Raw genomic sequence first — 57,671 nt, forward strand, 5'->3', positions numbered from 1 at the left:
GTGATTGTTTATGCAGGCGCAATCTTAGTGTTGTTTGTTTTTGCTGTACTGATGTTTGGCTTAGGTAAAGATGAAACAACAAACGCACCTAAGCATACAGGTTTAGCTAATATGCTAGGCGCGATCTTGTTGGCGTTTGCGCTGTTAGTAGAAATTATCGTTATTATTAATAATGCCGATATGCAACAAAACTTACAAGCCACGGTTATTAGTTCAAAAGCGGTGGGTATTATGTTGTATGGCCCTTATTTACTTGCCGTTGAAATTGCTTCTTTTCTACTCTTATCCGGTTTACTCGCCGGTTATCACTATGCAAAACCCGATGTTACTGGCGGGCCATTATGACCACTATTCCCTTGTTTCATGTGCTTATTTTATCAAGTCTATTGTTTGCCATTGGTTTTGTTGGTGTGGTGGCAAGAAAAAACACGTTATTTATCTTGATGAGTTTAGAAATTATGCTAAATGCTGTTGGCGTTGCCTTTATTGGTGCGGGCAGCGTTTGGCAACAAGCGGATGGACAGGTGATGTTCATTTTAATTTTAACGCTTGCCGCTGCTGAGGTCGCCGTAGGCTTGGCGTTATTAATCCGTATGCAGAAGAAATATCACTCTTTAGATATTGATTTGTTAAATCAGATGAAGGGGTAATAACAGTGTTATTAGCGAGTTTACCTTTTTATCCCTTAGTGAGCTTCTTAGTGTTAATTGCCTTTGGCAAAAGGCTGTCATGGCGGCTTGCGGCTATCATGAGTGTCAGTAGCATGGCACTAACGGTATTAGTTAGCGCGATATTATTGTTTGAATTATCCACTAGCCAAAACCAAGTGCTAAGCGTCAATCTCTGGCATTGGTTTGATTTATCTAATCAACTGGGAACGGGTGAAGTTAACGTGCGCTTTTACCTTGATGGCTTATCTGCTGTTATGATCAGTGTAGTTAGCGGCGTGGGTTTTCTTATTCATTTATTTGCTGCAATTTACATGAAAGCGGATGCGAATTTCTCGCGTTTTATGGCGTATATGAACCTATTTATTGTCGCTATGTTGATATTGGTCTTAGCGGATAATTTAGTATTGCTCTATTTGGGCTGGGAAGGTGTGGGTTTATGTAGCTTTTTATTAATTGGCTTTTGGTATCAAGAAAAGAGCAATGTTTTAGCCGCGCGTAAAGCTTTTATTGTTACCCGTATCGGTGATACCTCGATGGCGATAGGCTTGCTGTTAATGTTTAATACCTTTGGCGAATTAAATATAGCCGCGGTAACAACACTAGCTCAACAAGCCAATATGGTTACTGGCCCTAACTCTGTTTCTAGTGCAGAGCAAGCCAACAACATTTATTGGATTGCCTTATTATTGCTTGGCGGCGCTGTGGGTAAATCAGCACAATTGCCACTGCAAACTTGGTTACCTGATGCTATGGCGGGGCCAACGCCGGTGAGCGCCCTAATACATGCCGCGACTATGGTCACGGCAGGGGTGTATTTAATTGCCCGTATGCACGGCATTTTTTTATTAGCACCTGAAGTCATGAATTATGTCGCTTGGTTGGGGGCACTGACCTTATTACTCGCCGGCGTTGCTGCACTCGCGCAGACTGATATTAAACGAGTGTTGGCCTATTCAACTATGAGCCAAATTGGTTATATGATGCTGGCGCTTGGAGCGGGTGCGTGGTCTGCTGGCGTTTTTCATTTAATGACCCATGCTTTTTTTAAAGCGCTGTTGTTCTTAACGGCAGGTGCGGTTATTTATGCGTTACATCATCAACAAAATCTTTTCAAAATGGGCGGTTTATGGAAGCAGCTACCCTTTGAAACGAGTTTATTTGTGGTGGGTTTAATTTGTTTAATGGCGCTACCTGGCACTTCGGGTTTTTTCTCTAAAGAAGCGATTATTTCTCAGCTTTGGTCGTCCAATACGGCAGGGCCGACGTTATGGTGGTGCGCTATTCTAGGGGCGTTATTAACCAGTATTTATAGTTGTCGGTTATTTTTTCTCGCTTTTCTTGGTACGCCACGCTGCACTGAAAAACCGCAGGCTGAAAAGAATGTATTGCTGTGTAGTACATTGATTATTTTGGCCTTGTTATCTTTATTTGGTGGGCTTATTCCGCTTGATCTTACTTTGGTGTTTTCAGCGGCTATTCAAAGACCTTTAGTACAGTTGATTGAGCCTACTTGGTTACATAGCCTTGCCATAATAACGCCATTTATCGGTATGTTGTTTTCTTGGTTTTATTTCAAAAATTATCGTCGTTCGCCGCTTAAAGGTACTGAGCAACATATTGAGGCGAGTGAAGGTAAATTTGTGCTGTTCTGTCGTCAAGGGTTAGGTTTTGATGCGTTTTATAATGCGCTGTTAGTTAAGCCTTATCAGTGGCTTGCCCAAGTAAATAAACGCGATGTTTTTGACCAAATTATTATGCTCAATGCTTGGTATGTTGGTTTATGGCACGATAGCTTGATTGTGGTGCAAAATGGTAGTTTACGCTGGTATTTAGCGGCTTTTGGACTAGCGATAATCTTGCTGTTAGGAGTGAGTTTTTTATGACAGTAACTTTACTTATGCTGGCATTAGTTATTGCAGGTGCATTGGCTTGGCGAGCTGAAACATACTGGCAAGGTAGTGCTAAATGGCTAGCGCTAATTAGCTTAGCGTTATTAGCCACAGTTTTTGCGGTCTTTGTTATCGACTACGCTATTAATCACAATAATGACTTTGCGCAGTTACAGGTATTGAGCCGAGTAAATTGGATTCAAACCTTTAATATTCAATATAGTATAGCCCTTGATCAGTTGAGTATTGTATTAATCGCGCTAACCTGGCTGTTAGCGATTATTTGTGTATTAGTGTCTTGGCATGAAATTAAGCACCATGTTGGTTTTTACTATTTTAATTTACTCTTAACTATTGCTGGCATTATTGGGGTTTTTGTTGCGGTTGATATGTTTCTTTTCTTCTTCTTTTGGGAAGTTATGTTACTGCCGATGACCGCTATTATTGCTATTTGGGGCCATGAAAAAAGACACTTTGCTGCGTTGAAATTTTTCATTTTTACTCAAGTCAGTAGTTTGCTGATGCTAGTGGCTATTATTGCCACCGGCTATTTTCATTTATTACAAACGGGGCAGTTAAGTTTTTATTACCTAGATTGGTTGATGTTGGATATACCGCTGTCCATGAGTCAATATTTAATGTTAGGTTTTTTTATTGCTTTTGCGGTTAAGTTACCTTCTGTGCCGTTGCACAGTTGGCTACCTGACGCGCATACCCAAGCGCCAACCGCGGGCAGCGTATTACTTGCCGGCGTATTATTAAAAACGGGTGCTTATGGCTTAATACGTTTTGTTATTTTTTTGTTCCCACAAGCCAGTACGCAATTTGCCCCTATTGCCGCGACATTGGCGGTGGTAAGTATTGTTTATGGTGCAAAAATGGCCTTTGCCCAACAAGACTTTAAACGTTTAGTGGCTTATAGCAGTATTAGCCATATGGGCTTTGTCATGTTGGCACTTTTTACTTTTAATAGTGTGGCTTATCAAGGGGCTATTGTGACTATGGTGGCGCATGGTCTGAGTAGCGCGGCTTTATTCGCGCTCGCAGGCATGATTTATCAACGTATTCATAGTCGAGAATTGGCCGATATGGGCGGCTTTTGGCAAAGTGCACCTCGTATGGGGGGATTTGCTTTGGCTTTTGCTGGTGCTGCTTTTGGTTTACCGGGTTTAGCTAATTTTATCGGTGAATTTTTCAGTCTAGTGGGTGTTTTTCAAGTCTTGCCTGAATTTGCCGTTATTGCTGCCTTGGGGCTTATTGGTTCAGCTATTTATGGCATGGTGCTGTTTCAATCAAGTTTTCAAGGTACGCCAACACAAGACATTATTGATCTACAGCCTAGGGAGCTGATTATTTGTGGCTCATTATTATTGATGCTCTTAGCCATTGGTTTATACCCGACGCTATTGCTTAAATTCTCATTTGGAGTCTAGTGATGATATCTATAGCAAATAACACTCAATCATTGCTAACCACGGCTATGGCAGGTGCAATTTTACCGCAACTCATTATTGCCTTTGGCGTAACATTAGCCTTGTTATTGGTTGCTTGGAAAAGATCGCAACGCACCATTGTACTATTTACCTTTTTTATACTTTTCGTTGCATTGATAGCCAATGTGAGTTTGCTATCAACTCAAGCAAGCCAAGCAAGCCAAGCAACCCAAGTTACACAGCTGTTAAAAGTTGACGGTTACAGTATTTTTGCTTTTAGTTTGATACTGATTTCAGCCATGGTAGCTTTACGCATGAGCCATAGTTTCCTAAAAGCCCATATAGAAGTGCACGACGAGTATTACTTATTATTATTGCTTATGGTACTAGGGGCGGGGATTTTGGTTACTAGCGACCATTTTGCTAGCTTATTTTTGGGCTTTGAGCTGTTAAGCATTAGTTTAGTTGGCTTGGTAGGATATCATCGTGAAAGTCAGTATAGCGTGGAGAGTGGTTTTAAATACTTAGTATTAAGTGCCATAGCCTCGAGTTTTATGTTGTTAGGCATCGCTTTTATTTATAGCGTTACCGGTAATTTGAGTTTTAATGGCGCGATACCAAGCGAAATATATCATCAGCAAGGCTTAGGATTGTTTTTTCAGTTAGGGCTATTGTTATTTGTTTCTGGTATTGCCTTTAAATTATCAATCGCGCCTTTTCACTTCTGGACACCTGATGTTTATCAAGGTGCACCAACACCAGTTACGCTATTGATGGCAACTATTTCGAAAGTCGCTATATTCGTGGTTTTGCTTAAATGCATTATCGCTCAGCGATATTTATTATTAGAAAATTTTCAAATGTTTTTGATGTCATTCGCCGTAATTTCAATGTTACTGGGCAATGTAATGGCGCTTAAGCAGCAAAACTTGAAGCGCTTGCTAGCTTATTCATCGATCGCCCATATGGGTTATCTACTGATTGTAGTCATTGTTACTTCTGAGCACAGCTTGGCGTTTACTTGGCAAAGTAGCTTATTTTATTTAGCGGCTTATACCGCCGCCAACCTGTCCATTTTTATCGTTATTGCCTTAATTCAACAGCAAAACACCCGTCTTTCTTATCAAGAAGATATTTCACTGAACGATTTACAAGGCTTATTTTGGCGAGCACCGAGTTATGCGGTGCTGATGATACTAGGCTTGTTGAGCTTAGCGGGTATTCCTCTAACCATGGGCTTTATTGGTAAGTTTTATATTTTAAGCCAAGCCACCATTGCCCATGCATGGTGGTTAATTGCGATGCTTATTATTGGTAGTGGTATTGGTTTAGCTTACTATCTGCCCATGATCTTTAAAATTTTTGCCGATGCGCCTGCAGTTAACGGCAAAACTAATGAAGTCAGAAATCATGTTATAGAAATGGTATTAGTCTATAGCTTCATTACATCAGGCTTGATCTTTGGCATTTTTCCTGAGGTGATTAATCAACTTATCAGTTCTTAGTAATTAATTACTAATTCGCTAATTAATTGTTATTTTAACCAAAATATATCAACTCTGAGTATCTGTATGTGAATAATTATTCTTAAGTAACTAATAATATTGTCTTTTATTGTTTGGCGCGATTTTTGATTGTATGGTATATACAATTAAAATAATCGATAGTTTACAAGGAAATAGACCAATGAAATTAGCTCAAGTATTACTTTTTATATCAGGTGCAACCTTTTTAAGTGGTTGCATTGTTCTAGCAAGCCCTTCTCATGCTAATTACCATAGCCAACAAGAACTAATTATTGATGCCCAAATGCTCACCACATTAAATGTCGAAGCAGGTGCGGGTTCTTTGGTTATTTCGGGATCTGAACATGTGACAGAAATTACTGTGGTTGCAGATATATATGCAGAAAATCGTGATACAGATGACTATGAATTAACCTTAACTCAGTCAGGCAAAAGTGCGACTTTAGTGGCTAAAATTAGCACTAGTGGTTTTTGGCAGGGTGATTCTCCACATATTGATATTAAAGTAACGATACCAAGCTACCTAATGTTGAAAGTTGATGATGGCTCTGGCGCTATAAACATCAGCAATATTAATGGCGCAGTTGCAGTGAAGGACGGTTCAGGTGAACTGATTATAAAAGGCGTTCACAATGATCTTAATGTTAACGATGGTTCAGGTGACCTTTATATTAGTCAGGTAATTGGCAATGTAACTATTGTTGATGGCTCTGGAGAAATAGAGATTAATGACCTTGATGGCAATCTTGATATTGACGATGGCTCGGGTAGCATTTATATAAAAGGTGTCTCAGGTAATGCTGTTTTTGAAGATGGCTCAGGTGACTTAACCCTGAGAAAAATAGATGGCGTAATAACTATTGATGATGGCTCCGGCGATATTGATGTAGAGCAAGCTGGCGGTTTAAAAATACTTGAAAGTGGTTCAGGTGGCTTACGTGTGAAAAAGGTAAAAGGTGGCTTTGAAATCGAGAGTTAACTGAGAAAACTTAAGTGATCAACTTTCGTACAGAACAGTTTAAAATGTCTATTATAGATGTTTTAAGCTGTTTTTAATGTTTAATAGCGTTTAACACACATTATAGCTTGTATAAATTAACAAAATCCGTATAATGCGCGCCTCTGTAATCGTGAATCAAAAAAGTTTCCAAGTGAAACTTAGCGAATTACAGAAGCTTAAAATGAGTGGGGTATATCCGCCCATAGACTTGCCCAGTTAACCTTTCAACGTTAACGTAAGAATGTGCCTTAAGTCTTCCTGGTGGTTTCCTCGTATATGTACGTAGGAATTTTGGCGCATAGCCAGTTTCTACCATGAGAAGACAAAAATTATATGACTGATCTTAACAACGCCTCTGTAGGCTTTGACGCCCTTGGTTTGCCTGAAAATTTAGTATCTGCTGTAAAAGCACTAGGTTTTGAATCATCTACTGCAATTCAAGCGCAAACAATTCCCCCTTTACTTGCTGGTAAAGACGTCCTTGGTGAAGCGCAAACAGGTACCGGTAAAACGGCTGCATTTGGTTTGCCTGCACTAGCAAAAATTGATGTCACTATTCGTAAACCACAATTAATGGTTTTAGCGCCAACGCGTGAGTTAGCGATTCAAGTAGCAGAAGCAATTGAAACATTTGCACAACACATGAAAGGTTTACGTGTTGCTACTTTATATGGTGGTCAATCGTACCAGCCACAATTTCAACAACTAGAACGTGGTGCACAAGTTGTTGTTGGTACCCCTGGTCGTTTGATGGATCACTTACGTCGTAAGAGCCTTAAACTAGATAACTTATCATTTTGTGTGCTTGATGAAGCTGATGAAATGTTAAACATGGGCTTTTTAGAAGACATTGAGTGGATCCTTGAGCACTTACCAAAAGAAACACAAATGGCATTGTTTTCTGCCACTATGCCAGCGCAAATTCGCAAAGTAGCGAATCGCTTTTTGAAAAATCCTGAGCATATTAAAATTGCGGCAGTGAAAAAAGAAAAAGCCAATATTACTCAATATGCATGGAAAGTTAGCGGCATTAACAAAATGACAGCTTTGGAGCGTATTGCTGAAACTGTTGAATACGATGCGATGCTAATTTTCGTACGTACTCGTAATGATACTATTGACGTTGCTGAAAAATTAGAACGTGCAGGTTATGCTTCTGTTGCCTTAAACGGTGACATGAACCAAGCACAGCGTGAACGTACTGTTGACCAACTTAAATCAGGTGCGTCATCAATTCTTGTAGCAACCGATGTTGTGGCTCGTGGTCTTGATATTCCTCGTCTTTCATTAGTTATTAACTATGATTTACCAGGTGACAACGAAGCTTATGTTCACCGTATTGGCCGTACCGGCCGTGCAGGACGTAGTGGTACAGCAATTTCATTTGTTCGTCCACGCGAAATGTATTCTTTACGTCATTATGAACGTTTAACTTCTGGTACGATTGCTATGTACGACTTACCTAATATTCAAGAAATAGGTAAAGCACGTATTGAGCGCACTTGTACTGAGTTAGCGAGTATTGTTGCTGATAAAGAATTAACGGCAATGCGCGAAATTATTGAAACTATGGCAAGTGAGTCAGAACTTTCAATGACAGATTTAGCGGCAGCGTTACTTTATCACAAACAGTTAAAGCAGCCTCTACAGCCGAAAGAAGATCCAAAGCCTCGTCGTGATGCACGTGAAAGAAATGATCGTGACAGCAAAGGTGGTGAAAGTCGTGGTGCTCGTAATGACAGCCGTGGTGGTCGTAATGAAGCCCGTGGCGGTCGCAGTGAAGCCCGTGGTGATAGTCGCAATGAGAACCGTCCAGAGCGCGCTCCTCGTAAAGCGAAAGTTGCACGTTCAGATGTCGATTGGCAGACTTACCGCCTAGAAGTAGGTAAAGAGCATGGTGCACGTCCTGGTGATATCGTTGGTGCTATTGCTAATGAAATTTCATTAGACAGCAGCTACATTGGCGCGATTAACTTACACGACAAACATAGTTTTGTGCAATTACCTAAAGGTATGCCTGACAAGTCATTTACGCAATTAAAGCGTGTTCGTGTTCGTCGTCAAGCATTAGAGATTACGGTTTCTGATACTCAGACACCAGCAGCATCGTCTGAGCGTCCACGTAAAGAGCAACACACTAGCTAGTTCATTAGTATAAATAGCATGCTTAAAGCGCTAATTCTTCACTAGAATTGGCGTTTTTTTTCGCCTGTAGAATTCAGCTCAAGCACGGGTTCTTTTAATAGCAGTTTCATTAATTATTGGGTCTACTTTATAGGCAGGTAAAACAACCCACTACTTATTAAATAAATAAGATAGTAGTGCGTTGTTTTAATCAGGTGCAATGATAAGAAAATTAGTGAGATGGGTATAACAAGTATCTTAATTTCTTTAAAATTTTTTGACGGTTAACTGAACGAATTGTCGAGCCTTAAACTGGCTGTAAATATATAGTTACATCTGTGGGTGTTGCTAGCTATAGCTTAGATCCTCATCACTCACAATTCATCTGTTTTGCACGTAAAAATAGATTTACGCCTCAAAAAATGTCAGTTTTTTCATTCACTTCCTCTGCGGTGAATTCACGGTGATAATCGCTTCATTGCTACAATGAGAGAAACAACTATGACAGAATTAACAAAGACAGAATTAACAAACCCACTTAATTTACGTGGTATCGAATTTATTGAATATGCATCGCCAGATTCTGACTTTATGGAAAATGCGTTTTATGGTTTTGGCTTTTCAAAAACAAAAAAATTCACAGGCCGCGATATCGATTATTTTAATCAGAACGATATTCATTTTTTATTAAATCATGAGCAAGCGGGGTTTTCTAAAGAGTTTGCTAAAAGCCACGGTCCAGCAATTTGTTCCATGGGTTGGCGAGTAGAAGATGCCGAGTTTGCCTTTGAGCAAGCCGTTGTTCGTGGTGCAAAGTCAGCGCAAGACGTTGATAATAAATTACCTTACCCCGCTATTTTTGGTATTGGTGATAGCTTAATTTACTTTATTGAGAAATTTGGCGCTAAAGGCTCAATATATGAAGATGATTTTGAAGATATTGCTGAACCTGTATTAGTAAAAGATAAAGGCTTTAAGGCCGTTGATCATTTAACTAATAACGTTTACCAAGGCACAATGGAGCATTGGGCTAATTTTTATAAAAACATCTTTGGTTTTACTGATATTCGCTACTTTGATATTAAAGGGGCAAAATCGGCGTTGGTTTCATACGCTTTACAATCGCCTTGTGGCACTTTCTGTATTCCTATTAATGAAGGGAAAGGTACCAGCAATAACCAAATAGATGAATATTTAAATGAGTATAATGGTCCAGGTGTACAACACTTAGCTTTTATTTCAGATGATTTATTGGGCTCTTTAGATCAATTAGATAAAAACATCATTGATACCTTAAATATCGTACCTGAATATTATGATGATGTGTTTGATCGTATTCCTTGGGTAAAAGAAGATCACCAGCGCATTCGTGATCATCAGGTATTAGTCGATAGCCAAAACGAAAACTCCTACTTGTTACAGATATTCACTAAGAATATCTTTGGACCTATCTTTATTGAAATGATCCAACGTGTTGATGACCAAGGTTTTGGCGAAGGTAACTTCACCGCTTTATTCAAGTCAATCGAACTTAACCAGATAGAACGTGGCGTGCTTTAAGCTAAGTTATAGCGCTATAAATTATCTAAAAGCCAGCATTTGCTGGCTTTTTTATGTTCTGACATAAGCTAAGTACCAACATATGTGTTGGCAATATCATAGCTACATAGCTGTTCTTAGCCATTGATGTTATACGATACTATCGTCTCTCGACAAGGGCTCCCACATTACGCTAATGAGCTTCATTTATCCATGGAGGTAGGTGTTGATATGAAGGAGTCATTATTTTCAGGACAGCACTAATGACCTAGCTATGGTGTCAATGTCAGTAAGATCATATAACTGAAATTGTATAGCTAAGTGTATGCAGAGGTAGGTTATGTTATTTCAGGTAAAAAAAAGCGCCAGAAGGCGCTTTTTATCGTCATGCCTAATGCAAATATTTACTTACTTAGCGCATCACCTAAATGAGGTCGAATATCTTTTAAGATTTCTTTTGCCAAGCGTGGGCTACTTGCGACAATATTACCTGAGTTACTGTGATTGTGGCCACCAACAAAGTCAGTGACTAAACCACCCGCTTCAATGACCATTAATTCACCGGCGGCGCTATTCCAAGGTTTTAAACCAATTTCAAAGTAACCATCAACACGGCCAGCAGCCACGTAAGCTAAATCTAGAGCGACACAGCCAGCATGACGCATATCAGATGTTTTACCAAAGAGTGTTTTAAACATTTGTAAATAAGCATCTGTGTGTTGCTTATGTTTAAAAGGAAAGCCGGTCGCTAAAATAGAACCTTTAAGTTCTTTAGATTGCTTTACGCGAATACGGAAACCGTTTAGTTGAGCACCTTTACCACGACTTGCGGTAAATAACTCACCACGAATTGGATCGTAAATAACTGATTGGTCTAATTTGCCTTTAACTTTTAATGCAATTGACACCGCAAAGTGTGGAATACCTTTAACAAAGTTAGGCGTGCCGTCAAGTGGGTCAATAATCCACTGATAGTCGTTGTCTTTACCTTCAATTAATCCACACTCTTCACCAATAATAGTGTGATTAGGGTAAGATTTTTGAATTGTTTCAACAATAGCTAGTTCAGCACTTATATCAACATTAGTAACGATATCGTTCGTACCCTTAGATTCAATTTCAATCTTATCTACTTGTTCAAAAGCGCGCAAAACTACTTTGCCCGCAGCACGCGCAGAGCGCACGGCAATATTTAGCATCGGATGCATTATCGACTACCCTATATGTTGTAAAATGTCATAAACAGCTATGTAAAAGAACGAGGTTAATGTTAAGCGTCATACGATGATGAACCCCTAAAATTAAGCGCGCGAATTATAGCAAAATAATTATTACTTTGCGACACTCTTATTTATCATTAATGAACTGATATCCGTTAGGTTAGATAAAGTTATAATGAATAAGATAAAACTTACCTTATTTTCTTCACATTATTAGCAAAAGAGCTAGGCCATATTGATAAACACTATAAAACTAATATAAAAGCCGTGATTTTTTCTCAGTACAAGGATAATGTTCTGTGTTAACATTATCCGAAATTTTAGCCGTCTAGATAGGTAATGTTGTTAGCTAATTACAGTCATGTTAACTAATTATTACCCTCGAATTAAGTAAGTGTAGATAATGTCAGATTCTTTATTAAGTAAGGTTCGTATCGTTCTTGTTAATACCTCAGATTGTCGTAATATCGGCTCAGCCGCTCGCGCCATGAAAACAATGGGTTTAACTGATCTCATTTTAGTTGATCCTATTGAAATGCCCAATGGTCAAGCACAGGCTTTAGCTGCTGGTGCAACCGATGTCTTAAAAAATGCCAGAGTAGTGGCAACACTCGAAGAAGCCATTAAAGATTGTGGTTTAGTGGTTGGCACAAGTGCTCGGTCGCGCACGTTACCTTGGCCCATGCTAGAGCCTAGAGGTTGTGGCGAAAAACTGATCACAGAAGCACAAGAATATCCAGTGGCATTAGTATTTGGCCGCGAGAGTAGTGGCTTAACGAATGAAGAACTTCAGTTATGTAACTTTCATGTGCAAATTCCAGCAAATCCAGAATATAGCTCATTGAATTTGGCTATGGCAGTACAAACCTTAAGTTATGAAGTGCGTACAAGCTTCCTAATCCATCAACAACAAGCCTTTACCTTGAGTGAAAGTGAAGAATATCCGCTTGCTGAGGAAACAGAACGCTTTTATCAACATTTTGAAAATGCACTAAAAGCAACGGGCTTTATTATGCCAAGTCACCCAGGTTTAGTGATGACTAAGCTGCGCCGTTTGTTTAACCGTGCACGGCCCGATGTAAAAGAATTGAAAATGATGCGTGGTATTTTAGCCTCAGTTGAACGTGCTGCAAAAGCCTCTAATACTGAAAAAAATAAAGATTAATTATAGCGTTAGTTAGTCACTTAACTCAGTGACTAACTCTGATTACAGCATAGAGAATTAAGGAACGTGGTATGTTTAACCGCATGAAAGAAGATATCAATAGTGTATTTGACCGAGATCCTGCCGCACGTAATGTTTTTGAAGTTTTAACAAATTATCCTGGCCTGCATGCCGTGTGGTTTCATCGTTTAAGTCATCGTTTGTGGAAATGTAATTGGAAATGGTTAGCGCGAACACTCTCAACATTTTCTCGTTGGTTAACGGGGATTGAGATCCACCCAGGTGCGACTATTGGTCGGCGATTTTTTATTGACCATGGTATGGGAGTTGTCATCGGTGGTACCGCTGAGATAGGTGATGATGTCACTTTATACCAAGGGGTTACGTTAGGCGGTACAAGTTGGAAAGAAGGTAAGCGCCATCCAACCTTAATGAATAATGTTGTTATTGGTGCCGGTGCTAAAATTTTAGGTCCAATTACCATAGGTAAGAATGGCAAGGTAGGTTCTAACTCCGTTGTAGTAAAAGACGTACCTGAAAACGGCACAGCTGTTGGTATTCCCGCTCGCATTGTTAACGCTAAAAAGGACGATAGTGCCGCTGAAAAACGTGAGAAAGTGGCAAAGAAATATGGCTTTGATGCTTATGCGGTGGCTACTGATAATCCAGATCCAGTCGCTAAAGCGATAGGTCGTTTACTTGACCATATGCATTTAATGGAAAATAAAGTTTCTGATTTATGTCGAGAGGTTAATCAGCTTGGTGGTCATGTTTGTCCAGAAGCGCTACCTGAATTAAGGGTGGGTGAGTTTGACGAAGATGAGAAAGCGGCAGCAAAACGTCGAGAAAGCGCAAAAGAATCTTTTGATCCAGCAATTTAGTTCCCGTTTATTTACCGCTAGAGGTTATTTTGCTGTAAACAAGCATTTAGCCTAGCTATCGATACTAAATTTCCAGTCCAGCCTTACTTTCACGCAGAGGTTATTAAACATTAGAGCGATGTAAACTTTAATGTTTCTTCCTCCGTATTGATTAATAATTAAAGGCGCGTAAAATACTTGAGTAAATCAGTCGGGTATTTAGTTGACTAATTTGTAGGGAGATGTAAAATTGCCAACCAATTGATAGGGGTAATATATGAAATTGACGTCTAAAGGCCGATACGCTGTAACAGCAATGCTTGATGTAGCTATTCATGCGACAACAGGACCTGTTCCACTGGCTGATATTTCTGAGCGCCAAGGTATCTCATTATCATATCTAGAGCAACTTTTTTCACGGCTTAGAAAATACGGACTCGTCAATAGTGTTCGTGGGCCAGGTGGCGGTTACCGGTTAGGACAATGTTCAGCGCAAATTACCATTGCTGATGTTATCAATGCTGTTGACGAAAGTATCAATGCCACTAAATGTGGTGGCACAGGTAATTGTCAAGATGGTCAGCAATGCTTAACGCATTATTTATGGACTGATTTAAGCGACAGAATTGAAGACTTTTTAAAAGGCATTTCACTTGCCGAGCTCGTCGAGCAACGAAATGTAAAAATAGTGTCACAACGACAAGATGAAGCTACAGCGAAAGCTCGCAAATCCCCTTCGTTAGAGACCTTAATTACTACTCGCAATATTATGAATGACTGGCATTAATAGCTGGTTCAACTGGAGATTATTAATTAATGAAGCTTCCCATTTATTTTGATTATTCATCGACAACACCGGTAGACAAACGTGTTGCTGAAAAAATGATGCAATATATGACTACTGATGGTTTTTTTGGAAACCCGGCATCACGCTCACACAAATTTGGTTGGCAAGCGGAAGAAGCGGTTGATATCGCTCGTAATCAAATTGCTGATTTGATTAACGCCGACCCACGCGAAATTGTTATTACCTCAGGTGCAACAGAGTCTAATAACTTAGGTATTAAAGGTGCCGCTAAGTTTTACAGTAAAAAAGGTAAGCATATTATTACCTGTAAAACAGAGCATAAAGCCGTGCTAGATACTTGTCGCGAGTTAGAGCGTCAAGGCTTCGAAGTAACTTACCTTGATCCTGAAAGCAATGGTTTAATTGATTTAGACAAATTAAAAGACGCCATGCGTGAAGACACTGTTCTCGTTAGTATCATGCACCTTAATAACGAAATTGGTGTGATTCAAGATATTGCTGCCATTGGCGAAATGTGTCGCGAACGTAAAATTATTTTTCATGTTGATGCTGCGCAAAGTGCCGGTAAAATTGAAATTGATTTACAAGTTTTAAAAGTGGATTTAATGTCATTTTCTGCCCATAAAATTTATGGTCCAAAAGGCATAGGTGCACTCTATGTTAGTCGTAAACCTCGTGTTCGTCTTGAATCACAAATGCACGGTGGCGGCCATGAACGTGGTATGCGTTCAGGTACACTAGCAACTCACCAAATTGTGGGTATGGGTGAAGCATTTAGAATTGGAAAAGAAGAACTAGTACAAGACGCAATACACGTGACTAAAATGCGTGATCGTTTATGGGCTGGTTTAAACGACATGGAACAAGTTTTTGTTAACGGCGATTTTGACCAACGTTATCCAGGTAACTTAAATGTCAGTTTCAATTTTGTTGAAGGTGAATCGCTTATCATGGCGTTAAAAGACTTAGCCGTATCTTCAGGTTCAGCCTGTACTTCTGCAAGTTTAGAGCCATCGTACGTACTTCGAGCTTTAGGGCTAAATGATGAAATGGCGCACAGCTCAATTCGTTTTAGCTTCGGTCGTTTTACTACAGAAGAAGAAATAGATTATGCCATTGACCTGATTAAAAAGGCAATTGGCCATTTACGTGACATGTCACCGCTTTGGGAAATGTTCAAAGACGGTATCGATTTAGACTCAATAGAATGGGCTGCTCACTAGAGCGCTAGGAGAAATATTATGGCTTATAGCGAAAAAGTAATTGATCATTATGAAAATCCACGCAACGTTGGTTCTTTTGATAAGAATGACACAAAAGTTGCTACGGGTATGGTTGGCGCACCTGCATGTGGTGACGTAATGAAGTTACAACTTAAAATTTCAGCGGACGGCATTATTGAAGATGCGAAATTTAAAACTTACGGCTGTGGCTCTGCGATTGCCTCAAGCTCATTGGTAACAGAGTGGGTTAAAGGTAAGTCAATTGATGAAGCTGGCCAAATCAAAAATACGGCGATTGCTGAAGAACTTGCATTACCGCCAGTGAAAATTCACTGTTCAATCTTAGCGGAAGACGCAATTAAAGCGGCAATCGAAGATTACCGTAGTAAGCATAAAGGTTAAGCTGGAGACACAATATGAGTGTAACGATGACACCTGCTGCATCTGACAGGATAAAATCGTTTATCGAAAACCGAGGCAAGGGCCTCGGTCTACGATTAGGTATTAAAACAACGGGTTGCTCTGGTTTAGCTTATGTACTTGAATTTGTAGATGATCTAAATGACGATGACTCAATGTTTTCCATTAATGATGTCAATATCATTATTGACGGTAAAAGCCTGGTTTATCTTGATGGTATCGAACTTGATTTTATTAAAGAAGGTTTGAACGAAGGCTTTAAATTCACCAATCCAAATGCTAAAGGCGAATGTGGTTGTGGTGAAAGTTTTAATGTTTAGTGATCGATTAATTTCACTGGAGTTGTTGTGAATTATTTTCAGTTATTTGGTTTAGAAATTCAGTTTACTATTGACCTGGCCAAGCTTTCAACAATTTATCAAACATTACAAAAAAAAGTACATCCTGATCGCTTTGCTCATGGTTCAAGCCAAGAGCAAATGCTAGCCGTTAAAAAATCAACCTTGATTAATGATGCCTATCAAACGCTAAAAAAACCCCTAAAACGCGCGCAATATCTCTTAGAATTGCGCGGTATTAGCATGCCTAACGAGCAGGCTTCTTTTGGTGACGTGGGTTTTTTAATGCATCAAATGGAACTGCGAGAAATGCTAGACGAAGTTAAGCATGCTGATGATGTTGATGCCGCTGTGTTTGACGCTGCACAAGTGTTTGAAGCAGAATTCCAGCAACTCTTTAATCAGCTGCAAAGTCAATTAGCAGAAAACACGCAAGAATCCAATAGCTTAGCTTGCGATAATTTAAGAAAACTTAAGTTTTATCAAAAGCTTAATATTGAGCTAGATAAGCTCGAAGAGTTATTGCTAGACGACTAAATTATAAAATTATAAAATTATAAAATTAATAGGTTAATAACTGCAGTTACTTTTTCTATAAAAAAAGGTAGTTGTTAATAAAAAATCCGTAAAACCATCACCTAACGAGCTTTTACAATGGCATTATTACAAATCGCTGAACCAGGGCAAAGTACAGTTCCTCACGCCCATCGCCTTGCGGCGGGTATTGATCTTGGTACGACAAACTCTTTAATTGCTAGCGTAAAAAGTGGCCTAGCTGAAACTATTGTTGATGATAACGGGGCTGACATTTTACCGTCAGTGGTCAGTTATCAAAGCAATAGTATTCTTGTCGGTCATGACGCAAAAGCGTTAGCTGTGAGTGACCCTGAAAATACTATCGTGTCAGCAAAGCGCCTAATGGGTCGCTCTAAAGCTGATATAACGGCAAAATATGCATCATTACCCTATGCTTTTTGTGGTGATGAAAACCACCCCTTAATAGCAACTCGCACAGGCGAAGTGAATCCGGTACAAGTGTCAGCCGAAATACTTAAAACTTTAGTGAAACGAGCTGAATTATCGCTAGGCGGTGAACTAACGGGTGTAGTTATTACCGTGCCGGCTTATTTTGATGATGCACAACGCCATAGTACGAAAGACGCGGCAAAATTAGCCGGTGTCAATGTCTTACGTTTACTTAACGAACCTACAGCCGCCGCAGTTGCTTATGGTTTAGACACTGAACATCAAGGAAAACAAGAAGGCGTTGTTGCGGTTTATGATTTAGGCGGCGGCACCTTTGATATTTCAATATTACGCCTTAATAAAGGTGTATTTGAAGTGTTAGCTACCGGCGGTGATTCTGCGCTTGGTGGTGATGACTTTGATGGCATGCTGGTTGAACATTTGATTAATAAAGCGGGCTTAGTTCGCCCTTTGTCTACTTCAATGGAACGACAATTAACCCAGCAAGCTTGTTTTGCTAAAGAGCAATTGTCAGACAGTGACAGTGTTGAAATATCACTAACGCTTACCAATGATAACACTTGGACCAACATTTTTACTCGAGTTGAGTTTGAGCAGTTGATCGCGCCATTAGTAAAGAAAACACTGCGAGCATGTCGTCGAGCTGTTAAAGACGCAGAGCTAGACATTAGTGATATTATTGAAGTGGTCATGGTCGGTGGTTCTACCCGTGTACCCTTAGTGTGTCAAGAGGTTGAAGGTTTTTTCAAACGACAACCTTTAACCTCAATTGACCCTGATAAAGTCGTTGCTTTAGGTGCAGCCATTCAAGCTGATATTTTGGCGGGTAATAAGCCAGAGAGCGATATCTTGTTACTTGATGTTATTCCTTTATCATTAGGTTTAGAAACCATGGGTGGGCTAGTTGAGAAGGTTATTTCGCGCAACACCACCATTCCAGTAGCTAAAGCGCAAGAATTTACCACCTTTAAAGATGGTCAAACGGCGATGGCTTTACATGTATTACAAGGCGAGCGTGAGTTAGTTGATGATTGTCGTTCATTAGCACGATTTGAACTTCGTGGCATTCCGGCAATGACCGCTGGTGCTGCACATATCCGTGTCACCTTTAAAGTAGATGCAGACGGTTTGTTAGAAGTATCAGCGATGGAAAAATCCACCGGTGTTGAGTCGAGTATCACGGTCAAACCAAGTTTTGGTTTAGAAGCAGATGAAATCACTAACATGCTAAAAGACTCCATGGAAAATGCTGAGCAAGACATGCAAGTGCGTATGTTGAAAGAGCAGCAAGTTGAAGCGTCACAAGTGATTGAGTCGATTCAAGCGGCACTTCTTGCCGATAGCGCTTTATTAAATACAGCGGAAATCAGCAAAATAGACAGCGCTATTTCTGCGCTGAAACAAATAAGCCAAACAGGTAATGCCGATGAAGTTGAAGCGGCAATAGCGATATTAAATAATAGCACCGCCACATTTGCTGAACGTAGGATGGATTCATCTATAAGAACAGCATTATCTGGCCATTCAGTAGACGAGGTTTAGTCAAATGCCACAAATTATATTTTTACCCAACGCAGATCTTTGCCCAGAAGGCGCAGTAGTAGAAGCCAAAAAAGGCGAGAGCGTATTAGACGTAGCACTGAGAAACGATATTGGTGTTGAGCATGCCTGTGAGAAAGTGTGCGCTTGTACCACGTGTCATATGATCATTCGTGAAGGTTTTGACTCTATCAAAGAGGGCGATGAACTCGAAGAAGATATGTTAGATAAAGCTTGGGGTTTAGAGCCTGAATCGCGCCTAGGTTGCCAAGCATTAGTGGGCGATGAAGACTTAGTAGTAGAAATTCCTAAGTATACCGTCAACATGGTATCTGAAACGCACTAAATAATTCGCTTTATAATATTTAAGGGTAATAACCATGCGGTTATTACCCTTTTTTGATCGCATTAATCGCCCATTGGAAAAATATTGCACAACTCATGTTATTTAATAAACTGAGACCTTGGTTTGATTTTTTACTTTGATAGCTAATCGGCTGGTCAACTTTTTATTACTTAGATAAATAGACACCTGATTAAAAATTTGCTCTAATTAATGGAGGTTTTTCCTGTTGAAATAACTTAATAAACAGGTATATATTTGTTAAATAACTTCTAGGCATCATAAATTTGTCAGTACTATCTAAATCACAAACGATAAAAAGTTTAATCATCACTAATCAGTTTGCTACTGATATTTTGTTATTAAACACCCCAAATGAAGTTTGGCAGTATTTAGCACAAAATATTGTTGAAAAGCTAGGTTTTGATGATGCCGTTATTTACACTTTAGATGCTGGGGGGGAAACCTTAAGTCGCATGTCGGGCTTTGAAAAGAAAACCTTAATCAATAGTGAAAAAATCAGTGATACTCAACTAAGAGATACTTCGTCCAACTCTATGGTTATTCCTTTTAATGAAGGGGTTATTGGTAAGGTTGCGGCAACTCAGCAGCCAATATTAGTCAAAGATACTCGAGAATTTGACGGTTATATTGTTGATGACGAAACCACGCTATCAGAGTTAGCGGTTCCTATTTTATTTAAAGAGCAATTATTAGGTGTTATTGACAGCGAACATGCGCGGGTTAACTTTTACACTGAATATCACCTGAGAACACTGACGGCATTAGCTTCTCTTGCCGCCATGAAAATATCTCAAATCATCAGAGTTGATGACTTGGAAGAGGTGATTGAAAATTTAGAATATGCTAATAAAATTCAAGATGCCTTATTCGAGATTGCTGAACTTACTTTTAAAACTAAAACTATGGGTGATTTTTATCGGAGTTTACATCAATGTATTGGACGTCTTACTTTTGCAAAAAACTTTTTTGTTGCCTTACTTAAAGATGACGGAAAAATAATTGAATTTCCTTATGCGGTAGACGAACTTGACCAAGATTTTGTTGACGAGTTAGAGCAAGGAAATATTTTCGATAGAGTCGCCATTGATCCACAACATTTAAGTATTACAGGCTATACCCTGTTAAAAGATAAACCTTTTCTATTATATGAAAAAGATATTCAAAAAATGCTTGATAACAAAGAGATCTATATTTTAGGCAGCATACCAAAAGTATGGTTAGGCGTGCCTTTTGGTCACGGTGATAATAAAGGTATTGTCGTTGTACAAAGTTATAATACTGATTTTTTATTCCAAGAAAAAGACAAACAACTCTTATCTTTTGTCGCGAAACATATCCATAATGCCATTGAAAGAATGGCAGCTCAGCAGAAACTTCAGTTTTTAGCATTACATGATGCTTTGACCGACTTACCTAATAGATCGCTTTTTAAAGATAGAATTCAACATGCGTTTTTACATTGTCAGAATAATCGCCAAGACAATTTAGCCATACTGTTTATCGATGTAGATAGATTTAAGCAAGTTAACGACACTTATGGCCACCATGTTGGTGATAAGTTATTGATTTCTATTGTAAAGTCAATAGCGCCAACCTTAAGGAGCACAGATACATTGGCGCGTTTAGGTGGAGATGAATTTGCCATACTGCTTGATGGTAAGATTGATCATAAGACCATTTGTCGGATAACTGAAGGTATTATCGAGGCGACATCAGGGGCTTTCACTATCGATAGTTTGAATATTTCTAGTAGTGTCAGTATTGGCATCGCCACTTACAGTGATGCGAGTGAGAGTGCTGATCAATTATTGATTGATGCTGATCATGCTATGTATCAAGCCAAACTCAAAGGCCGCAATCAGTACGTCTTTTTTGAAGCGCTTAAAGAACAAAATAAATCAACCAATGTTAAAGTTGAGTACGATTTCGATCAGGCAGTTAAAAATCTTGAGTTTATCGGCAATTATCAACCGCTAATTGATTTTGATACCGGAGAGGTTATTGGTGCTGAAGTGTTGGTACGTTGGCAGCATCCTAACTTAGGACTGTTGTTTCCAGATTTTTTTATTCCTATTTTAGAAAACTCAGGGCAAATAGTGCAGCTTGATCTTTATATGCTGAAGTTGGCGGTGAACAACCTCAAGCTTTGGGCCGATTGGCTGCCAGAAAAATTTAAGCTTAGTGTTAATGTGTCAACATCTGGCTTTGCGTCACAAGACTTTATTAACTATATGCAAACACAACATCTAGAATGCGCAGAGATCACCGAGCGCTTATGTGTAGAAATTACCGAAGAAAGTTTAATTCTGAACGTTGATGCCGTGAAAAAACATTTAGATATTTTGAAACGTCTTAATATTCCAGTCGCCTTAGATGATTTTGGTACAGGCTTTTCGTCGCTGAGTTATTTACATCAATTTTCTTTAGATTATTTGAAAATAGATAAAAGTTTTGTTGATGACATCAATGAAGTGAGCAGTAAGGTCTTGATATTAGACGCTGTGGTGAATTTAGCTAAAGCATTGAAAATAAAAACGACTGCAGAAGGCATTGAAACTAAAGCGCAATATCAAAAGCTTAAAGACATCGGCTGTGATTTAGGACAAGGCTATTATATTGCAAAACCGCTACTTGATACTGACTTTAAACGTTTCCTTTTAAACCGGGGGTATTAATACCAATCTCACTAATTACCTGATCATTTTTACTGGTTAAAATAACCCACTACTGCGTTATTTATTTAATAATTAGAACAACTAGTTATTAAAATAAATATCTTATATTTGGCCATTTTTCCTGCGTATAAAGTAGACCACCTAATTAATGAAATTGGTATAACTTTAAATGGCTTAATGCCGATACGGATAACTTAAGTTAACGCTAGGTAAGTATTGAGTTAGGCTATCAATATTTTTAAGCAACACCTTATAGTCGTATCTTGAAGCAATATCTTGAAGAAATATCGTTAAGCCGTATTGAGTTTCACTACTTGTTTGCCGGTAAAACCGCCGGCTAACTGTTTGTTTAGCGCGGCGGAAATATGCTCGGCATTAAATTCGATTAGACTAACTTCTGGTACCACTAAATCACCTTTCGCTAAGCTCTCAAGCAGTAAATTGCTCATAAAGCTCATGCGTTGCTGTGCACACAAACTATTAGCTAGCCAAGCACCAGCAAGCGATACAATGCTAATGTTAGGTGCCTTTCTAAACAGCAGTTCTTGCTCAAAGGTCGGTAATGGTTTTAAACAGGCAATACGACCACAAAAGCGCATTAATTCAATATTGCGTACCGTGACATCACCGCCAATGGAGTCAAGTACAGCATCAAAACCTTGCGGACCTAATTCACGGCGAATTTTCTGACAAAGTTTTTTATCCCGATAATCAAATACCGCCTCAGCCCCTAACGATTTGACTAATTTATGATTACGTTTTGCCGCTGTGGTAAATACATCTACGCCGCGTTGTTTAGCTAATTGAATAGCCATTTGACCAACGGCACCTGCGCCCGCTTCAATTAATAAAGTATCACCCTCAACAAGTTGTAATCGGTCGAGTGAAATTAACGCTGTCATACCCGCACAAGGCAGTGCGGCCGCTTGCTCAGGGCTGACGTTTTCAGGCACAACAGAAACCGCATAGTTGGCTACTTTGGCGTACTCGCTGAGTACGCCTTGTGATCCCATGCTGGCATGCCACATAACACGTGCGCCTATATCGGGATAAACTCCTTTTGGCGCTTTAACGACTATGCCTACCGCATCTAAACCCAGTATATGCGGGTACTGCCAATGACAAAATCCTGTTTTGGCATATTCTGCATCTAAGGAATTCAGGCCAACATATTCTACTTTTATTAAGAGTTCGTTATCGTTGCATTTAGGCACACTAAGCTCAATATTCTCCAAGCGAATTTCTTCGTTAGCTTCGAGTAAAACAATGGCTTGCATTGTTTTTGAACTATCTTTTTGTGATGAAAATTCAGTATCAAACATAGGTAAACTCAATCATTAACAGCGGGTAAAGCATAACTCTGGCAAGCATTAAAGCCATGATAGACATTAAATTTTGCCAGCAATGACGCAATAGCTGCGTCTTCAGCATTCTCTTAGACTATTAAAACATTCTGTCGTGCATCTAACAACGCCAAGTAAAGCCTTTGGCCTATTTGCTCTATAGCACTTGCTGGCAAAAAGCATTGATAACCTATAAATAACCCGCTTTAGCGCAATGTTCTTAGCTACCTTGCTTTGTGCGTAATCGCCAGGATGTTCCAACGGCTACCTTAAGGTTCTAGCCAGCATGATACTGCGCTGATATTATTTCAATACCGGCACTTTTTTCTCGTTTTTTTTCTCGTTACTGCCTTTAGTCACCAACATATAAAATACCGGTGTAAATAATAAGCCAAACACCGTGACACCAATCATGCCCGAAAATACTGCGTTACCCATGGCGTGACGCATTTCTGCACCAGCACCCGTGGCTAACACTAATGGCACAACACCAGCAGTAAAGGCAATTGAGGTCATTAAAATTGGACGTAAACGCATACGACAAGCTTCAAGTATTGCTTCTAAATGTGATAAGCCTGACTCGTGTCTATCTTTAGCAAATTCCACCATCAATATCGCATTTTTCGAGGCCAAGGCCACCAGCACAATTAATGCTATTTGGGTGAATATATTGTTATCGGCACCGACAAACCAGACCCCAAGTAAGGCAGAAAATATGGTCATAGGTACAATTAATATAATCGCCAATGGTAAACGCAAGCTCTCGTATTGAGCGGCAAGCACCATAAATACTAATAAAACAACTAATGGGAAGATATAAACCATCGTATTACCGGCAAGTACTTGCTGATAGGTCACATCGGTCCATTCATATTCAATACCGGCTGGCAAATTGTCAGCAAGCACTTTTTCAATGGCCGCTTGTGCTTGGTCTGAGCTATAACCTGGCGCGGGGCTACCATTAAGCTCGGCACTTGGATAGCCGTTGTAATGCATGACACGGTCTGGACCAATAGTCGGTGTTACGGTTAATACTGAGCCTAATGGCACCATGTTACCGGCACGATTACGTACTTTTAGGTTCAATATTTGCTCTGGGTCTAAACGAAAATCTGCATCGGCTTGAGCATTGACTTGATAAGTACGACCAAACAAGTTGAAGTCGTTTACATACACTGAGCCTAAGTAAATTTGCAGGGCGTCAAAGACTTCATTCAATGGAATACCTTGAATAAGCGCTTGTTCACGGTCAATATCAATATCCATTTGTGGTACTTGAATACGAAAACTTGAGTAAAGGCCCATTAATGCAGGGTCTTGTTGCGCTTTACGAATAACCGTTTGTAGACTGTTAAATAATGCTTCAAAGCCTTTATTCGCTCGGTCTTCAATTTGCAGTTTAAAACCACCTGTTGTGCCTAAACCTTGAATTGGCGGTGGCGGGAATACCGCCACAAATGCCTCATCAATGGCAGCAAAACGTTGATTCAATTGCGCCGCTATTGCCATAGCCGATTGGCTTGGGTCGGTACGTTTATCGAAGCTATCAAGCGGCGTAAATACAATGCCGCTGTTCGGACTGTTGGTAAAACCGTTTACTGATAAGCCCGGAAAGGCTACGGTATGTGCAACGCCTGGTACGTCTAAGGCAATGCTTTGCATTTGCGTCAGCACATCTTCAGTACGATCAAGACTGGCAGCATCAGGTAGTTGTGCAATGGCGACTAAATACTGTTTATCTTGTTGTGGAATAAAGCCACCTGGTACGGTATCAAATAACTTAATGGTTCCGCCCACTAAGGCGAAGTAAGCCACCATAACAACAACCGTCATTCGGATAAGCTTCTGTACTAATTTTTCGTAACCTTTAGCACCACGGTTAAACACCCGGTTGAAAGGTTTAAATAACCAACGACCGAATAAGGCATTTAATAAGCGAGTGAATGCATCTGGTTTTGCATCATGTGGCTTTAATAATAGTGCCGCTAATGCTGGCGATAATGTCAGTGAGTTAAAAGCTGAAATTATGGTGGAAATAGTAATCGTCAGGGCAAATTGCTTATAAAATTGACCAGATAAACCGGTAATAAAAGCGGTTGGAATAAATACTGCACTTAATACCAAGGCAATCGCAATAATAGGACCCGTTACTTCACTCATGGCAACACGGGTTGCTTCAAGCGGTGATAAACCTTTTTCGATGTTACGCTCAACGTTTTCAACGACCACAATGGCGTCATCTACCACAATCCCGATAGCGAGTACTAAACCAAATAAAGACAAGGTGTTAATTGATACGCCTAACCATTGCATTACCGCAAAGGTACCAATTAATGAAATAGGTACGGCAATTAATGGAATAATAGAGGCACGCCATGTTTGTAAAAATACAATCACCACGATAACAACTAAGGCAATCGCTTCTAATAAGGTGGTAATAACTGCGTCAATAGAGCCGCGAACAAATACCGTTGGGTCATAAACAATGTCGTATTCAACACCAGTAGGGAAGTCTTTTGATAAGCGCGCCATGGTTTCACGTACTTGATCAGAAAGCTCAATGGCATTTGAACCAGGGCGTTGGAAAATAGGCATTGCTAGTGCAGGTTGGTTATCAAGCTCAGCTCGAAGCGAGTATGAGTCTTGACCTAATTCAACGCGAGCAATATCAGACAAACGTGTTAACTGGCCTTGATCACCCACTTTAACAATGACTTGTTCAAATTCTTCAATACTATTTAAGCGACCCTTAACGTTCAACAGTATTTGAAATTGACTGTCATTAGAAATGGGTTGGGCGCCTAAGCTACCAGCAGCGACTTGTTGGTTTTGAACACGTAATGCTGTTACCACATCAGTGGCTGTTAATTCACGAGCGGCAAGCGCATCTGGGTTAAGCCATACGCGCATTGCGTATTTACCGCCACCAAATAAGCGAATGTCACCAACGCCAGATAAACGGGCAATTTCATCTTTAATGTGTAAATCAGCATAGTTAGATAAATAGGCAGTATCGTGGCTTTTTTCAGGTGAATATAAATGCACCACCATGGTTAAATTAGGTGATGATTTTTCTGCAACCACACCAAGGCGTTGTACTTCCTCTGGTAAACGCGGCAAGGCGCTGTTTACTCGGTTTTGTACTTGGACTTGTGCACGGTCTAAATCAGTACCTAATGCAAAAGTCACCGTTAGTGTCATGCGGCCATCGCTAGTACCTTGTGAAAACATATAAAGCATGTTTTCAGTACCATTAATTTCTTGTTCAAGCGGTGTTGCTACTGTTTGGGCGATTACCGTTGGGTTTGCACCTGGGTAACTAGCCGTTACAACGACCGTTGGTGGAACAACTTCTGGGTATTCACTGATCGGCAGTTGGAATAATGAAATACCACCAGCGAGTAAAATAATGAGTGACAATACGCCCGCGAAAATGGGTCGTTGAATAAAAAAGTGAGAAAAATTCATGATAAGCTCTTAGTATTTAGCGACAAGGCTAACATCGTCAGTTGCAGACAAGGTAAATGCGATATCTGTAGTATCAATAGTTACCGTTGTCGGGTTAACTGGCATACCAGGACCTACACGAGCAGGGCCGTTAACAGCAATAACATCGCCTTTATTTAAACCAGATGTAATAGCACGGAGTTTTCCGTAACGTTCACCCACTTCAACTAGCTTGTATACCAGCACGTTGTTCTCATCAACAGTCAGTACAAAGCGATTTTTCAGATCTGTACCTATAGCGCGTTCAGGAATAATAATCTGTTTGGTAATGGCATTAGCCGCTAACTTGATACGGGCAAAAGAGCCAGAACGTAACTGTTCGCTATCTTCAAAAATAGCACGTACACGTAAAGTACCTGTTGAAGCGTTAATACGGTTATCAATAAAGTTAATGTAGCCGTTATGTGCGAAGTCTTGTTGTCCTAATTTTTGCATAACTACTTGTTGTTTACTTGCAGCCGTCACATCAGAAAATGAGTTATTCCACGTGCGTTCATCAATATCGAAATAAGCATACATTTCATGATTTGAAACAATTGATGTTAAAACACTTTGACCAGCTAAAACATTGTTACCACGGGTAATATTAGCGCGTGAAATTACACCATTAATAGGTGAGCGAATGGCGGTAAATGCTAAATCAAGTTCTGCGGAAGTGAGTTGTGCCTGTAATGCCGCTAATTGCGCTTGGCGTTGGTGTAAAATCGAGGTACGAGATTCAGCTTGCTCTTCAGAGATAGCTTTTTGCGCTGTTAAGCGTATTGCACGTTTGGCTTCACTTTTCGCTTGACCTAATGCAGCCTTTGCACTGAGAACTTGTGCCTCCAAACTAGCAACAACGGCAGCAAAAGGGCGATCGTCAAGTTGAAATAATAAGTCGCCTTCTTTGACATCATCGCCTTCTTTAAAAGCGATGTGGTTAATAACACCTGAAACGCGTGGCATTAAAGCGACTTCTTGGGGCGATTCTAAACGGCTAGTATAAATATGCCAATTTTGTACAGGTTTAACTAATACCTCTGCAACATCAATAGCTTGCAAAGGTTGTGCTACTATTTTTTGCTCTGGCTCTTCTGCACAGCCGGTTATTGCTAAGCTGAGGGTGAGGATAGCGGCAATAAAAATATTTTTACTCATCATGATTCTCGTTTTACTCAAAATAATACTTTAGGATAATAGCGTGCATGATACGTAACTAATGTGTGGACAAAAAGTATAGATTTTTAAATACATTAGTGCCAAAATTGCACCAATGGGTGTGGTACGGAATAAATAATGGATACAACAAGCCGGTTATTAATGTTGTTAGATGTGGTCGAACTTGGCTCATTTACCAGCGCAGCGCAAAACAGGAACATTGACCGCTCGGTTATTTCAAAACAAATTAGCCGACTTGAAGATGATTTGGGTGTCAGGCTATTAAATAGAACAACCCGGTCTTTTTCACTGACTGCTGCGGGTGCTGAAATGATAAAAAAATCTCGGGAGCTGCGTGAGTTACTTGGACAAACGGTTAGGTTGGCGGAAAATTATCATCAAGAACCACGAGGAGTATTAAAAATTACCTCGCCAACCATCATAGCTAAGCGATACTTACAACCTGTGATCAATGATTTTCAAAAACGTTTTCCGCAAGTTGAAGTTGAACTACGTTTAGATGATCGTGTGATGGATATTGTTGCAGAAGGTTTTGACTTGGCTTTTCGTATTGGCGAACCTAAAGACTCGACCTTGATTGCCCGAAAAATGGCCCGTAATCGCATGATTATTTTGGCGTCACCCGAATTTATCGAGACCTATGGCATGCCCAAAACTATCGATGAACTCGCACTATTGCCGGCGGCAAGCTATACCAGTAATTCGCTAAGAGTAACGAGTATTAGCACCATTGATCAACATGGCGAGCGGCATGAAAAAACTATAAAAAGTATCTTTCGAGCGAATGATGCCGAGGTATTGTTATTAAAAGCGCTTTCTGGCTCTGCATTTGTGGTAGTGCCGGCGTTGACCCTTGGCAATGAAGTTGCTGATGGACAGTTAGTCCCGCTGCTGACAGATATAAAATTGTCAGATTATAGCGCCATGTATGCGATATATCCTCATCGAGATCTGCCAGTAAGAACGCGACTATTCTTTGATGCGGTTCGAGAATATATTGGTAAAACCACACCTATTTGGGAAAGTAACATTCCAAATTTTGAGCATTTATATCAAGGGTAATTGAAAATAATTTATATAAATAAAAAAGTTAATTGTGTAGCTCAATCATTACTGGGCGTGTGGCATATCAACTAACCCTATAGTGATAAAGGCGGGTCGACGCTAATCACCTGCACGGGAATCGTCATAACTTGATAGGCATGAAGAATTAACTCGTGTGTTTCTGGTCGGATGATGACCACTCTATAAGCATGGATCGCTTTAGGCGGCAATGCATAGTTTTTCTTGGCGAAAGTTGAGGTATCATCAACCTCATGTTGTTTTCGCCTGTGGTTGATAATTGAGACTTTTCAACCTGACGAAGTGCTTCAAGTGCTCCTGAAAACCTTCTAGCATTTGGAGTATAGATAGCAAAAAAAACTCCTGTTTCCTTAAAAAGTATTGAAATTAATCTTGTTCATAACCAGGTGTTGTGAACAAGATCTGCTGTTGGATTAAAGCAATATCAATAGTGCTAGCAAGGAAAATCAGCAATCAGAGTTTCAAATATCACCTGTTTGAGTTGTTTATGAGCTAATTGATTAATATCCATAGATTTAGCAATCGATGAAGCAATCTCTCTTCTGTCATACTCACGTGGAATACAAAATTGGTACGCCTCTTCATTACTCAACATGGAAGATGTTGTTAACACGCGTGTTCGATAAGCGCGCTTTAAAAAATTACTTTGTTCAGGAGCTGTACGCTCAATCATTGCCTTGGGCTTTACCACACCATCATCGTTGAGTAATGACGAGTCAATAAAGCCATCTATATATAGCTTACAGGCATTTATTTCACTTTTGTCCTCACCTTGTTGGTAAGCCTTACAAGAGCTGATAATGTCAGACTTAAAGTCAGCCTTTACTGCTGTAGACATAGCTAATAGCCCAATTGCAGCCATATTAAGTATTAAAAGTTTTAAATTTTTCATTTTTTTGTCCTTTAGTTACGGTTAATTTGTTTGAAGATCTACTTATTAACCAAGCACCAGCAACGGCTGATATTAATGAACCAACTAACACGCCAACTTTTACTTGGGTTTGATAAGCCAAACCCTGCTCTTCAAAGGCGAGTGAGCCAATAAATAAACTCATAGTAAAGCCTACGCCACAAAGTAAACATACGCCGTATAATTGTGTCCAAGTGGCGTCTTTGGGCAAGCGACATAGTTTTAGTTTCACGGCAATAACACAAGCCGCGAATATACCTAATTGTTTACCAATGAATAATCCACCAATAATACCTATGGATATTGGTGTGAAAAGTTCATTAACTGAAACCCCTGTTAAGCCCACACCCGCATTGGCAAAGGCAAAAAGTGGTAACACAAAAAACGCTATCCATGGATGTAAGCCATGTTCAATTTGATATGACATAGACTTTGACTTTTCACGGGCGATAGGAATAAACCAAGCTACGGCAAAACCGGCTAAAGTCGCATGTACACCTGATTTTAATACCGCAGCCCAAACGATAATTGACAGTAATATATAAGGCGCTTTGTTCTCTAATTTAAGTCGATTAAAAATAAAGAGTGTCACTAAACCTACACCCGCGATAATAAGCGAGTTGGTGGCTAGCTCTTGTGAGTAAAATATGGCGATAATAATAATTGCACCAATATCGTCAATAATAGCAACAGATAATAGAAACAGCTTTAAACTAGGGGGTAAGTATTTGCCAAATAAAATAAAAATGCCTAAGGCAAAAGCGATATCTGTTGCTGAAGGAATCGCCCAACCATTCATAGCAACCGCATCTTGATAATTAAAAGCCACATAAATTAATGCTGGGCAAATAATACCGGCAATAGCGGCCAAAAAGGGTAATACCACCTGATCAGGACGTGACAACTGACCGTAAAATAATTCACGCTTAATCTCTAAACCAACAACAAAGAAAAATAACGCCATTAAACCATCGTTGACCCACAAGACTAAAGGTTTACTGATAGCAAAAGCCCCTAAAGTAATGCTAACGGGAAACTCAAGGAAGTCATTGTAACTCTGACTAAAAAAACTGTTGGCCATTATCAATGCCAGTACTGCGGCTAAGACTAAAATAATGCCAGAACTCGCATCAGTTTGGATAAACTGTTTCCAACGTTGAACAATAATGTTTTCTGCCATAAAATCTCCTTTGATCTAGCTCATACCCATGTCACTAATTTTCTGCTCATTTCACTTGGTTAAAACAAGCCATTTCTGCGTTATTTATTTAATAATTTTCACTGCATGTATTCAGCTTATTAGACCATGCAGGATCTTACTGTCCTGAATAACGCGTTACTAAAATATATGCCTTGTATTTGGTCATTTTTCCTAGGTATATTTTCCCTAGGTATAAAGTAGACCCGCAAAATAATGAAACCTGTATGACCTATTTATAGCTAATAATTCAAAGTAATAAAAGTCGACTATAGCTGTGTTTTTATCAACAAAAAGTTGCTAAGGTTTAGTGCTAGAAGGCTAAACAGTGACAGGGAAATTAAAGAGGTTATATGGCAAAGCTTAATTATCATCACTTACAGTATTTTCATGCAATAGCAACACATGGCAGTATTGCTCAGGCGGCAAAGGTTATGCATATCACACCACAAACGCTGAGCGCTCAACTCAATTTATTAGAAGAACAATTAGGCTATAGCTTATTTGAACGTAAAGGTAAGCGTTTGGTCCTTAATGACATGGGGCGTATTTCTTTTCGTTATACCCAGGAGATATTTAGTTTAGGCGATGAACTGCTGCATTCATTAAAAAATCATTCAACTGACTTTTCTTTTCGTTTTTCCATTGGCGTCACCGATGTTATCGCGAAAGTTTTTTCATTTAATTTATTGAAATCTATCTATGCCATAGACAATTCTATCAAGCTGGTGTGTAAAGAAACTAGCTTAGATGTTTTACTTGGAGAGCTTGCGATGAATAAATTGGACGCGGTATTAAGTGATACTCCACTGCCTACAGGCTCACCATTAAAAGCCTATAGTCACTTAATAGGTAAATGTGGCTTAAGTTTTTTTGCTGACAAAAAATTAGCGCAATCATTAAAAGGCGACTTTCCCATGTCACTTGATGGTATGCCTTTTTTTACCGCTGGCGAAGGCTCAAACCAGCATTTAAACGTCTTGTCTTGGTTTAATGAATTAGATATTTCTCCCAAGGTCATTGGCGAGTTTGATGATTCAGTATTAGCTAAATATTTTGGCCAGGCGGGATACGGTATTTTTTGTGCGCCCACTATGATTGAAAATCATGTTGTTGAGCAGTTTGATGTTAAAATTATTGGTAGAACTAATGATATTATCGAGCATTACTACTTAATATCCCCTGAACGGAAAGTAAAACATCCAGGGGTGCAACATTTATTAACCGAAGGTAAAAAATTATTCAAAAAGCCTATGTCGTAAAAGCTTATGTTGTAAATATTTAGTTAATAAAAGTTAAGTTATAAAGGTTAAACGATATGGTTAAGCGATGACGAGCGATAATAGATTATTAAAGGTAATCGCCAAAAAATCATCACCATTAGAAGCATAATTTAATGAATGCCATGTGCTTTTACTTCTTATTGACTGAAATTAATAAAAAGGACTTTTTTTAGTATTTCACTATAGCGATTCCGCTAATAAGGGTTTGAGCTTGGTTGTTTATTGTGCAAATATGACAGGGTAAGAATAGTTTACGTATGATAAAAATAATAGAACTAAAAAGGAGTTTGTTTTGAATTATTCAATTAAAAATATAATAAAGCCTATTTCAATCATAGGATTATTTTCAATATTATCAGCATGTGGGGGTGGTGACTACACCTATATTGGTACGCCAGAACCTGAAACACCAGAGCCGATTACGCCGCCAGTTGTCGTTGCACCTGTACCTTCATTTGATGGCGATGGCGTATTATCAGCAAATATTCGTTGGACAGATTATGGTGTACCGCACATTACCGCCGACAACTTAGAAAGTATGTCGTATGGCGTGGGTTATGCATTCGCTAAAGATAATATCTGTATGCTTGCCGATCAAATCCTAAAATATAACTCACAACGCGCAAAGTATTACGGCCCTGATATCGTGCCTAGTTCAGGTGACTCAGCGCATTTAATTAATGACTTTGGTTTTTTAACCTTAGGAATTAGAGCGCATGCAGCACAAAATATAAAGTCACTTTCAAGCAATAGCCAAGCTTTATTGTCAGGCTATGCACAAGGTTATAATAAATACTTAGCCGATACGGGTGTTGCTAATATTGATGGCTCATGTGCCAACATGCCTTGGGTAAAGCCGATTAGTGATATTGATATGCTGACTTACACACTCGGTATTGCTTTGTTACCAGGAGCCGCAAACTTTCTTGGCCCGATGTTTTTAGCCGCTCCTCCAGGAGAAAGTTTCGCACCTTACCCACAAAGTGCTGATGTTAATCAGTATAAAGTTAATTCAAATCCGGTTGTTACACTTCCTAAAAAGAACCCAAGTGATTTGGGGTCAAACGGTTGGGGCTTAGGTAAAGATAAAACTGAAAACGGTAAAGGCATGGTGTTAGCGAATCCACACTTTCCACATACGGGAAATTTACGCTTTTGGCAATTCCATATTACTATTCCTGAGCATTTGAATGTTATGGGGAGTTCGCTTACCGGCATGCCAGGGGTAGTAAACATTGGTTTTAATGAAAATGTGGCTTGGACCCATACTTTTTCATCAGCTGAGCACTTTGTGGTTTATCAGTTGACATTGAATCCAAACGATCCGGCACAAATGTCGCAAGTGATTGACGGAGCAAACCGTTTAATCACAGGTAAAGAAATCGCCATTGATGTGGCTGTGGGGCCAGGCCAAACGATTAAACTCGCAAAAATGACTTACTCAACCCATCATGGCCCTATGGTTGTTGTACCAGGAAATTTTGCATGGGGTCCTGGTGGCAGTGCCTTTGCAATAAAAGATGCTAACTTGGGTAATGTCGATATTATCGACCACTGGTTAGCGATGAATTTAGCGGGTAATATCGCTGAATTTAAACAAGCCTTTGTTGATTATGATGGGGTGATTTTTAACAATACTATGTCAGCAGATAGTGACGGCCATGTTTTCTATATTGATGACTCAACGGTGCCCAATTTAACCGCTACCGCAATTAATGAAATGACCACAAATCCATTGCTTGTTGGTGCTAAGCAAGCTGCGGGCTTTACTATTTTACCGGGATTTTTATCCGCATTTGATTTTGACCGCGCTGTACCCTATGAAAATGCACCCCAGTACTCTGGCACCGACTCTGTACAAAATTCAAATGATAGCTATTGGCTTACCAATATTAATGCGCCTATAACAGGTGTTTCACCTTTATATGGTGCGGTAGATAATCAGCAGTCTCTACGTTCTCGCTTGGCACAGAAGTTATTGGTAGATAGTGCCGGTAGTGATGGTTTATTTAATCCGGCAGAGGTCGAGCAAGCCTTATTAAGTAATCGCAGCTATTTGGCTGAAAATATTCTGACTGAGCTATTAAGCATTTGCCAAGCACAAGGCAGTACCGTGGTTAGCCTTGAAACACAGGACGTTGATATCAGTGACGGTTGTGCGGCCTTAGCGCTTTGGGATGGTACTTTTAATAAAAATAGTAGTGCGGCACATTTATTTCGAGAGTTTGCCTTTTTATTTGATAAAAAACCGCAGTGGCAAGAAAGTTTTTCTGCAGATAATGTGCTGACCACCCCTAGTGGCTTAATGAATAATGCCACAACACTGGAACAGTTTGCCCAAGCTCAGCTTAATGTTGAATCAGCGGGGCTAGCACTAGATGCCACATTAGGTTCAGTGCAGTTTGTTGAGCGCAGTTTAGCTGACGGCAGTGCCTCAGGTATCAAAATTCCTTGGGCAGGCTCTCACAATATAGAAGGAGGCTTTAATGTCTTTGATACACGCACAGGTAATGACGGTTCATTGTTACCTCGCCATGTTTACCCGGCACAAAATAGCGATTCTATGCTAAGTGCTGAAGGTGGTGGTTATCATATTAATTATGGTAGCAGCTGGATGACAGTAGTGAACTTTACTGATGATGGCCCAGTTGCTAGAGGTTTGTTGAGTTATTCTCAATCTCATGAATATGGCAGCGACCACAGCATAGACCAAACCTTGCTCTATTCACAACAACCGCAACTTAGACCTTTGCGCTTTACCCAAGCGGATATTGAAGCTAATACAGTCTCTGAAATGACGATTAGTTCTGCTCCAGAGTAAACAATTAGCACGTTGTAAAAAAAAAGCCAGCAGTAACCTTAAAGGTTATGCTGGCTGTTTATTAGCGCTAATAGCATCAGTGAGCAAAGTTAGCTGGTGATTGAAGCAAGCTCTAAGGTCACTTGATCTAAGCCTAAATCTGATATCCTACGATTAATTTCAGATTGTTTGCTACTAATTAACGATATACCTTCAACAATCATATCGTAGGCTTTCCACTCTTGCGACTTGGTGTCTTTGCGCATTTGAAAGGTAATATTTATATCTGGCTTGCCGGTGTCGATAATTTTGACATCAACAGAAGCTGATTTCACATTCGCCCTGAGTTGACTTTCTGGTTCAAATAACACTTTCTGATTACTATATTGCGTTAAAGCGTTGGCATAAGTGCGCACCAAATAAGCGCGCATGGCAGTAATAAATTTTACTCTTTGCTCTGACGTTGTTTGTCGTAAATGTTTACCTAAAATTTTAAACGCAGCATATTGATAATCAATAGATGGCATTAATTCTTCTTCAACAATATCTCGCATCAGATCTGGAAATTTTTTCAAAGCATCTTGATTGTTGGCAATTTTAGTAAATAGGTTATTACCTGTTACAGCGATGACTTGATAAGGAGAAACTGATGGCGTAGCTTCAGCTGCCATACTGTTTTGGACAAAACTAGTGAATAACACCAACAGCATTAAGAGCTTTTTCATGATGAGCCTTGTAAGGTATAGTTAATTTTAATTGCAGCTATTATACATACCGACCGTGCGGTATGTAAATGCTTTTTAGGCTTAAGATAGAAGATAAAGTGTTAAGAAATGTTAACTCAGTGAGGCGTTAATTTAGCCTTAACGTTTTAATTGGCCCATGTATCGGCAAAGCTCTTTGATGACTTTGTCAAACAGCTCTTTGTTTAATGAGCTTTTACTTAAACTTGAAGAGCCGTGAAAGGTTGAGACAATAAAGTAAGCGACCTGGCTAAAATCAAGGCCTGGTTGTAACTGGCTGCTAACCCGCGATAGGTTAGTGGCAATTAATAAGTTTAACTGTTGTTGCATCGCCAGTATGCGAATACGAAAGCCTTCATCCACGCCTGACATTTCCTGACAGAGGTTGTTTAAAGGGCATCCACAGACTAGTTCATCACAACTCATCTCTTTAGACATTGAACTAAAAAAATCAGATAAGCCTTGAATGGGATCTTCAGCCTCTACGGGCGGTTGCCAAAGCGCAATAAAAGCGGGGGCATAAACTTCCTCAAATACCGCATAGCCAAGTTCCATTTTATTGGCAAAATGATGATATAACGCCCCTTTAGATATTTCACAGCGTGCTAAAATACAGGACAAGCTAGTAGCGTTGAAACCCTTTCGATGAATTTCATCAGCGCTAACTTCTAATATTTTTTGCCGAGTTTGCTCTGGGTCTCTCATGGGCTTACCTTAAAATATCTTACAACATAATAGCCTTAGTTTAACCGACCGACAGGTCGGTTGCAAAGATAAAGTATGAAAACCATGTATTGTAATGTGTGATCATTCTAATATAGAACTAGAACGTTTTTAATGAAGCTGGATCGGTTTTTGAGATAAGTATAGAGTTAAAACTCATACCTGATGCTTAATGTACGGACATTGGCTTTATTATTATCAAAATCAGATGTCAAAGTATAAATTCCCTCAAAACTTTATGAGCTGCACAAAAATATTGTGGGATGATGGAGATCACTTATCAATTTTTGGTGAAGCAGTGATTGGTAAACGCTTCCCCGATAGATTTTTACGTTATTAAAAGGAAAGGTGTCGGAGTATAGGTAACTTTCCACGTCTTTTGGATGTAGACTATACTTGATGGGTGTGCAAGTAAGTGATATCTGACAAGTGTGCAACTAATTGCTGGGTTTGCTCAGTATTTAAATGTCTGGCAGAGCCACCACCCGCAGGCTTGAGCTTTAGGTTTTAGGCGTAATGACAGGTATGCCGTGTAATACTGGCTTCACTTTTACGTAGTGCTTGTGCAATTTTCCCCTTCACTACGTAACAACACCGCTTTAATACGGTTACCTGACGTTTATCACGTGCTTTCGTATGCGGTGCTTCTAGCGCCGATTTTTACTCGGGTGTGAGGGAAATATCAATCATGTATACGTCTAATCCTCAAATCAGACTAAATCAAGCACCTTCATTGCTCACGGGTATAGTACCCATCAATGAGCCATTAAATATCAGTCTGAACAAGTTATTAAAGTATTTAGTCGTGATAGCAAGCTAAACCTCTTTAGAGGCCCATAACTAGGCCGTTAAGTAGAGGTGTAAATACGTTTAAAATCTGTACCTAAGCCCTTTTATCCGACTATCGATACCAATCAACTTAAACTAAGCAAAGCCTCAAATGCATCAATCGGCATTGGCCTACCGAACAAATAGCCTTGAAATTGCAAACAATCATTGTTCATAAGTAGTTGTCTTTGCTCCTCGGTCTCAACCCCTTCAGCAATCACCCCCAAATTCAAACTATGCGCCATGGCGATAATCGTACTTACTATGGTGAGGTCGTTTTCGTCGACAACAATTTCGCGCACAAATGACTGATCTATTTTCAATTGAGATAAAGGCAGTTTTTTCAGATATAGCAGTGATGAGTAGCCGGTACCAAAGTCATCCAATGAGAACCGAACACCTATCTTGCTGAGTACATTCATCTTATTAATAATGCTATCAATATCTTTAACCAACATACTCTCCGTCAGTTCTAGCTTGAGTTTTGTTGAGTCAATTCCGTGATGCTGTATCGTTTCCTGTACTTGTGTCACAAAGTTTGCTTGATGCAGCTGTTTGGCGCTAACGTTGATCGAGAGTACCAAGTGTTTGCTATGAGCATTTTTCTGCCAGACGGCGAGTTGAGCGCAAGCCGTCTCTAACACCCATTGTCCAATCGGTAAAATCAGTCCTGTTTCTTCTGCTAACGGAATGAATTGTAGAGGTGAAATCATATTGCGTTCAGGATGCTTCCACCGGATTAAGGCTTCTGCTCCCAATGGATGACCCGAGCTATCTACCTGTATTTGGTAATACAGCTGAAACTGCTGTTGCTCTATAGCTTGGCGTAAATCACGTTCCATATCAACGCGGTCGGAAATGGCCTCTTGCATTTTTGGGTCGTAGAAACGCATGGTATTACCTCCATCCGTTTTTGCTTGATACATAGCAATATCGGCTTGCTTGATGATGGTATCTAACCCTGTTTCATGATCACTAAATAGTGTGGCCCCTATACTCGCGGTGCTGCGATGCTCATACGTACCCAGTTGATAAGGTAGGTTCAGTGCGTTCAGTAATTTTTTAGCAATCATTTCGGTTTGCGCTGCCGCCTCAATGGGCTGTTCACTTACGTCTTCTATTAAAACGACAAATTCATCGCCACCTAAACGTGCTACGGTATCGCCATCTCGTAAGCAGTTGCTGAGGCGACTTGCCACCTGTTGTAGCAGAACATCACCCATGTCATGTCCCAATGTGTCATTGAGAGATTTAAATTGGTCAAGATCCAAAAACAGTACAGCGCCGCTTCTGCTTCTAGCAGCCAAGGTTTGTTTCAGTCTATCCATTAACATGCGACGATTAGGTAGGTGTGTCAATGTGTCATAGAACGCCAGATTCTTGATTTCATCGGAGGCGGCTCTGCTCTTGGTAATATCGGTCAACGTGGCCACATAATTAGTGACAATACCCTTAATATCCTTCACTGCCGTAATGCTTAGATGCTGTGGATAGACTTCATCATTCTTACGCTTACCCATAGTTTCACCTGTCCACATGCCGGTGTTATTGATAATATCCCACTTATTGGTGTAGAAAGCTTCATCATGAAAATCTGACCTAAGCATCTCAAATTTTTGGCCTATAGCATCTTCAGCTGTGTAACTCGTAATATCGGTAAAGGCTTTATTAACGCGTCGGATCACGGCATTGGCATCAGTGATAAACATGCCTTCTTGAGACTCGAAAATGGTGGCAGTTAAGGCCAGTTCTGCATCGCGTGCCGCGGCAAAAACGCCTGCAACCTCACCCTTTGCATTGTAGTACACACTGGCGTTATAGATTACGTCGGTGACCTTGCCTGATACATGACGTATTGCTAGCGGATAGTCTGTGACATAGCCTTGCGAGAATACTTGCTCGTAACCGTTACGGGCTTCTTCAGGATCGGTGAAGTAATCAGCAAAGTCACTGCCAATGAGGCTGGCACGCTCTGCACCTGTCACCTTCTCAGTCGCGGTGTTCACGTCAGTAATCTTACCTTCGGCACTGATGGTTACCAATGGATCTAAGCTGGCTTCAATCAGACTACGAGAATATTGCGAGGCGGTTTGGGTCGCTTCTTCTGCTTGTTTACGCTCAGTCACATCGCGTGCCGAGGCAAAAACCCCCCGCACATTGCCTTCGAGATCTTTGTATACACTGGCGTTATAGAGTACGTCGGTGAGCTTGCCTGATACATGACGTATCGCTAGCGGATAGTCGGTGACATAGCCTTTTGAGAATACTTGCTCGTAACCTTTACGGGCTTCTTTAGGATCGGTGAAGTAATCAGCAAAGTCACTGCCAATGAGGCTGTCACGCTCTGCACCCGTCACCTTCTCAGTCGCGGTGTTCACGTCAGTAATCTTACCTTCGGCACTGATGGTGACTAATGGGTCTAAGCTGGCTTCAATCAGGCTACGAGAATATTGCAAGGCGGCTTGGGTCGCTTCTTCTGCTTGTTTACGCTCAGTGAAGTCAGTCAGCGTAATGAGTAAGCTCGTCTTGTCATCAATCTCATTGCTTTTAGATTCTAAGAGAACATGGGAAATAGAATTGTCTGCACGCTGCATTTTAAGTTCACAATGCAACGATTCACCTGTTTTAAACGCAACCATAATACGTAGATGCAAACGGTCGCGGTCTTCGCGGCTAATATAGTGGGATAAGGGACGACCAAGCAATTTCTGCCTAGGTTCACACAGCAACTCTGCACTAGAAATATTCGCTGCGGTGATTACCCTTTCGTGGTTTACTGTGAGATAACTAACGGGGGAAAATTCATACAAATCTGCATAACGTTGTTTGGCATTTTCTAATTCAGCATGTGTACGTTGTAGCTCTTCGTTCTGCATCTGCAATGTAATTTGGTGTACTTGGAGTTCGTGCAGAAGTTTATCTTTGGCGGGTAATACTACTAACTTGCTCGGCAATTGGTTTGTGTTGGCCTTAGCATCTTTGAGCAGCAGCTTTAGCTTTTTGATATGCTTTATAATGGGCATTTTTAGATACAAATCCTTTCCACATTTAGGACAATTCCCTGTGGGTTCTTATATTACACTGTGACTATAATGTGTACTGCACTCTTGTATATTATTTATAATACATTGATTTTTCACCTTGCATACAGAAATTCACAGAAATTCACAGAAATTCAAAGAAATTAACAGAAATTTCACACAAAAACACCAATACACCAATAAAATGATTAATCCGCCTTATTGGTCAGAGCCAAAATCACTTTGGTTAAATATGGCAGCACCTGAGTTCATGTGATAAGGCCTACATTCGACTGGATTACACCAAATCAATAGCGGGACGGGAGGAGGTCTTTGACGGATAAAAAATCACCCTAAGTCACTATAGCGTAGGGACTTGGGGTGAAAAGCTCACTAGCTATCTCTAACTGAACGACTCTTATGGGTTAGAGCGGACATTAGTATATTAAAAGCTAAAGAGTTTGCAGCTGAATTAACTTTCCAATTGGATCGTCCAAGGATGCTGGCGGCATAGTAAACCATTGTGGGCCATTTTGGGTCAGGTAAATACAGTCTTCAAGTCGCACACCAAATTCACCTTGAATATAAATACCTGGCTCATTAGAAAAGCACATGCCTGGTTTTAAACGTTCAGTTTCGCCATGGACAAAATTGACACTTTCATGTCCTTCCATGCCGATACCGTGCCCAGTTCTGTGCGACAATCCGGGCAATTTGTAGCCAGGACCAAAACCTTTGCTTTGATAAAATTTACGCACAGCATCGTCAACTAAGCCCGCTTGTGTACCAATTTTTGCTTGTTCAAAAGCAATTTCTTGACCTTGTCTAACCGTTTGCCAAACTTCACGCTGGCGCTTACTTGCTTCACCGAAAACAAAAGTACGACTGATATCAGATTGATAACCATAAACATTGCAGCCGCAATCCATTAATACCACAGAACCTTCAGTTAGTATTTGCTTTTGTTTAGTGCCATGCGGGTAAGCACTGGCTTGATTAAATAGCGCCATATTCCATGCGCCTTTGCCGCCTAATTGCCCTTGGGCTGTGTGCATTAATGATTTTACATCGCTTTGGCTCATGCCTAATTTTAGTTGAGCGAAAACATGAGCGTAGGCAAGTAAAGTCACTTCATTAGCTTTGTGCATTAACTCAAGCTCATGTTGGCTTTTATACATACGACAACCCAGCGTTACTGGCTCGGCACTAACATGCTGCATAGTAGAAAGTTGGGCCATAACGCCACTCATCACAAAATAACGCACTGAATTTTCAAAGGCGACTTTGCCTTTATTTAATCCTGAGTCTTTTAATATTTGTTTAATTAAAACGAATGGACTTTCATGCTCTTGCCAAACACGAATGTCATCACCCACCGCTAAACTCTCGCGCACACTTGGCGCTTCAAAAAAAGGGCAAACAACAGAAATTTCACCTTCACGTGGGATAATAACCGCCGTTAAGCGTTCACTGCGCCGCCATTGTATACCTGAGAAATAATCCATCGCGGCGCCAGGTTCAAGGATCAAGGCTGATATTTCAAGTTGTCGCATTAATTTTTGTGCTTGGGCTATACGCTCAAATCGCTCGACTGGATTAATGCCTGTTACCGTACCTGTAATCGATTTAAGTGCTGCTCTTTGGTCTTGCTTTTGGCCTTTGTTATCAGGCTGATTTAGGCTAGCGGCAAGGGCCGATGACGTCAGGGTTTGTCCAGCAATAGACAGGGTGGCAATACTTGCACCACTGGCTTTTAAAAAAGTTCTTTTACTGATGTTCATGTCTTGTTCCTGTCTATAACCCAGTATAAAAATGCTATCTAGGGTTGAAGGTTATATTAAAGAGTAAAATAATATTTATACTTTACGCTAGCGTTTATTTTCTGAATGAGCAAGCGGTTACTGATAAAAGCCATTGAGTAGTGTTGGTTTAATGTTTGAAGTTATTAAGCCTTGAGGGTAGGGGTAAATAATGATGATTTATTTTGGGGTTAATCTACAAACCGCCAGTGATGGCAAGCGAAGGCTGTACTCTGGTTCAATTGAGTTAGCTTAAGTTAACGCGGATTAACCTCAATTAAAGGTCATTGATCTGACATCTGCTATCTATTGGCAGGTCGATTGATATAAAAGGCTAGTAGGTCATTATGTCGAGCGGGTATAAAACAGGCTCATTTCTGTTATGGTGCACTAACTAGCTTATTAAGTTGAGATAAGAAGCTTTTAATTGTTTAAAATATAAAATATAAAAATCAGCATCAGATATTCATCTGATCTACAGACTAAAAATGACTAAGTACGTTGACATAATTTATGGCAAAACCGAATAAAAAAGGCCCAACAAAAACCATCGATATTTTTTGTGTGGGCTGCAATACCTTGTTATTTAAATACCGAAAGGGCGGCAAAGGAGCTTTAGTCAAAAGTTTTAAAGAAAGGATCAGCCAAGATTATACGGTTGAACCTTGCCTTTGCCCAAAATGCTATAAACCTTTTGCCCGAGATACTTTGATCCGCGGTTTACCTGCTTATAAATTTATTGGTGGCAAAGTTTGGTTTAAATAACTCAGACATCAGGGTAACCACTAACGCGTATTGTGCTGGTTATTATTGCGCGAAAGTGGGAAAGGCAGCGAGTGTTTAGATAAGACTTTGGCGTATTTTAAATACTTGTTAGCACATGATTGATCTCAGGTATTCGAGATTTAGCTCAAGCATTGATGTGTTTAACTATTGTTCAGATGAACTTCGGTTCTATTTCTTCCCCGCGATTTCGCTTTATATACCGCATTATCCGCTTGAGTAAATAAATCGATAAATGATATTGGCTCATCACAAATACTCACGCCAATACTTACGGTCAGCGAACTGTCGCCTACTTTAATTTCAGCGATTAACTTATGTAGTCTACGGCAGAGTAATAAGGTATCACTTTGGGTGGTATCGGGTAACATAATCAAAAATTCTTCTCCGCCAAAACGAGAGATAAGATCTGTTTTTCGGCCAAACTCCTTTAATAACTGCCCGAGTTTTTTCAGTACTCGGTCACCTTCTAAATGGCCCATAGTGTCATTTATTTTTTTAAAATTATCGACATCTAGCATTAATAAACTTACTGAGTAATGAGATCTTGCTGCTTGTTCTAGCATTAAGCTACTTCGATATTTCATTTCTCTTCTATTTAATAACTCGGTTAACTCATCAGTTGAGGCCAGTAATTTCAATTTCTCAGCTTGTATCTCAAGTGTTTCTCTGGTTTTTATCAGCTCCTCATAGAGTTTATCTCGTTTAGAAGCATTGAATAAACTCCAATAAATACCACCATCAGCACTCAAACTAGCATTCACTGTGATAGGAATACGTCGTCCATCGGCATGAAATATAATGAGCTGCATTTCCTCACACACTTTTTCGTGTAAAAGTGTAGGAATTAAATAACTTTGAAAAAATATTTTTGAGGATTGAGTAAACAGAACATCGACACTTTTACCAATAAGATCATTCGGCTGCCACAATAGTTGCTTGGTAAAGTATGAATTAATATAGGTAATAACTCTTGAGGAATTAGTGACTAAAGCACCACATGGAAAGCTATCAAGAGAGTAATTTACTACCTTGTTATGCTCAATGTGATTTTCCTCCACCTTAATCATTTGGCATATTCTATTATCGAATTCATAATAGCTTCAGGGTGAGTCATATGTAGGCAATGGCCATCAGCGGCTATCACTTTAAGGTTACTATCAGGCATTTCACGAGCCATGAACTCACCAATAGAAATTGCAGCCAGTGCGTCATTTTCACTTTGTAAAATTAAGGATGGCTGTTTAATCGCTTTTAAAAGATAACGATAATCAGAGTAAAATGTTACTTCAGCAAAATTTCTGGCAATAACCGGGTCGGTAGAACAAAAGCTGCCCGATAGCTCGCCTATAAGATCATCTGAATTAGTTGTGCCCATCACTAATGGTGCTAAATAATTAGCCCAGCCAATATAGTTTTTATCCATAAGGTTTAATAATTCTTTTAGATCTTCTTTGTCAAAACCACCAAAATATTCAGGAGGAACATTTAAAAAACAGGGCGTAGGGCAAATCATTATTAGCTTAGAGAATAACTCAGGTTTTTGGATGGCAACAATGGCACCAATCATACAACTGACTGAGTGTCCGATGAAAGTAGCGTCAGATAGCTCTAAAATGTCACAAATTTCAATGATATCGTCAGCATATCCTTCAAGTTTACTGTAACGTTTTTTACTGTATTGAGATATGTCAGAAGCACCTGAGCCAACATAATCAAATAATACAATAGTGAAGTGTTTGGACAGTTCTGGCGTTAAAAAGCGCCACATATTTTGATCGCAGCCAAATCCATGGGCAAGAAACAGGGTTTTACTGCCTTGGCCAATTAATTTAACATTATTTCTAATAAGTACATTATTTTTATCTAGCAAGCTAATTTAATCCCTATTCATGAGGTTAACAACAATTAGTGCTGAACGATTGCATCTTAGTAAATCTAATTGAATCACTCGAGTTTAGCAAAGCATTTATAATTAATTCGATATGATACTGACTTTGATGAGTCAGATATTAACAAAGGCTATCCTAGTGTATGGCAAGTTGATTGAGAGTACAGCAAGCCTGCTGTATTTTATCCCAAACAAGCGAACAATAACTTAATAAAATGCTATAAGTTGTGCTAAATGAGCGAATTTTTACCAAGTTGAATAACAAACGGGACTGTTCAAATGAGCGCTGAAGTGAATCATTAAGTTATTAGTTAAGTAATCAGTTAGGTAATGTTATCAGTAAATAAGCACACTCAAATTAACCAACCCACTATATTAAATGGCCTAAGTAATTTGAGTGACTTAACATTAAAGACTATAAATTGTGAATTGTGAATTTCAGTTCTCTTCAGGTAGAACTTTAATCGGCATATAATAGCTAGCTTCTAGCTCATCATTGATACAGTTTAATAAGTAACTGTTCATTTCTGATGTAGTAATTTCATCTTCTACAGCATCATCTTTACATTGTGCTAAAAGGCTGACGACATATTCTGAAGGTGCTGCCATTAATTCGGTTTCATCTTCTTGGCCAAATGCTAAATTTGAGGTTAATGTCAGTACAGCTAATGCTAAAATTAATTTTTTCATATTGAATCTCGTTGATGTTTCATTACATGTCCCAATAGTCACTTAAAGAATTAAGCTCTCTATCAAGAAATCTTTTTTCATTTAATGAATCTAACCTTTGTCTGATTTGATAATTTTGTTTCGCTGTTTTTCTAATTGCTTTTTTATTGGTTGAGCCAGAGTCAATTTCAAAACTAGCAATACCAGTATCAAAATTTGAATCATCATCAATATCTATATCAGTATCTGCATATGTATCAATGTTCATTTTTTTACCTTATAAAAAATCATATTTGTGTTTTCAAGGTGATAATGGGCCGATAATTTAAAATTGGAAAGTGAATTATTTTGCGGTTATTAATCAAATTTTTTTATCAAATTAATTTAACGGTTAAAATCTTGATTAGCATGATTGAGATAAAAATTCTACGCTATAGCTTGCAGAATACATAAGTCTATAAGTAACTATAAATCAATAGTTTAGGTTTTTTGGGTTTTTTATTTTTTAGAGGAAGGTGTGTTTAATCATGCTTTTTTTAGTGGCAGTAGGCAGGGGACTGACTGTGCAATGCTAAGTTTTTTAAGTCTACACTGTTCATTATTAAGTCATTATCAAGTTTAACGGGCTATTAGCCCTAAAAATAAAGTGGAGGCTAGATAAGCGTAAGATTTTGGCAAATTAATTTATCAGCCACGGGTTAACCATATATTCACGCTCATAGCTTTAGCTTAACCTTTGTCTGGTCAACTTCTTTATGGTGATCATTAAGCTGTGGATACGCGAAAATTTCAACGGTAATGAGACTTTTTTAAAGGCTTTAGCCTTAAACTCAGCGTAAATTATTAAAGCTTTTTGGCTAATAACTCGAGTTTTTCTTCTAATTGGATTAGCTTTTCAGTGATTGCGGTATTTTGAGTAATAATTTGAGCATTTTGCATTCTCAGCTCTCTATTTTTAATGTTGGTATCGGCAAAACCAAATATTTTGTTAATAAACATCGCACCCATAGCACCCAGTATACCTACGCCGAGTATAAACATAATAAAAACAGACGCTCGACCAATAAAAGTGATGGGGTAAACGTCACCAAAACCAATCGTGGTTGAAGACATCACCATTAGCCAAATAGCATCGCTATAGTTTTTTATGTTTGAGCCTTCAAGCCCATACTCAGCCTGATAGGTAATATAGCCCAAGGATAAGTTTAAGGTTAAAAATAAGAGGAAAGAGGCAATGCCAATAAAGCCGTAGTTGTAATTTTTTATGCCGAAGTCATCGACACGGTATAAATTAGTTTTCTCCATTGCTTTTTGAACGACTATCATTTTAATCTCTTACATTATCTATGGGCTTTTATGAAACGAGTTAATCGGGGTAAACTTAGCTCGGCTTTAATCAATAAGGCTATTATTGACATAATTAATTAAATCATCCATTAATTTTTTCTTAATTTCAAGTTGCTGTTCTGATGATAAAGCATATTTTTCAGCCAGTAAGGCATAATCGTCAGCTGACAAGCTTACGGTTAATCTTGGACGTTTAGGGCGCTTATTTATCGGTAAGCCCAGAATATCTCGAATTTGCTCTGACGGGCTGATACCAGCCTCTAACGCTTGCTTTCTAATCGCGAGTTGAATTTTCTCATCCATATCAAAAGCAACTTGCACTGCTTTGACCGCTTTTACGGATGATTGCCATTTGTCGGGAATTTTTCGTGACACAATTAACTCCCTGGATACATATCAACAATATCTGTGGTGGGTTTAAATAAGGTTAAAAATACTTCGGTATCACCGTCTTGCCATACTTCAATATCGACGCCTTTATCTTGATCTTCATCAAATAGCGAGTAAAGCTCAAATTGCTCACCACTGTCTTTGCCTTGGTAAGCTGAGAGTTCATCTTTTCGATAATCTTTGCGATGAAAGTAACCTACTTGGGCATAACTGCTTTGTCGATATATTTCGCTGCTCCAACCTGATGTGGTGCTACTGTCTGCTATGCGCTCTAATTGCGCTTGACCCGGCTCATCGAAAACTTCAGCAAATTGCTCAAGATTAAACAGTGTTTCAACATCTTGATGCAATATTTTCAGGGAAAATTTTAGATAGGTTTTATCATCAACGTCCAAAGTTAAATACAACTCTGTATTGTCACCGCCCTGCAAAACCCATTCTGCTTGAGTTTTATTTTCAAATTCATAGCTGTTAACGGCCGTTACTTGAAATTCTTGCGCTCTTAGTGCTGCGGGCAAACCAAAACTGTCTGATAGCACAATGATGTCACCTAGGGTGAGTTCTTTAACATTATTGAGTTTACGTTCTGGCGTTGGTTTCTTAAATATATTTTTAAAAAAGCTCACTATTTGCTCCGAATATCAATGGCTAAAATCGCATTTAATTAAACTAAAAAACCGCTTTGCATCATGGATACAAAGCGGTGGTAGTAATTTTTGAGTTACTTCTTTTTAGCTTTTAAACGCTCTAATACTGAATTTGCGTTGTTGTCACTAGCGCCAATTCCGGCTTCTTTTAGCTTAGCTTCAAGTGAATTATCTGAGTTTTCTGACTCAAGTACTTCAGCGGCTTTCATGCGATCATCAAATTTCTGTTGCTTAGCTTTAATGCGCTCTAATGAGTCTTTGGCACTTAATAGCTTAGAGTTACTTGATGAGAAGTTATCGGTAATTGCCGAGGTTGCTTTTTGCACGCTTTCTGTGGTTTTCACCATAGACAATTGACGTTTGTATTCAGCTACGTGACGTTCACTCTTTTTCACTAACTCTTTCAAGCGTTCAGCACTTGCTTGAAAGCTATCAAGAGATTGTTGCTGCGAGGCGAGTTCATTTTCAAGTGCTGATATCTTTTCAGCAACCGCTAAAGCAAGTTCGTCGTCACCTTTTTCTATGGCTTGAACGGCATAACCTTCATGCTCAGCAACTTCACGCTTAATGCGCTCAACGTCACGGCTAGACGACATTTGTTGTGCCATAACACCGGTTAGGTCACGTTTAGCTTTAGTGAGGTGATTTTCTGCGTCACGAATTTCTTGTTCAAAAATACGGGTGGCATTTGAGTCAATAATGGTTTCACCGACTTCAGTTGCGCCGCCGCGAATAGCGGTCATAATTTTTTTAAAAATACTCATCATAATACTCCTAAGGTGGTTGCTTAAATTAAGTAATCACTCATGTCATCAATAATTTCTAGCGCATTATTGCTCAATACCGCTAGTTCGTGTTCGATATCATCAAATGTTGAGCTAATCGCTAGCGCACCAAAAATGACATATTTATCACCAATTTTTGAAAATGAAGATAATGGCATAGGTATGTTCATTTCTAACATACTGACATGCATTTCATTTATCTTGTCTGATTTAACTTCTTCTTCACCCCAGAGGTAGGTGATACAAAGAATTTGATCATCAGTTACCGACACAAAAATAGGTAACTCTTCACGGCCGAATACCGAAATTTGTAATACATCGACTTCACCTGAAATGGGTTGGCAATCAAACACCATCCCAGTATCTGAATCATCAGCCAAGGTATTTAGGTAGTCAGCTATTTTATGAATATTCATGTTATTCCTCATGCTCGAATAAGTAGCGTAAAATCAGTGATACTGTTTTACTTAACGACATAATATGTCGTATTGGGTTAATTTAGCATCATGACATATTATGTCAAGTGCTTATTTCATTTTTCTTATTTTATCTTAGCTTAATTTTGCTTAAGTTATATTAAACGTCTTGGTGCTAAATAAATGATCCATAATGTCTTGGCAGTTTACTTGTATTCATTATTCTCACTGTAAATGAGCATTGTTCAAGCCTTGTTGATCTTGCCATGCTTTTTGATGTAATTGATAAATTGCATGACTGCCAAGATAATTAATCGGTACGGTTTCACTGTCTTGGTAAAAATCTCGAGAAAATTCAAAGGCATTAGTGACCATAGGTAAGGTTAGCCAATGGTGAGCAACAGGCAATTGAGGTAAGCGTTTTAATCTTGTTAAAGGCGCTGCGCCCATTTTACTGGCAATAGTCCAACCCCATTCGCCGAAACTAGGTACGTTGTCATGATATTGCTGAACCGTTGAATATCCGGCGGCTTGCACCGTTTTACCAATAGCAATAAAGGCGTCTTTAGCATGATAAGGACTGGCCGATTGAATGCCAATTAAGCCATCGCCCGCCAGTAGTTGTTTTAATCTGGCATAAAAATTAACTGAATAAAGTTTATTTAAATCTGGATGGCTAGGGTCGGGTAGGTCAACAATAATCGCGTCAAAGGTTTGATGGCTTTGCAATAGTTGGTCGATAGCGATAAAAGCATCAGCGGCAATAATTTCAACACGCTCATCGCGCAAACTTGCCGCGTTTAAGTCTTCAATGGCATTAGCCAGCCTCAGTGGTAATTTCTCATGTGGATTTTTAAATAATTGAATGAGTTGCGCATCTAAATCCACTAAGGTGACCTTTTTAGGTTGCCACTGTAAAACATCTCGCAATGCTAGGCCATCACCGCCACCAATAATGAGAATGTTGTCATGGCGTGCTGAGCCGGCTAATACTGGGCTAACAAGATAACTGTGGTAAATAAATTCATCTGAGGATGAAAACTGTAAGCGGCCATTTAAATAAAAGTTAATAATGCTGCCTTCTTCAGGGCCCATATTTCTTTTGGTAAAAGTTAGTTGTTGAAAACGCGTTTTGTCACTATAAACAACTTTGTCGAGATAAAGTAAGTTACTCATTTGACTTAACCAGCCATTACCAAATTGGTAAATTGCCATGATCATCACTAATAAAATGCCATGAGCCGTTATTAAAGTTTTTCGCCAGGTCAGTTTTTGCCAATAATATAAAATAAATACAATGCCAGCGGTTAGATTTAAGGCGGCCGTTAATGCACTCGCTTTGCTGATGTCTATAGATAAGAGAAATATTACCCAAATGGCAGCGCCAATACCGGCGCCAATGTAATCAGCGCCGTAAATGGTGCCAAGATTATTTTTAAGATGTTTTTGATGTATTTCTTCGCGAATGCGTGCAATAAGGGGGATTTCCATACCAATAAAAAAGCCCAGAATTAGACCGAAAAAATAGGGACTATTAAAGGCAATAAAACTCAGTTGTTTAAATAAACCACCTCGCGGGTAGGCGTCAGGAGGCAAGTTAAACATCGAGCCTAATATGTCAGGAAAAGTTTGTGTGATGGCGATCAGTCCGCCAATAATGAGTATTGAGCTACTACCCAGAAAAGCAATCATTAGCTCTAACCACACAAAGCCGTTAAAGGCGCATTGAATTTTTCGCGCCGCAAAAGCACCTAAACCCATAGCGACAATCATCAGGCCAATCATGGCGTAAATGGTACTTTCCATAATACCTAGTACACGACCGGCATAATGTGACAATAGGTATTCGTATATCAGGCCACAACCCGCTAAAACAGCCATAGTTAAAATCAGGAGCACATCATCCCATAGGCGATTTCTATTGCTTGTCATGGTTATTCCTAGCTTGAGTTAAATGGGTGTTTAATAAAACGGGGGAAGTAACCAAGGGTAACAATTTACCCTTGGTTACTTTAATAGCAAAATTTTGATAAAACTATGACATTAACGCCGTTAAAATAAGCGCAATTGAAATGCTAATCGCCATCTCAACACTGGCGACACCAATATTGTGTTGATGGTCTACTTCCTCAACTAAGTTGATACCCATCAGCACTAAGCGTTTAGCAATAGAAGTAAGAATAGCGACTAATATGGTCATAATCATACCAAAGATAAACCAGCCAACTATATTAGCTAATAAGGTCTCTGGACTATAAGTTAAAAAGTGGCTGGCAGCTGTTACCGCTAGGGCTGTGCTAATAACTTGACCAGCATAACGAATGGCGAGAGCAACTTGACCTTCAGCAAAGGCATTTTGCATACAGCTATTCTGATTGTTTTTAGCATACTGGCGTTCTTTAATACGGGTAACTAACACTAACATAGCTTGTGAGACTATAAAGCCAGCGATAATAGCGATAAAGGTGTTGATATCTAAACCGTAAACCCAGAGTAATACCGCGCGAATAATAATGGCGGTGGCAATAGCACCTGAAGCATCAACAATACCAACTGAGATATTATGGGCTTTAATTTGCGCATTTTTATCTATTTGGTTTAAAGCAAAACGGTCATGAAAAACCCGGCCTACTTTAATTAAAATCAAGCCTAAAATGCCATAGCTTGCCATGCCGACAATTTCCATTAAATAACTTTCGGCATTTTCACCTGTGATGGCACCCGTTAGTACAATACCTAAGGCGGCAACACTACCGGCAACACTCACACCAAAAGCAAAGTTATCTTCTTTGGCAAGTTCGTCGGTAGAGTTAACTTTTGCAGATAAACCACTAATAAAGCGCATGGCGCAAAGTAATATAATGGCAATCGTTATATCGATAGCTAAGAAAATTAATAACTCTATATTTAGACCCGTTATTTCAATAAATGTATTCATACTTATCCCTACTTTCCACGTCTAAAGCTTCGTGACGTTGTACTCTTACTGTTTCTAAAGCTAGCATTTTTTCCACTTGTGCTTGATCTTGCATAAGCGCTTTTATTGGCTGTTTTGCTAGCAAATCGATTGGCACTGGTCTGTGCGCTTTTGCTCTGGCTGGAAATACTTGACGCGCCAGTTCTATTTTTGCTGTAAGTACTGGTGTATTTTTGGCCGCGGCTTTGAAATGATTTTTTGGTGCGAGCATCCAAATCAGTTTGTTTACTTAGTTGATTTGGCGAGCTGTAGCGCTTGCGGCCATAATCATTGTAATAACTATAATTTCGGTTACGGCCCCAATCATTATAACTCGTTCGGCGAGAGCCAAATACGTCACCCATCATCGAGTACATACCGTACCAAGCCCAAAACGACATGCCATTTGAGCCAGTAGTCCAGTTACCGTAAGACGGATTGCCAATAAGCTGCTCACCTGTGCCAAAGTCTTGTGCTTTATTGGCTGCTAAGCTTTGCTCTTTTGACATCGCATTAACGCGCGGTAAAGTGCCATCAGACATATCAGCTAAGACATTAAGCGGATCGCTTAAGGCATCAGAATATAGAACGGGATCGGCTGCTTGATACAGGTTTAATAACTCATCATAAATAGCTTGAGAACTCTCAAACATTTGTGGTTGTTTTTTTACCGTATTTAGTCGGTCAACTAAGGCAATAAACATCGGGCCTTTTGTGCCGGTATCTTTTAAAAACTCGTCAATTAAGGGTTTATAATTTGGCTTACTTTGTAGTAATCTCTCCCCGTATTGGGTAATCAAATTAGCATTACGAACTTGCCCGTTAGCAAGTGCTTGAGCAAGTAATTCAATACGTTGTTCAGTGAGTGGGATTTGTTGAGTGATTTGCCCTTTTATTGGATCTCCACAAGCGGAGAGCAATAACGTTAGCAAGAGTATCATTGATTTTAGCGGCTGCATTCCTGCCATAGTGTCCTCAAAAATGCTATGGTTATCATTCATTAGTATCACTTCTGACATATTATGTCTATTTTTTTAAGTATATCAGTGAAATTAATTTGTTACTGATTGTTATTAATTATTACTTACCTTACTCATTTTCATTTTAGCTTTTATCGAGGATAACGTGTTTAATTCATCGTCTTTGCCATTTTCGCCATTACTTGCTAGCCAACAAGCTAATAGTTGGCTAGAGTTTTCTCAACAATATCAGAATTTTACCGGCACCTTGTCACCAGAGCGTTTAGCGCTGTTTAAAAGGGCATTAGCGTTAAGTGACTTTATTATGCGTAGTGCCATACAAGCCCCCGAGTTGCTGGTTGAGCTTTTTAATAGCGAGCAGTTATTGTCGAGTGAAACACCACAATATAGTGTGATGCTCGTTGACAGTCTTGATAAATGCTCCACAGAAGAACAACTGCAAAAGTGCCTGCGATTGTTTCGTTTAAAGCAAATGGTACATATTGCTGTTGGTGATTTTTTGTTGGATATAACGCTTGATGAATCACTAAAACGACTGTCTTCATTAGCCGATAGTTTGATTATTGCGGCTAATACTTGGTTAACAAAGTTTTGTGAAAGCAAATGGGGTGTACCGGTCAACAGTAACAATGAAGCCCAAAGTTTACTGGTATATGGCATGGGTAAATTAGGTGGTCAAGAGCTTAACTTTTCTTCTGATATTGATTTGATTTTTGTCTATCCTGAAGCGGGAGCAACACAAGGGCTTAGGCGAAGTATCGATAATCAATTATTTTTTACTCGCTTAGGGCAAAAATTAATTACCGCGTTAAATCAACATACCGCTGACGGTTTTGTTTATCGTGTTGATATGCGTTTACGCCCCTTTGGGGAAAGTGGGCCATTAGTTTTATCGTTTAATGCCATGGAAGATTATTATCAAGATCAAGGGCGTGACTGGGAGCGTTATGCGATGTTAAAGGCGCGGTTGGTCGGAGAAGGCAAGTACCATGACCAATTGTCTAACATGTTGCGACCTTTCGTTTATCGACGCTACATTGATTTTAGCGTTATCGACAGCTTGCGACGCATGAAAGCTATGATTGCCCAAGAGGTTAGGCGTAAGCAACTCAATAATAATATTAAGCTGGGCGCGGGTGGTATTCGCGAAGTTGAATTTATTGTGCAAGTTTTTCAAATGATCCGAGGTGGCCGTCTGCGTGATTTACAGCATCGTAACTTACTCACCGTACTGCCTTTATTGGTAACACACGATGTGCTTACACAACCCAGTGCGCAAGTGCTAACGGCTAGTTATCGATTTTTGCGTCGGGTTGAAAATATTATTCAAGCGTTAAATGATCAACAAACTCAAACCTTACCTGACAATGAATTAGACCAGCAGCGCTTAGTCAGCATTCTTGCCGACGAAAAGTGTACAAACTGGCCAACTTTCCTTGCACAGCTTGCTACTCACATGCAGGGCGTTCATCAACAATTTGGTGAATTAATTGGTGAGGAAAGTCCAAATCGTCAGGCGGTTGATCAATATTGGACCACACTTTGGGACAGTGAATGGAGCGATGAGGAGGCTATTGCTTGGATTGATCACTCTCCGCAATTGCTAGAGACAAAAGCTGGTGTTGAGTTTTCTCATAGTGAAACTATATGGCAGGCGCTGAGAGATTTTCGCGCTGAAATGATCAAACGTAGCATGGGCAGCCGTGGCCGCCAAGTGCTAGATAAATTGATCCCAACCCTGCTGTGGCACCTTGCTGATTTAAGACTAACCGATCAGACCTTAGCACGTGTATTAGGGGTGCTAAAAACGGTGGCAACACGTACCGCCTATCTGGAATTATTATTTGAGAATGAAGGGGCATTAAAGCAATTAATTCATTTGTGTCGCAACAGTAGTTGGGTGGCAGAGCACATTGCTAAATTCCCGATATTACTTGATGAACTCATTGATCCTAAATTATTTTATCAGCCACCACTGTTATCTTCTTATGTCGCAGAACTACGTGAAACTATGTTACGGGTACCTGAAGACGATCAAGAAGCGCAAATGATCACCTTACGTGAGTTTAAACAAGCTAAACAATTACGTATCGCAGCGGCGGATATTAGTGATATTTTACCGATTACCAAAGTCAGTGATCATTTAACCGCATTGGCAGAAGCCCTAGTCGAAGAAGTAGCAAACTTAGCGTGGCAACAAATGGCACTGCGTTTCGGTGTGCCAACCAGTAAATTAGACAGCCAAGACAAAGGTTTTGCTGTTATTGGTTATGGAAAGTTAGGCGGGATTGAACTCGGTTATAGCTCTGATTTAGATTTAGTGTTTGTCCATGATGCTGACTTGGCAGAAATGACCTCAGGAGAAAAGTCGATCTCTGCTGGACAATTTTACTTAAAGCTTGCTCAACGTATGATGCACTTATTTAATACTCGCATGGCAAACGGTATTTTATATGAACTCGATATGCGATTAAGGCCTTCGGGTAATGCCGGTCTTTTAATGGTGCACATTGATACCTTTGCCCATTATCAGTCCAGTGACGCTTGGACCTGGGAGCATCAAGCGTTAGTTCGTACCAGAGTCATTTATGGTCACGCCAGATTAGCCGACAGGTTTAAAGAAATTAAACGCAATGTTTTAATGAGAACTCGTGATAAAAAAGTGCTACGTGAAGACGTAATAAAAATGCGTAATAAAATGCGCCAACACTTGGATAAGTCATCAAAGACTAAAGTCGATATTAAGCAGGGGCTGGGTGGTTTAGTCGATATTGAGTTTCTTGTACAATATTTGGTTTTAGCACACAGTGCTCAGCATCCCAATTTGAGCGATTATTCAGACAACATTAATCTACTGGAGTATTTAGCGAACATAGGCGTTATAACAAAACAACAACAGCAGGCACTAGTCGACAATTACTGCAAGTTACGTGACATCAGCCACCATGCGACCTTGCAAAACAGCGCAGCCATGATTCCCGTTACTGAATTTAGCGCTGAGTATAGTCAAGTTATGGTACTGGTTGAACAATTATTGCAGTAGCCAATAGCCGGTGAAATCCGCTTTGTGATATTAGTGACGCCTGTTCGGTAACAGCAGGCATTCTTTCTCCAAGTAAGCCGTGTCATGCTCGATGACAACAATAGTACGTTGCTGATAACAAAAGTAAATTGAAAGGCCATTTTCAAAGTGGCCTTGAATAGCTTTGCCGACTTGATAGGAGGTAGTGACAATATCTTTATTAATTCTAAAGGAATTTTTAACGACAAAGTCACGATTAAGCCACCAAATTACTTGTAGATTATTATCTCCCGCATACTGTGATAATTTGCCAAATAAGGTTTCACCAAGGCGAAATGGATGGTTATCAGTTTCGCCGATCCAATTTTTTGGTAAGGGTCGAGTGATTAAAGCTCGTGCGGTTAATATTTTCTCTAAATCACCTTTTGGCTCTGGTAAATAGACAATATTATTACGAATTTGAGGACCAGTTCCAGTCATGTCACCACGTATGCTAGCATAATAGTTAGAAAGCCCGTCAGCAGCGGCATTGGTACTTTTTTCAGCATCAAGGGTTTCTTCTTGTGCTAATGACTCAGCTTGCTCTGCCGGGTAAGTGTCAACCTTTGTGGCAACAACTTTATCGGCGGGTTCTTGGCTGGTGGAAAATAAAGGCCCTGTGTCGAGCAGTAATGCTGATGCTAAGCCAATTAGGATCAAACCTAAAATAATACTTGGTAACCAAAATTTCATAAATTACTTAAAATTAAATTCATACTTTACTGACACCATAGCTAATTTTAGTTATTTATACAATGACGGATCATCTTCATTCGGGCGAGTTTTAAAGCGGCGGTGCAACCACATATATTGTTCAGGTTTCACCATGATTGCTTTTTCTAACTCTTGATTTATTCTTAACACGTCTGCTGTGTCATCACCGGTGGGGAAATTCTCCAGCATAGGCTTTATCTCTAAAGTGTAACCACTGCCGTCATCATTACGAGTAGGGATTAACATATGTGTTTGGCAATTTTTTTGCCGAGCAAATATTAATGTACCTGTGGTTGAGGCGGCGTCTGGTACCGCAAAAAAGGGCACAAAAAAACTGCGACTGCGACCATAATCTTGATCAGGTAAGTAAATACAGGCTTCGCCCTCTTTTAGTGCTCGAAGTAAGCCTTTAACATCACGTTTGCCCAGCATATATTTGTTTGAGCGACCACGACCACGAAACTGAAAATATTCCATTAAATCATTGTTATGAGGTCGATAAAACACCACCATAGGATGTCCGTAACCTATGCCTCGGCAATTAATTTCGGCGCTAAGGTAATGCATGGCGAGTAATAGTATACCTTTACCTTGCTTTTGTGCTGCTTCAATATGCTCAAGGCCAATAATTTTTGTGTGACGTTTTACCCGCCAATTTGGCCACCACCAACCCATACCTGTCTCCAATAAGGCAATACCGGTATTTTCAAAATTGCGTTTAAGCATAATTTGGCGTTCGGCATCTGACATTTTAGGAAAACAAAGCTCTAAATTTCGTAAGGCAACTTTTTTGCGGCTTGAGCCTATTTTGTAGAGTAAGCGGCCAATCATTTTGCCAAGAAAAAGCTGAAAT

47 protein-coding genes (2 of these 47 cut by a window edge) are annotated in these 57,671 nt (G+C 39.6%); 23 read left to right on the forward strand and 24 right to left on the reverse strand.

The genetic code is table 11. The annotated features are described in order from the left end of the window. The 8 genes from nuoJ to hppD all read left to right on the forward strand — a co-directional run. Nucleotides 1-345: the 3' portion of an NADH-quinone oxidoreductase subunit J gene (gene nuoJ, locus H4J54_RS10130; protein WP_220464227.1), read on the forward strand. Its footprint begins 186 nt before the window's first position; the window shows 345 of its 531 coding nt (coding positions 187-531); its start codon lies off the left edge, out of view; the stop codon is at nt 343-345. Beyond that, complete coding sequence (nuoK, locus tag H4J54_RS10135) at nt 342-650, forward strand: NADH-quinone oxidoreductase subunit NuoK (protein WP_182190756.1); 309 nt, start codon at nt 342-344, stop codon at nt 648-650. Before nuoJ ends, nuoK begins: the two co-directional genes overlap by 4 nt. A 5-nt stretch (nt 651-655) precedes the next feature. Next, nucleotides 656-2,554 carry an NADH-quinone oxidoreductase subunit L gene (nuoL, locus tag H4J54_RS10140; protein WP_310650118.1) on the forward strand — a complete coding sequence of 633 codons (1,899 nt, stop codon included), beginning with the start codon at nt 656-658 and terminating at the stop codon, nt 2,552-2,554. Next, nucleotides 2,551-3,993, forward strand: a complete 1,443-nt coding sequence (locus H4J54_RS10145) for a NuoM family protein (protein ID WP_182190757.1) — start codon at nt 2,551-2,553, stop codon at nt 3,991-3,993. Before nuoL ends, H4J54_RS10145 begins: the two co-directional genes overlap by 4 nt. 2 nt (nt 3,994-3,995) lie before the next feature. After that, nucleotides 3,996-5,498, forward strand: coding sequence for an NADH-quinone oxidoreductase subunit N (locus H4J54_RS10150; RefSeq protein WP_182190758.1), 1,503 nt, complete (start codon nt 3,996-3,998; stop codon nt 5,496-5,498). A gap of 181 nt (nt 5,499-5,679) precedes the next feature. Beyond that, nucleotides 5,680-6,498 (forward strand): hypothetical protein, encoded by an 819-nt coding sequence (locus H4J54_RS10155; protein WP_182190759.1) that lies wholly within the window; start codon nt 5,680-5,682, stop codon nt 6,496-6,498. A 354-nt stretch (nt 6,499-6,852) separates the two neighbouring features. Next, nucleotides 6,853-8,664 carry a DEAD/DEAH box helicase gene (locus H4J54_RS10160; RefSeq protein ID WP_182190760.1) on the forward strand — a complete coding sequence of 604 codons (1,812 nt, stop codon included), beginning with the start codon at nt 6,853-6,855 and terminating at the stop codon, nt 8,662-8,664. Between the two features lie 480 nt (nt 8,665-9,144). Then, entirely contained in the window at nt 9,145-10,203 is a 1,059-nt protein-coding gene (gene hppD, locus H4J54_RS10165) for a 4-hydroxyphenylpyruvate dioxygenase (protein ID WP_182190761.1), read from the forward strand. A 383-nt stretch (nt 10,204-10,586) separates the two neighbouring features. On the opposite strand, the gene suhB is transcribed toward hppD, so the two are convergent. After that, nucleotides 10,587-11,390, reverse strand: a complete 804-nt coding sequence (gene suhB, locus H4J54_RS10170) for an inositol-1-monophosphatase (RefSeq protein WP_182190762.1) — start codon at nt 11,388-11,390, stop codon at nt 10,587-10,589. Nucleotides 11,391-11,805: 415 nt separating this feature from the next. Between suhB and trmJ the strand changes: the two genes are divergently transcribed. From trmJ to H4J54_RS10220, 10 genes are all read left to right on the forward strand, one after another. Continuing rightward, nucleotides 11,806-12,567: a tRNA (cytosine(32)/uridine(32)-2'-O)-methyltransferase TrmJ gene (trmJ, locus tag H4J54_RS10175; protein WP_182190763.1), complete on the forward strand. Its 762-nt coding sequence runs from the start codon at nt 11,806-11,808 to the stop codon at nt 12,565-12,567. A gap of 71 nt (nt 12,568-12,638) precedes the next feature. Further along, nucleotides 12,639-13,448, forward strand: coding sequence for a serine O-acetyltransferase (gene cysE / locus H4J54_RS10180; RefSeq protein WP_182190764.1), 810 nt, complete (start codon nt 12,639-12,641; stop codon nt 13,446-13,448). Nucleotides 13,449-13,704: 256 nt separating this feature from the next. Continuing rightward, complete coding sequence (gene iscR / locus H4J54_RS10185) at nt 13,705-14,214, forward strand: Fe-S cluster assembly transcriptional regulator IscR (protein WP_182190765.1); 510 nt, start codon at nt 13,705-13,707, stop codon at nt 14,212-14,214. A gap of 29 nt (nt 14,215-14,243) precedes the next feature. Continuing rightward, entirely contained in the window at nt 14,244-15,458 is a 1,215-nt protein-coding gene (locus tag H4J54_RS10190; protein ID WP_182190766.1) for an IscS subfamily cysteine desulfurase, read from the forward strand. A gap of 18 nt (nt 15,459-15,476) precedes the next feature. Then, entirely contained in the window at nt 15,477-15,860 is a 384-nt protein-coding gene (gene iscU / locus H4J54_RS10195; RefSeq protein WP_182190767.1) for a Fe-S cluster assembly scaffold IscU, read from the forward strand. Between the two features lie 14 nt (nt 15,861-15,874). Continuing rightward, entirely contained in the window at nt 15,875-16,198 is a 324-nt protein-coding gene (gene iscA / locus H4J54_RS10200; protein ID WP_182138328.1) for an iron-sulfur cluster assembly protein IscA, read from the forward strand. A gap of 27 nt (nt 16,199-16,225) precedes the next feature. Next, the gene (hscB, locus tag H4J54_RS10205; protein ID WP_182190768.1) at nt 16,226-16,753 is read left to right on the forward strand and encodes a co-chaperone HscB; all 528 of its coding nucleotides are present in this window, start codon (nt 16,226-16,228) and stop codon (nt 16,751-16,753) included. Nucleotides 16,754-16,870: 117 nt separating this feature from the next. Beyond that, complete coding sequence (gene hscA / locus H4J54_RS10210; protein WP_182190769.1) at nt 16,871-18,745, forward strand: Fe-S protein assembly chaperone HscA; 1,875 nt, start codon at nt 16,871-16,873, stop codon at nt 18,743-18,745. A 4-nt stretch (nt 18,746-18,749) separates the two neighbouring features. Beyond that, a complete protein-coding gene (fdx, locus tag H4J54_RS10215) occupies nt 18,750-19,088 on the forward strand; it encodes an ISC system 2Fe-2S type ferredoxin (RefSeq protein WP_182190770.1) in 339 nt (112 codons plus the stop codon). Nucleotides 19,089-19,372: 284 nt separating this feature from the next. Continuing rightward, the gene (locus H4J54_RS10220) at nt 19,373-21,784 is read left to right on the forward strand and encodes an EAL domain-containing protein (protein ID WP_182190771.1); all 2,412 of its coding nucleotides are present in this window, start codon (nt 19,373-19,375) and stop codon (nt 21,782-21,784) included. A gap of 290 nt (nt 21,785-22,074) precedes the next feature. Here H4J54_RS10220 and H4J54_RS10225 read toward each other — a convergent pair whose 3' ends face one another. From H4J54_RS10225 to H4J54_RS10235, 3 genes are all read right to left on the reverse strand, one after another. Then, nucleotides 22,075-23,106, reverse strand: coding sequence for a zinc-binding dehydrogenase (locus tag H4J54_RS10225; RefSeq protein ID WP_182190772.1), 1,032 nt, complete (start codon nt 23,104-23,106; stop codon nt 22,075-22,077). Nucleotides 23,107-23,430: 324 nt separating this feature from the next. Continuing rightward, nucleotides 23,431-26,595, reverse strand: coding sequence for an efflux RND transporter permease subunit (locus H4J54_RS10230; RefSeq protein WP_182190773.1), 3,165 nt, complete (start codon nt 26,593-26,595; stop codon nt 23,431-23,433). Nucleotides 26,596-26,604: 9 nt separating this feature from the next. Further along, on the reverse strand, nt 26,605-27,771 hold the full coding sequence (locus H4J54_RS10235) for an efflux RND transporter periplasmic adaptor subunit (protein WP_182190812.1): 1,167 nt from the start codon (nt 27,769-27,771) through the stop codon (nt 26,605-26,607). A gap of 138 nt (nt 27,772-27,909) precedes the next feature. Here H4J54_RS10235 and H4J54_RS10240 point away from each other — a divergent pair, with 138 nt between their 5' ends. After that, nucleotides 27,910-28,854, forward strand: coding sequence for a LysR family transcriptional regulator (locus tag H4J54_RS10240; protein ID WP_182190774.1), 945 nt, complete (start codon nt 27,910-27,912; stop codon nt 28,852-28,854). A gap of 454 nt (nt 28,855-29,308) precedes the next feature. Here H4J54_RS10240 and H4J54_RS10245 read toward each other — a convergent pair whose 3' ends face one another. Beyond that, complete coding sequence (locus H4J54_RS10245) at nt 29,309-29,767, reverse strand: Rap1a/Tai family immunity protein (RefSeq protein WP_182190775.1); 459 nt, start codon at nt 29,765-29,767, stop codon at nt 29,309-29,311. Then, complete coding sequence (nhaA, locus tag H4J54_RS10250; protein WP_182190776.1) at nt 29,739-30,965, reverse strand: Na+/H+ antiporter NhaA; 1,227 nt, start codon at nt 30,963-30,965, stop codon at nt 29,739-29,741. The genes H4J54_RS10245 and nhaA overlap by 29 nt, the downstream gene beginning before the upstream one ends. 371 nt (nt 30,966-31,336) lie before the next feature. On the opposite strand from nhaA, the gene nhaR reads away from it, so the two are divergent. Further along, nucleotides 31,337-32,245: a transcriptional activator NhaR gene (gene nhaR, locus H4J54_RS10255; RefSeq protein ID WP_182190777.1), complete on the forward strand. Its 909-nt coding sequence runs from the start codon at nt 31,337-31,339 to the stop codon at nt 32,243-32,245. A gap of 313 nt (nt 32,246-32,558) precedes the next feature. After that, entirely contained in the window at nt 32,559-35,087 is a 2,529-nt protein-coding gene (locus tag H4J54_RS10260; RefSeq protein WP_182190778.1) for an acylase, read from the forward strand. An 89-nt stretch (nt 35,088-35,176) separates the two neighbouring features. On the opposite strand, the gene H4J54_RS10265 is transcribed toward H4J54_RS10260, so the two are convergent. The 4 genes from H4J54_RS10265 to H4J54_RS10280 all read right to left on the reverse strand — a co-directional run bounded on the left by H4J54_RS10265 (nt 35,177) and on the right by H4J54_RS10280 (nt 42,161). Beyond that, the gene (locus H4J54_RS10265; protein ID WP_182190779.1) at nt 35,177-35,791 is read right to left on the reverse strand and encodes a phospholipid-binding protein MlaC; all 615 of its coding nucleotides are present in this window, start codon (nt 35,789-35,791) and stop codon (nt 35,177-35,179) included. A gap of 138 nt (nt 35,792-35,929) precedes the next feature. Further along, complete coding sequence (locus H4J54_RS10270; RefSeq protein WP_182184450.1) at nt 35,930-36,514, reverse strand: TetR/AcrR family transcriptional regulator; 585 nt, start codon at nt 36,512-36,514, stop codon at nt 35,930-35,932. Between the two features lie 932 nt (nt 36,515-37,446). Further along, a complete protein-coding gene (locus H4J54_RS10275; protein ID WP_182190780.1) occupies nt 37,447-40,236 on the reverse strand; it encodes an EAL domain-containing protein in 2,790 nt (929 codons plus the stop codon). Nucleotides 40,237-40,832: 596 nt separating this feature from the next. After that, a complete protein-coding gene (locus H4J54_RS10280; protein WP_182190781.1) occupies nt 40,833-42,161 on the reverse strand; it encodes a Xaa-Pro peptidase family protein in 1,329 nt (442 codons plus the stop codon). 531 nt (nt 42,162-42,692) lie between these two features. Between H4J54_RS10280 and H4J54_RS10285 the strand changes: the two genes are divergently transcribed. Next, a complete protein-coding gene (locus tag H4J54_RS10285) occupies nt 42,693-42,944 on the forward strand; it encodes a hypothetical protein (protein ID WP_182138344.1) in 252 nt (83 codons plus the stop codon). 161 nt (nt 42,945-43,105) lie between these two features. On the opposite strand, the gene H4J54_RS10290 is transcribed toward H4J54_RS10285, so the two are convergent. From H4J54_RS10290 to H4J54_RS10345, 12 genes are all read right to left on the reverse strand, one after another. Next, nucleotides 43,106-44,032 carry a diguanylate cyclase gene (locus H4J54_RS10290; protein WP_182190782.1) on the reverse strand — a complete coding sequence of 309 codons (927 nt, stop codon included), beginning with the start codon at nt 44,030-44,032 and terminating at the stop codon, nt 43,106-43,108. Next, nucleotides 44,029-44,835 carry an alpha/beta fold hydrolase gene (locus tag H4J54_RS10295; RefSeq protein WP_182190783.1) on the reverse strand — a complete coding sequence of 269 codons (807 nt, stop codon included), beginning with the start codon at nt 44,833-44,835 and terminating at the stop codon, nt 44,029-44,031. The genes H4J54_RS10290 and H4J54_RS10295 overlap by 4 nt, the downstream gene beginning before the upstream one ends. 456 nt (nt 44,836-45,291) lie before the next feature. After that, nucleotides 45,292-45,543, reverse strand: coding sequence for a hypothetical protein (locus tag H4J54_RS10300; protein WP_182190784.1), 252 nt, complete (start codon nt 45,541-45,543; stop codon nt 45,292-45,294). 22 nt (nt 45,544-45,565) lie between these two features. After that, on the reverse strand, nt 45,566-45,790 hold the full coding sequence (locus H4J54_RS10305; RefSeq protein WP_182190785.1) for a hypothetical protein: 225 nt from the start codon (nt 45,788-45,790) through the stop codon (nt 45,566-45,568). 575 nt (nt 45,791-46,365) lie between these two features. After that, a complete protein-coding gene (locus H4J54_RS10310; RefSeq protein ID WP_259367044.1) occupies nt 46,366-46,848 on the reverse strand; it encodes a potassium channel family protein in 483 nt (160 codons plus the stop codon). A 66-nt stretch (nt 46,849-46,914) separates the two neighbouring features. Further along, nucleotides 46,915-47,244: a hypothetical protein gene (locus tag H4J54_RS10315; RefSeq protein ID WP_182138349.1), complete on the reverse strand. Its 330-nt coding sequence runs from the start codon at nt 47,242-47,244 to the stop codon at nt 46,915-46,917. A 2-nt stretch (nt 47,245-47,246) separates the two neighbouring features. Further along, nucleotides 47,247-47,885: a hypothetical protein gene (locus tag H4J54_RS10320; protein WP_182190786.1), complete on the reverse strand. Its 639-nt coding sequence runs from the start codon at nt 47,883-47,885 to the stop codon at nt 47,247-47,249. 95 nt (nt 47,886-47,980) lie between these two features. Next, nucleotides 47,981-48,670: a PspA/IM30 family protein gene (locus tag H4J54_RS10325; RefSeq protein WP_182190814.1), complete on the reverse strand. Its 690-nt coding sequence runs from the start codon at nt 48,668-48,670 to the stop codon at nt 47,981-47,983. Nucleotides 48,671-48,693: 23 nt separating this feature from the next. After that, entirely contained in the window at nt 48,694-49,107 is a 414-nt protein-coding gene (locus H4J54_RS10330; protein WP_182138351.1) for a YjfI family protein, read from the reverse strand. Nucleotides 49,108-49,332: 225 nt separating this feature from the next. Next, nucleotides 49,333-51,039, reverse strand: coding sequence for a polyamine aminopropyltransferase (locus H4J54_RS10335; protein WP_182190787.1), 1,707 nt, complete (start codon nt 51,037-51,039; stop codon nt 49,333-49,335). 103 nt (nt 51,040-51,142) lie between these two features. Continuing rightward, on the reverse strand, nt 51,143-52,045 hold the full coding sequence (locus H4J54_RS10340; RefSeq protein ID WP_182190788.1) for a DUF350 domain-containing protein: 903 nt from the start codon (nt 52,043-52,045) through the stop codon (nt 51,143-51,145). Between the two features lie 8 nt (nt 52,046-52,053). After that, nucleotides 52,054-53,064, reverse strand: a complete 1,011-nt coding sequence (locus H4J54_RS10345; protein ID WP_310650119.1) for a hypothetical protein — start codon at nt 53,062-53,064, stop codon at nt 52,054-52,056. A gap of 124 nt (nt 53,065-53,188) precedes the next feature. Here H4J54_RS10345 and glnE point away from each other — a divergent pair, with 124 nt between their 5' ends. Then, entirely contained in the window at nt 53,189-56,086 is a 2,898-nt protein-coding gene (gene glnE / locus H4J54_RS10350) for a bifunctional [glutamate--ammonia ligase]-adenylyl-L-tyrosine phosphorylase/[glutamate--ammonia-ligase] adenylyltransferase (RefSeq protein WP_182190789.1), read from the forward strand. Nucleotides 56,087-56,116: 30 nt separating this feature from the next. On the opposite strand, the gene H4J54_RS10355 is transcribed toward glnE, so the two are convergent. Continuing rightward, nucleotides 56,117-56,797 (reverse strand): TcpQ domain-containing protein, encoded by a 681-nt coding sequence (locus tag H4J54_RS10355; protein WP_182190790.1) that lies wholly within the window; start codon nt 56,795-56,797, stop codon nt 56,117-56,119. 51 nt (nt 56,798-56,848) lie between these two features. Further along, nucleotides 56,849-57,671 carry the 3' portion of an LpxL/LpxP family Kdo(2)-lipid IV(A) lauroyl/palmitoleoyl acyltransferase gene (gene lpxL / locus H4J54_RS10360; protein ID WP_182190791.1) on the reverse strand. It continues 116 nt past the right edge of the window, so 823 of the gene's 939 nt are visible here — the last part of the coding sequence; its start codon lies off the right edge, out of view; the stop codon is at nt 56,849-56,851.

The sequence above is a fragment of the Colwellia sp. MB3u-8 genome (genome assembly GCF_014076985.1).
Classification (GTDB): Bacteria; Pseudomonadota; Gammaproteobacteria; order Enterobacterales; family Alteromonadaceae; genus Cognaticolwellia.

What these genes read in the sequence shown, in the direction of transcription:
- nuoK (WP_182190756.1), top strand. Translation starts at nt 342, where the DNA reads ATGACCACTATTCCCTTGTTTCATGTGCTTATTTTATCAAGTCTATTG.
- H4J54_RS10145 (WP_182190757.1), top strand. Translation starts at nt 2,551, where the DNA reads ATGACAGTAACTTTACTTATGCTGGCATTAGTTATTGCAGGTGCATTG.
- H4J54_RS10150 (WP_182190758.1), top strand. Translation starts at nt 3,996, where the DNA reads ATGATATCTATAGCAAATAACACTCAATCATTGCTAACCACGGCTATG.
- H4J54_RS10155 (WP_182190759.1), top strand. Translation starts at nt 5,680, where the DNA reads ATGAAATTAGCTCAAGTATTACTTTTTATATCAGGTGCAACCTTTTTA.
- H4J54_RS10160 (WP_182190760.1), top strand. Translation starts at nt 6,853, where the DNA reads ATGACTGATCTTAACAACGCCTCTGTAGGCTTTGACGCCCTTGGTTTG.
- hppD (WP_182190761.1), top strand. Translation starts at nt 9,145, where the DNA reads ATGACAGAATTAACAAAGACAGAATTAACAAACCCACTTAATTTACGT.
- suhB (WP_182190762.1), bottom strand. Translation starts at nt 11,390, where the DNA reads ATGCATCCGATGCTAAATATTGCCGTGCGCTCTGCGCGTGCTGCGGGC.
- trmJ (WP_182190763.1), top strand. Translation starts at nt 11,806, where the DNA reads ATGTCAGATTCTTTATTAAGTAAGGTTCGTATCGTTCTTGTTAATACC.
- cysE (WP_182190764.1), top strand. Translation starts at nt 12,639, where the DNA reads ATGTTTAACCGCATGAAAGAAGATATCAATAGTGTATTTGACCGAGAT.
- iscR (WP_182190765.1), top strand. Translation starts at nt 13,705, where the DNA reads ATGAAATTGACGTCTAAAGGCCGATACGCTGTAACAGCAATGCTTGAT.
- H4J54_RS10190 (WP_182190766.1), top strand. Translation starts at nt 14,244, where the DNA reads ATGAAGCTTCCCATTTATTTTGATTATTCATCGACAACACCGGTAGAC.
- iscU (WP_182190767.1), top strand. Translation starts at nt 15,477, where the DNA reads ATGGCTTATAGCGAAAAAGTAATTGATCATTATGAAAATCCACGCAAC.
- iscA (WP_182138328.1), top strand. Translation starts at nt 15,875, where the DNA reads ATGAGTGTAACGATGACACCTGCTGCATCTGACAGGATAAAATCGTTT.
- hscA (WP_182190769.1), top strand. Translation starts at nt 16,871, where the DNA reads ATGGCATTATTACAAATCGCTGAACCAGGGCAAAGTACAGTTCCTCAC.
- fdx (WP_182190770.1), top strand. Translation starts at nt 18,750, where the DNA reads ATGCCACAAATTATATTTTTACCCAACGCAGATCTTTGCCCAGAAGGC.
- H4J54_RS10225 (WP_182190772.1), bottom strand. Translation starts at nt 23,106, where the DNA reads ATGTTTGATACTGAATTTTCATCACAAAAAGATAGTTCAAAAACAATG.
- H4J54_RS10230 (WP_182190773.1), bottom strand. Translation starts at nt 26,595, where the DNA reads ATGAATTTTTCTCACTTTTTTATTCAACGACCCATTTTCGCGGGCGTA.
- H4J54_RS10235 (WP_182190812.1), bottom strand. Translation starts at nt 27,771, where the DNA reads ATGAGTAAAAATATTTTTATTGCCGCTATCCTCACCCTCAGCTTAGCA.
- H4J54_RS10240 (WP_182190774.1), top strand. Translation starts at nt 27,910, where the DNA reads ATGGATACAACAAGCCGGTTATTAATGTTGTTAGATGTGGTCGAACTT.
- H4J54_RS10245 (WP_182190775.1), bottom strand. Translation starts at nt 29,767, where the DNA reads ATGAAAAATTTAAAACTTTTAATACTTAATATGGCTGCAATTGGGCTA.
- nhaA (WP_182190776.1), bottom strand. Translation starts at nt 30,965, where the DNA reads ATGGCAGAAAACATTATTGTTCAACGTTGGAAACAGTTTATCCAAACT.
- nhaR (WP_182190777.1), top strand. Translation starts at nt 31,337, where the DNA reads ATGGCAAAGCTTAATTATCATCACTTACAGTATTTTCATGCAATAGCA.
- H4J54_RS10265 (WP_182190779.1), bottom strand. Translation starts at nt 35,791, where the DNA reads ATGAAAAAGCTCTTAATGCTGTTGGTGTTATTCACTAGTTTTGTCCAA.
- H4J54_RS10270 (WP_182184450.1), bottom strand. Translation starts at nt 36,514, where the DNA reads ATGAGAGACCCAGAGCAAACTCGGCAAAAAATATTAGAAGTTAGCGCT.
- H4J54_RS10275 (WP_182190780.1), bottom strand. Translation starts at nt 40,236, where the DNA reads ATGCAGAACGAAGAGCTACAACGTACACATGCTGAATTAGAAAATGCC.
- H4J54_RS10280 (WP_182190781.1), bottom strand. Translation starts at nt 42,161, where the DNA reads ATGAACATCAGTAAAAGAACTTTTTTAAAAGCCAGTGGTGCAAGTATT.
- H4J54_RS10285 (WP_182138344.1), top strand. Translation starts at nt 42,693, where the DNA reads ATGGCAAAACCGAATAAAAAAGGCCCAACAAAAACCATCGATATTTTT.
- H4J54_RS10290 (WP_182190782.1), bottom strand. Translation starts at nt 44,032, where the DNA reads ATGATTAAGGTGGAGGAAAATCACATTGAGCATAACAAGGTAGTAAAT.
- H4J54_RS10300 (WP_182190784.1), bottom strand. Translation starts at nt 45,543, where the DNA reads ATGAAAAAATTAATTTTAGCATTAGCTGTACTGACATTAACCTCAAAT.
- H4J54_RS10305 (WP_182190785.1), bottom strand. Translation starts at nt 45,790, where the DNA reads ATGAACATTGATACATATGCAGATACTGATATAGATATTGATGATGAT.
- H4J54_RS10310 (WP_259367044.1), bottom strand. Translation starts at nt 46,848, where the DNA reads ATGATAGTCGTTCAAAAAGCAATGGAGAAAACTAATTTATACCGTGTC.
- H4J54_RS10325 (WP_182190814.1), bottom strand. Translation starts at nt 48,670, where the DNA reads ATGAGTATTTTTAAAAAAATTATGACCGCTATTCGCGGCGGCGCAACT.
- H4J54_RS10330 (WP_182138351.1), bottom strand. Translation starts at nt 49,107, where the DNA reads ATGAATATTCATAAAATAGCTGACTACCTAAATACCTTGGCTGATGAT.
- H4J54_RS10335 (WP_182190787.1), bottom strand. Translation starts at nt 51,039, where the DNA reads ATGACAAGCAATAGAAATCGCCTATGGGATGATGTGCTCCTGATTTTA.
- H4J54_RS10340 (WP_182190788.1), bottom strand. Translation starts at nt 52,045, where the DNA reads ATGAATACATTTATTGAAATAACGGGTCTAAATATAGAGTTATTAATT.
- H4J54_RS10345 (WP_310650119.1), bottom strand. Translation starts at nt 53,064, where the DNA reads ATGAATGATAACCATAGCATTTTTGAGGACACTATGGCAGGAATGCAG.
- H4J54_RS10355 (WP_182190790.1), bottom strand. Translation starts at nt 56,797, where the DNA reads ATGAAATTTTGGTTACCAAGTATTATTTTAGGTTTGATCCTAATTGGC.